This is a genomic window from Aureibaculum luteum, from assembly GCF_003449015.1.
Classification (GTDB): Bacteria; Bacteroidota; Bacteroidia; order Flavobacteriales; family Flavobacteriaceae; genus Aureibaculum; species Aureibaculum luteum.
This window is the reverse complement of record NZ_QRGD01000005.1, coordinates 57,672-115,342: the sequence shown is the minus strand read 5'-3', so window position 1 is coordinate 115,342 and position 57,671 is coordinate 57,672. Positions and strand designations below refer to the sequence as shown.

General features: G+C 32.0%; 43 protein-coding genes and 1 other RNA gene (2 of these 44 cut by a window edge). 39 read left to right on the top strand and 5 right to left on the bottom strand.

The genetic code is table 11. From position 1 onward, the window contains the following. The 6 genes from D3P13_RS12720 to ppk2 (D3P13_RS12695) all read left to right on the top strand — a co-directional run. Positions 1-230, top strand: partial view of a head GIN domain-containing protein gene (locus tag D3P13_RS12720; RefSeq protein ID WP_117883003.1) — the 3' end only. 484 nt of this gene lie to the left of the window's left edge; only the last 230 of its 714 coding nucleotides appear in the window; its start codon lies beyond the left edge, outside the window; its stop codon occupies positions 228-230. A 397-nt stretch (positions 231-627) separates the two neighbouring features. After that, positions 628-1,542, top strand: a complete 915-nt coding sequence (gene lgt, locus D3P13_RS12715; protein WP_117883001.1) for a prolipoprotein diacylglyceryl transferase — start codon at positions 628-630, stop codon at positions 1,540-1,542. A gap of 65 nt (positions 1,543-1,607) precedes the next feature. Then, on the top strand, positions 1,608-2,885 hold the full coding sequence (rocD, locus tag D3P13_RS12710) for an ornithine--oxo-acid transaminase (protein WP_117882999.1): 1,278 nt from the start codon (positions 1,608-1,610) through the stop codon (positions 2,883-2,885). Between the two features lie 3 nt (positions 2,886-2,888). Then, entirely contained in the window at positions 2,889-3,344 is a 456-nt protein-coding gene (locus tag D3P13_RS12705) for a nuclear transport factor 2 family protein (RefSeq protein WP_232829185.1), read from the top strand. 8 nt (positions 3,345-3,352) lie between these two features. After that, positions 3,353-4,216, top strand: a complete 864-nt coding sequence (ppk2, locus tag D3P13_RS12700; protein ID WP_117882995.1) for a polyphosphate kinase 2 — start codon at positions 3,353-3,355, stop codon at positions 4,214-4,216. Between the two features lie 3 nt (positions 4,217-4,219). Beyond that, positions 4,220-5,008: a polyphosphate kinase 2 gene (ppk2, locus tag D3P13_RS12695; protein ID WP_117882994.1), complete on the top strand. Its 789-nt coding sequence runs from the start codon at positions 4,220-4,222 to the stop codon at positions 5,006-5,008. Positions 5,009-5,063: 55 nt separating this feature from the next. Here the strand turns inward: ppk2 (D3P13_RS12695) and D3P13_RS12690 are convergent, their stop codons facing one another. After that, positions 5,064-7,496, bottom strand: a complete 2,433-nt coding sequence (locus tag D3P13_RS12690) for a GumC family protein (RefSeq protein ID WP_117882992.1) — start codon at positions 7,494-7,496, stop codon at positions 5,064-5,066. A 7-nt stretch (positions 7,497-7,503) separates the two neighbouring features. Continuing rightward, on the bottom strand, positions 7,504-8,301 hold the full coding sequence (locus D3P13_RS12685) for a polysaccharide biosynthesis/export family protein (RefSeq protein WP_117882990.1): 798 nt from the start codon (positions 8,299-8,301) through the stop codon (positions 7,504-7,506). 425 nt (positions 8,302-8,726) lie between these two features. On the opposite strand from D3P13_RS12685, the gene nagB reads away from it, so the two are divergent. Continuing rightward, the gene (nagB, locus tag D3P13_RS12680) at positions 8,727-10,655 is read left to right on the top strand and encodes a glucosamine-6-phosphate deaminase (protein ID WP_394336464.1); all 1,929 of its coding nucleotides are present in this window, start codon (positions 8,727-8,729) and stop codon (positions 10,653-10,655) included. Here nagB and D3P13_RS12675 read toward each other — a convergent pair whose 3' ends face one another. Together D3P13_RS12675 and D3P13_RS12670 are read right to left on the bottom strand one after the other, a co-directional pair. Continuing rightward, positions 10,656-11,357 (bottom strand): LytR/AlgR family response regulator transcription factor, encoded by a 702-nt coding sequence (locus tag D3P13_RS12675; protein ID WP_117882986.1) that lies wholly within the window; start codon positions 11,355-11,357, stop codon positions 10,656-10,658. Beyond that, entirely contained in the window at positions 11,357-12,223 is an 867-nt protein-coding gene (locus tag D3P13_RS12670) for a sensor histidine kinase (protein WP_232829184.1), read from the bottom strand. Before D3P13_RS12670 ends, D3P13_RS12675 begins: the two co-directional genes overlap by 1 nt. Positions 12,224-12,571: 348 nt before the next feature. Here D3P13_RS12670 and D3P13_RS12665 point away from each other — a divergent pair, with 348 nt between their 5' ends. The 31 genes from D3P13_RS12665 (at position 12,572) to D3P13_RS12515 (ending at position 56,334) form a co-directional block, all read left to right on the top strand. Beyond that, a complete protein-coding gene (locus D3P13_RS12665) occupies positions 12,572-14,836 on the top strand; it encodes a GH92 family glycosyl hydrolase (protein WP_117882982.1) in 2,265 nt (754 codons plus the stop codon). After that, positions 14,836-16,713, top strand: a complete 1,878-nt coding sequence (locus tag D3P13_RS12660) for a sodium:solute symporter family protein (protein WP_117882980.1) — start codon at positions 14,836-14,838, stop codon at positions 16,711-16,713. The genes D3P13_RS12665 and D3P13_RS12660 overlap by 1 nt, the downstream gene beginning before the upstream one ends. 75 nt (positions 16,714-16,788) lie before the next feature. After that, positions 16,789-17,778 carry a glycoside hydrolase family 130 protein gene (locus D3P13_RS12655; RefSeq protein ID WP_198680027.1) on the top strand — a complete coding sequence of 330 codons (990 nt, stop codon included), beginning with the start codon at positions 16,789-16,791 and terminating at the stop codon, positions 17,776-17,778. Positions 17,779-17,864: 86 nt separating this feature from the next. Then, positions 17,865-18,935, top strand: coding sequence for a carbohydrate-binding family 9-like protein (locus tag D3P13_RS12650; RefSeq protein ID WP_117882978.1), 1,071 nt, complete (start codon positions 17,865-17,867; stop codon positions 18,933-18,935). Positions 18,936-18,938: 3 nt separating this feature from the next. Then, positions 18,939-21,149, top strand: coding sequence for a GH92 family glycosyl hydrolase (locus D3P13_RS12645; RefSeq protein WP_117882976.1), 2,211 nt, complete (start codon positions 18,939-18,941; stop codon positions 21,147-21,149). Beyond that, the gene (locus D3P13_RS12640) at positions 21,150-24,296 is read left to right on the top strand and encodes a glycoside hydrolase family 2 TIM barrel-domain containing protein (RefSeq protein WP_117882974.1); all 3,147 of its coding nucleotides are present in this window, start codon (positions 21,150-21,152) and stop codon (positions 24,294-24,296) included. It begins immediately after the preceding gene. 9 nt (positions 24,297-24,305) lie between these two features. Further along, positions 24,306-26,624 (top strand): glycoside hydrolase family 20 protein, encoded by a 2,319-nt coding sequence (locus D3P13_RS12635; RefSeq protein WP_117882972.1) that lies wholly within the window; start codon positions 24,306-24,308, stop codon positions 26,622-26,624. A 27-nt stretch (positions 26,625-26,651) separates the two neighbouring features. Continuing rightward, positions 26,652-27,452 carry a 3-keto-disaccharide hydrolase gene (locus D3P13_RS12630; protein WP_117882970.1) on the top strand — a complete coding sequence of 267 codons (801 nt, stop codon included), beginning with the start codon at positions 26,652-26,654 and terminating at the stop codon, positions 27,450-27,452. A 12-nt stretch (positions 27,453-27,464) separates the two neighbouring features. Then, a complete protein-coding gene (locus D3P13_RS12625) occupies positions 27,465-28,892 on the top strand; it encodes a Gfo/Idh/MocA family protein (protein WP_117882968.1) in 1,428 nt (475 codons plus the stop codon). Positions 28,893-29,038: 146 nt separating this feature from the next. Then, a complete protein-coding gene (locus D3P13_RS12620; protein WP_117882966.1) occupies positions 29,039-30,436 on the top strand; it encodes an alpha/beta fold hydrolase in 1,398 nt (465 codons plus the stop codon). Positions 30,437-30,546: 110 nt separating this feature from the next. Next, a complete protein-coding gene (locus D3P13_RS12615) occupies positions 30,547-30,759 on the top strand; it encodes a hypothetical protein (protein WP_117882964.1) in 213 nt (70 codons plus the stop codon). A gap of 44 nt (positions 30,760-30,803) precedes the next feature. Continuing rightward, on the top strand, positions 30,804-30,983 hold the full coding sequence (locus tag D3P13_RS22445; RefSeq protein WP_394336462.1) for a cytochrome c oxidase assembly factor Coa1 family protein: 180 nt from the start codon (positions 30,804-30,806) through the stop codon (positions 30,981-30,983). 99 nt (positions 30,984-31,082) lie between these two features. Further along, positions 31,083-32,162 carry a metallophosphoesterase gene (locus tag D3P13_RS12605; RefSeq protein ID WP_117882960.1) on the top strand — a complete coding sequence of 360 codons (1,080 nt, stop codon included), beginning with the start codon at positions 31,083-31,085 and terminating at the stop codon, positions 32,160-32,162. A 34-nt stretch (positions 32,163-32,196) separates the two neighbouring features. Next, positions 32,197-33,108, top strand: a complete 912-nt coding sequence (locus D3P13_RS12600) for an endonuclease/exonuclease/phosphatase family protein (protein WP_117882958.1) — start codon at positions 32,197-32,199, stop codon at positions 33,106-33,108. 161 nt (positions 33,109-33,269) lie between these two features. Beyond that, positions 33,270-35,633 carry a PSD1 and planctomycete cytochrome C domain-containing protein gene (locus D3P13_RS12595; RefSeq protein ID WP_117882956.1) on the top strand — a complete coding sequence of 788 codons (2,364 nt, stop codon included), beginning with the start codon at positions 33,270-33,272 and terminating at the stop codon, positions 35,631-35,633. A 4-nt stretch (positions 35,634-35,637) separates the two neighbouring features. Next, the gene (locus D3P13_RS12590) at positions 35,638-37,095 is read left to right on the top strand and encodes a DUF1501 domain-containing protein (RefSeq protein WP_117882954.1); all 1,458 of its coding nucleotides are present in this window, start codon (positions 35,638-35,640) and stop codon (positions 37,093-37,095) included. Positions 37,096-37,119: 24 nt separating this feature from the next. Continuing rightward, the gene (locus D3P13_RS12585; RefSeq protein ID WP_117882952.1) at positions 37,120-38,175 is read left to right on the top strand and encodes an NHL repeat-containing protein; all 1,056 of its coding nucleotides are present in this window, start codon (positions 37,120-37,122) and stop codon (positions 38,173-38,175) included. Then, positions 38,172-38,966 (top strand): chitobiase/beta-hexosaminidase C-terminal domain-containing protein, encoded by a 795-nt coding sequence (locus D3P13_RS12580; protein ID WP_157972912.1) that lies wholly within the window; start codon positions 38,172-38,174, stop codon positions 38,964-38,966. Before D3P13_RS12585 ends, D3P13_RS12580 begins: the two co-directional genes overlap by 4 nt. Next, positions 38,966-41,092, top strand: a complete 2,127-nt coding sequence (locus D3P13_RS12575; protein WP_117882949.1) for an FN3 associated domain-containing protein — start codon at positions 38,966-38,968, stop codon at positions 41,090-41,092. The genes D3P13_RS12580 and D3P13_RS12575 overlap by 1 nt, the downstream gene beginning before the upstream one ends. Positions 41,093-41,204: 112 nt before the next feature. Then, positions 41,205-43,544, top strand: a complete 2,340-nt coding sequence (locus D3P13_RS12570; protein ID WP_117882947.1) for a GH92 family glycosyl hydrolase — start codon at positions 41,205-41,207, stop codon at positions 43,542-43,544. A gap of 15 nt (positions 43,545-43,559) precedes the next feature. After that, the gene (locus D3P13_RS12565) at positions 43,560-45,044 is read left to right on the top strand and encodes an alpha-L-fucosidase (protein WP_117882945.1); all 1,485 of its coding nucleotides are present in this window, start codon (positions 43,560-43,562) and stop codon (positions 45,042-45,044) included. 233 nt (positions 45,045-45,277) lie between these two features. Beyond that, positions 45,278-46,591: an OmpP1/FadL family transporter gene (locus D3P13_RS12560; RefSeq protein ID WP_117882943.1), complete on the top strand. Its 1,314-nt coding sequence runs from the start codon at positions 45,278-45,280 to the stop codon at positions 46,589-46,591. Positions 46,592-46,735: 144 nt separating this feature from the next. Next, positions 46,736-49,087 (top strand): ATP-dependent helicase, encoded by a 2,352-nt coding sequence (locus D3P13_RS12555; protein WP_117882941.1) that lies wholly within the window; start codon positions 46,736-46,738, stop codon positions 49,085-49,087. A 92-nt stretch (positions 49,088-49,179) separates the two neighbouring features. Next, positions 49,180-49,830, top strand: a complete 651-nt coding sequence (locus D3P13_RS12550; protein ID WP_198680026.1) for a DUF4290 domain-containing protein — start codon at positions 49,180-49,182, stop codon at positions 49,828-49,830. A 90-nt stretch (positions 49,831-49,920) separates the two neighbouring features. Further along, a complete protein-coding gene (murA, locus tag D3P13_RS12545) occupies positions 49,921-51,231 on the top strand; it encodes a UDP-N-acetylglucosamine 1-carboxyvinyltransferase (RefSeq protein WP_117882939.1) in 1,311 nt (436 codons plus the stop codon). Between the two features lie 239 nt (positions 51,232-51,470). Beyond that, the gene (locus D3P13_RS12540; RefSeq protein ID WP_117882937.1) at positions 51,471-52,019 is read left to right on the top strand and encodes a nucleotide exchange factor GrpE; all 549 of its coding nucleotides are present in this window, start codon (positions 51,471-51,473) and stop codon (positions 52,017-52,019) included. Positions 52,020-52,049: 30 nt separating this feature from the next. Next, entirely contained in the window at positions 52,050-53,183 is a 1,134-nt protein-coding gene (gene dnaJ, locus D3P13_RS12535; RefSeq protein ID WP_117882935.1) for a molecular chaperone DnaJ, read from the top strand. 397 nt (positions 53,184-53,580) lie between these two features. Beyond that, positions 53,581-53,898, top strand: an RNA gene (gene rnpB, locus D3P13_RS12530) — RNase P RNA component class A. Positions 53,899-53,958: 60 nt separating this feature from the next. Further along, positions 53,959-54,633: a Crp/Fnr family transcriptional regulator gene (locus D3P13_RS12525; protein WP_117882933.1), complete on the top strand. Its 675-nt coding sequence runs from the start codon at positions 53,959-53,961 to the stop codon at positions 54,631-54,633. A 126-nt stretch (positions 54,634-54,759) separates the two neighbouring features. Next, complete coding sequence (locus tag D3P13_RS12520) at positions 54,760-55,656, top strand: anti-sigma factor (protein WP_117882931.1); 897 nt, start codon at positions 54,760-54,762, stop codon at positions 55,654-55,656. Positions 55,657-55,755: 99 nt separating this feature from the next. After that, the gene (locus tag D3P13_RS12515) at positions 55,756-56,334 is read left to right on the top strand and encodes a TlpA family protein disulfide reductase (RefSeq protein WP_117882929.1); all 579 of its coding nucleotides are present in this window, start codon (positions 55,756-55,758) and stop codon (positions 56,332-56,334) included. A gap of 72 nt (positions 56,335-56,406) precedes the next feature. On the opposite strand, the gene D3P13_RS12510 is transcribed toward D3P13_RS12515, so the two are convergent. Next, positions 56,407-56,754 carry a hypothetical protein gene (locus D3P13_RS12510; protein ID WP_117882927.1) on the bottom strand — a complete coding sequence of 116 codons (348 nt, stop codon included), beginning with the start codon at positions 56,752-56,754 and terminating at the stop codon, positions 56,407-56,409. A 360-nt stretch (positions 56,755-57,114) separates the two neighbouring features. Between D3P13_RS12510 and D3P13_RS12505 the strand changes: the two genes are divergently transcribed. Beyond that, positions 57,115-57,671: the 5' portion of a cation:proton antiporter domain-containing protein gene (locus tag D3P13_RS12505; RefSeq protein ID WP_117882925.1), read on the top strand. 787 nt of this gene lie beyond the right edge of the window; only the first 557 of its 1,344 coding nucleotides appear in the window; it begins with the start codon at positions 57,115-57,117; its stop codon lies beyond the right edge, outside the window.

The following is a 57,671-nucleotide window of genomic DNA, read 5'->3' as shown; positions in this document are numbered from 1 at the left end:
GAGTTGCTACAAATTTTGATTGTGCTATTTCTGGTTCAGGAGATGTAGAGGCAGAGATGTTAGTTACAGATATTGCCACAGTACGAATTGCAGGTTCAGGTGATGTATCTATAAATGTAAAAGAGGAACTTGATGCCAAAGTTTCAGGATCTGGTGATATACGTTATAAAGGGAATCCTAAAAAAAATAGTTCAAAAGTAAGTGGATCAGGGAGTGTAAGGTCTATTTAGTATAACTGAAATAATCATATAAAAAGGGATATGTTCAACTAGAATATATCCCTTTTATTTTTTAATAATTTTAAGCACTAGCGGTAACGTCTTCTTTTATTCCAAATAGTACTATTAGTATTTTCAAATCTTATTTTTAAAGTTGTCATATTTATTGTTTTTAAATTGAATGGGTAAGACGTCTTAAGTTTAATAAAGTTGCATTAAGTGTAGTTTATTAACTAAATTTTAACATTTTAGAAGTGGTATTGCAAAGATTTTGTTAAAAAACAGCTTTATTTATTTGAAACCCTGAATGTATAGGTGAAATTACACATATATAGGATTAAAAAAATCTTCCAATCATTAATCATAAAATAATTTAACAATAACTATATTTACGGTCAAATTTAGATATATGATTTTTTCACTTGCGATAGACTGGAATTTTAATCCAGATATTATAAAAATAGGCTCTTTTCCTATTAAATATTATAGTTTAATGTATGTTTTAGCCTTCATTGTTGGTTTACAATTGATGAAACGTATTTATACTAAGGATAATATTTCTTTAGAAAAATTAGATTCAATTTTTATTTATACGGTCGTAGCAATGCTTTTAGGAGCACGGATTGGGCATTATGTTTTTTATGAAGAAGATTACACTTTAGCAGAGGTGTTTTTACCTTTTAAATTAGATCCATTTGAATATACTGGTTTTCAGGGATTAGCAAGTCACGGAGCAGCTATAGGAATAATTATTGCCATGTATTTTTACAGTAAAAAGGTGGTAAAAAAACCGTTACTATGGACCTTAGATAGATTGGTAATACCTACGGCATTGGGGGCAATGTTTGTTCGATTAGGGAATCTGTTTAATTCAGAGATTGTTGGTAAGGCAACAGGTACAGATTTCGGATTTAAATTTATTAGAAATGATATAAGTGAGTATAAAGCAATGGCTATTACTCAAGCCAAGAGTGTTAATAAAGCGTATGATCTTATAGCTAATAGTTCTCGTTTTAAGGAGGTTTTAGCTGAAGTACCAAATCGATATCCTACTCAAATTTACGAAGCTACAGGATACATAATAACCTTTTTTGTGCTTTGGTATATCTATTGGAAAACGGATAAAAAACAAAAACATGGTTACATATTTGGAGTTTTTATGGTAATGCTATGGTCAATTAGGTTTATCATAGAATTTTATAAGGAATGGCAAGGAGGTATAGAAACGCTATTTAATGTAAATTTAAATACAGGTCAATTATTGAGTATTCCTTTGGTATTGGTTGGTTTATTTTTTATGTTTAGACCTGTGAAAACAATATAATGCGAATGGATGATTTCTCTCCCAAAAGAAGGAATTTTAACTGTTAAATTTTAAAATTTTAAAAGATGGTCTTAGAAGAGCAAATTACATCAGAACAAGCAATTGATTTAGAAAACAAATATGGAGCTCATAATTATCACCCGTTACCCGTAGTATTACATAAAGGTAAAGGTGTTTTTGTTTGGGATCTGGAAGGTAAAAAGTATTACGATTTTTTGTCTGCGTATTCCGCGGTAAATCAAGGGCATTGTCATCCCAAAATAATAAATGCTTTAAAAGAGCAAGCAGATACGTTAACACTTACTTCAAGGGCCTTTTATAATGACAAGTTAGGTCAATATGAAAAGTATGTAACTGATTATTTTGGTTTTGAAAAAGTATTACCTATGAATACTGGAGCGGAAGCTGTAGAAACTGCAATAAAAATAGCAAGAAAATGGGGGTATGAAAAAAAAGGTATTCCTTCTAATAAAGCTAAAATTATAGTTTGTGAAAATAATTTTCATGGACGAACCGTAACTATTATTTCAGCATCTAATGATCCAGTTGCTACTGAAAATTTTGGACCTTTCACTCCAGGTATTGTTTCTATAAAATATAACGATCTTGATGCATTAAAGGAAGCTCTTAAGGATGAAAATGTTGCGGCATTTTTAGTTGAACCTATTCAAGGTGAAGCTGGAGTTTTTGTGCCTGATGAAGATTATATTAAAAATGCATATACTATTTGTAAAGAGAAAAATGTACTTTTTATAGCAGATGAAGTTCAGACTGGGATTGCGAGGACTGGTCGTTTGTTAGCATCTTGTGGCAACTGTTCATGTAAAGATAAAAATTGTTCTAGTACACCTGATGTAAAACCTGATGTGTTAATTTTAGGTAAGGCAATTTCCGGTGGAGTTTTTCCAGTTTCTGCTGTTTTAGCAGATAATCATATCATGGAAGTAATCCAACCAGGTAATCATGGTTCTACCTTTGGTGGAAATCCATTGGCTTGTGCAGTAGCAATGGCCGCTTTAGATGTTGTAAAAGATGAGAATCTTGCTGAAAATGCTTTTAAATTAGGCGTATTATTTAGAAAAGGGATGCAAGATTTAATAAACAAGACAGATTTAGTGAAATTAGTAAGAGGAAAAGGCTTATTAAATGCTATTGTTATCAATGATAGTGAGGATAGTTCTACAGCCTGGAATATTTGCGTTGCGTTAAAGGAAAAAGGATTGTTAGCGAAGCCAACTCACGGCAATATAATTAGGTTTGCTCCTCCATTGGTAATGACAGAGGTTCAGTTAGAAGATTGTATATCTATCATAAGTGAAACAATAATTAATTTTAAAAAATAAAAGATGTTTTCCAAAAGGTCTTTTCTGTATTTTTTTGGATTCTTTTTAATGTTTCATTTCGCATTTGCTCAGTCTAACGATGAAGTTGAAATAAAAGAAGTGATTGATGTTTTTTTTGCGGGCTTACATGCTGGAGATACTTTAAAAATAAGAGAAGCTGTAGGCGATAAAATAATTATGCAATCTGTGAATGATTCAGGGCTTAAGTCCGTAATTTTTAATGATTTTTTAAAAAATATTGCTAGTATTAATCCTGAAACAACCAAAATTAAAGAAAAAATAATATCTTTAAATATAAAATCAGATGGAGTCATGGCAAATGCTTGGACTCCTTATGACTTTTATATAAATTCTGAATTTAGTCATTGTGGTATAAATTCTTTTCAATTGGTCAAAATTGAAGGAAGCTGGAAAATTATTTATATCATTGATACTAGAAGAAAAGATAATTGTAATTAATAATGTAGATGGATAAAAACGAAATAAAACTTACAAAAGAAGATTTTGAAAGAATCTCTTCAAACAAAGAGTTGATAACTTTAATTAACAGTAAAGGTAGAAATATTGATTCTATTTTAAAGAGGCTTAAGTACGAAGATGAATTGAAAAAGCTTCAGATAGAATTGGTAAAATTACAACAATGGATTTCTACAAGTAAGAAACGTGTTGTAGTTATTTTTGAAGGAAGAGATGCCGCTGGTAAAGGTGGCAATATAAGACGTTTTACAGAGCATTTAAATCCACGTTCTATGAATCTGGTAGCATTGACTAAGCCAACAGAAGTAGAGCGAGGGCAGTGGTACTTTAGACGCTACATAAAAGAATTATCTAATCCTGGTGAAATTGTATTTTTTGATAGGAGCTGGTATAATAGAGCAGTGGTAGAGCCCGTAATGGGATTTTGTACACAAGAGCAATATCGTAAGTTTATGCTACAAGTACCTGAATTTGAGCATATGTTATATGAAGATGGCGTAAAAATCATTAAGTTTTGGTTTTCTATATCAAAGGAAGAGCAAAAAGCAAGATTTGATGCACGATTAGAAACTCCATTAAAAAGATGGAAATTTAGTCCTGTAGATCAAAAAGGACAAGAATTGTGGGATATGTATACCTCTTATAAAGAACAAATGTTTAGTAAAACACATACTACATATTGTCCATGGATTATTGTTAAAGCAAATGATAAAAAAACAGCCAGACTTGAAAGTATGAGGTATGTCTTATCACAGTTTGAGTATCCAGAAAAAGATAAGGCATTAACTACATTATTACCAGATCCTAATATTATTATGAGATATTTTAGATCTGCTGAACAAATTGATTATTGATTTATGGAGAAATATAATTTAAAAGATTTAGACGTTAAAAAATTAAATACGAATAAAGGATTATTGGCGATTTTAGCTAAAGAACCATACAATTTAACAAAGGCACTTCGGTTTATTAATTATGAAAAAAAATTAAAAAAACTACAAGTAGAGTTAGTAAAATTGCAAACTTGGGCAATTCAAAATAACGAACGTATTATTGTTGTATTTGAAGGAAGAGATGCTGCTGGTAAAGGTGGAGCTATTCGTAGAATTACAGAGCGGATTAACCCGAGACATATTAAAATTGTTGCTTTACCTAAGCCTACTGAAGAAGAAAAAACGGAATGGTATTTTCAGCGATATGTAAATCAATTTCCTCGAGCAGGTCAAATGGTTTTTTTTGATAGGAGCTGGTATAATAGGGCTGTGGTTGAACCAGTAAATGGTTTTTGCACGGATAAACAATATCATATATTCATGAATCAAGTTAATGATTTTGAGCGTATGATAACAGAATCAGGTATTATCTTGGTGAAAATATACATGTCTATCTCGAAATCTGAACAAGCTGAACGTTTTCAAGATATTAAAACGGACCCTCTTAAACATTGGAAAATGACAGCAGTAGACGAAAAGGCTCAAGATCTTTGGGATGTCTACACCAGATATAAAAAGTTAATGTTCGAAAATACTCAGAAAGGTGGTATACCTTTTAAAGTTATAAAAGCAAATAGAAAAACAATAGCTAGGGTTAATGCTATTGAGTATATTTTATCAGCAATACCTTATGATAAAAATTTAAAAATATAAATACTTTCAAAACAAAAAAAAAGGCTAGAAATAATTTTCTAGCCTTTTTTTTGTTTTATGATTTTCCAAATTGCCACCACTTCTTTTGAGAATTTTCAAAAGCCGTTCCGTAACCGTAACCGTAACCATAGCCATAAGTTTTCTTTTGGTCAACTCCATTGAGTAATAGAGCCATATTAGGTAATCTTTGTTCTTTATATAAAAAGTTAACATACTTCAACATTCTCTTATCAACAAAGTTTGCCCTAATTACATAAATAAAGGCATCAGCAAATTTGGATAATAATAGGGTGTCTGTTACCATGCTAAATGCGGCAGTATCAACAATAACATATTCATAATTTTCCTTAGCAAAATCGAATAATTCTTTTATTCTAGCATTCATTAATAATTCTGCAGGGTTCGGGGCTAAATCTCCTGATGTGATAATATCAAGGTAGTCATTTTCAGGAGCAGAGACAACAAGATCCGCAGGTTTAATATCTGAATTAATAATATAATTTGTAACTCCCTGTTTACTTCTTACGCCTAAATAAGGTTCAATTTTAGGAGCTCGAATGTCTAAGCCCAATATTACTGTTTTCTTATTCGCATGGGAAAGAGCTGTTGCCAAGTTTGTTGCCACTAAAGATTTACCTTCATGAGCAATAGAAGATGTTACGAAAATAACTTTTCCGTCGTTACTCTCTGCCGTTTTTGGAAGTATAAAACTGATATTAGTTCGCAAAATCCTAAAAGCTTCGGCAACACCGGAATGATCTTCTTTTTTTATTAAATATCTTGATTTTTTACCTTCCAACTTAGGAATGTCAGCGATAATAGGTATACCAAGAACTTTTTCAATATCCTCTCTAGTATGTATTTTGGAATCAAGAATATCTCTTAAATATAGAATTGAAAATGGAATTAATAAACCAACTATTAGAGCAAATAAATAGGCTGTTTTCTTTTTCGGAGCAACTCGATTTGGATTGCTCTCTGCTTTATCAATTATTTTTGCATTAGGGTCTGCAACGCCTAAAGTTATAGCCGTTTCCTCTCTTTTCTGCAATAAATATAAATATAATGCTTCTTTTGTTTGCTGCTTGCGAGTAACATCTCTTATTTGAGTTTCCTGTTGCGGTGCTCCATAAATTCTACCTTGTGCAATATTATACTCCTGACTGTACGCATCAAATGCAATTTTAGTTGATGCTTCTGCATTTTGCAAACCTTTGTTAATAGAACTTTCTAAAGATTTAAGTTGATCATCTAGTGCAACCACAATCGGATTTTTTTCTGTCGAACCACCCTTGAGTCTAGTTTGTTTGGCTGTTAAAAGTTCATTGTACTTTACCACACTATTTGCTACATTCGGGTCTGTTAAGCCAACACTTGGTATCATTTCATTTTTACCTTTCGTAGCAACAATTTCTTTTACTTGTTTTATTTGACTTAATTGCGTTGCCGTTTGGTTTTTTTGTTGCTCTATCTGTTTGGCCATTTGCATATTCAAGCCTGCACTAGAAGCGGCAGAAGATGCCCCATATTTAGACTTAACATCTTCAACATTTTCATCAACATCTGCCAATTCTTGAGCTATTAAATTTAATCTTTCACTGACAAATTCAGATGTATTTTGCGATAATTCTTCTTTTAACCTAATAGCTCTTAAATTATATCTTTGTACTAGTTCATCTAAAAAATTTTCTGCCTTCTTTTTATGACTATCTATTACCGTCAAACTTAATACATTTGAGAATTCTGATTTAGGTTCTATTGCTAGTCCATAAAGATAAGCATTAGCCATGTCAGCAACAGGTGTTATACTAACTAATATGTTTTTACCAATAAGATTCGCTTCTTTAAAATCAACATTGGGAAGTACAATTAAATCTCCAAAATTTGTCGTAATTTTTTCACCAAAGGATTGTGTTTTTACTATTGATTTATCGGTGGTGCTAAACGTATATTGATTGTCCGAGTTAACTTTAATTAAAAATTCTGCACCTATTTGATATAAAGCAGAATCACTAATAAAAAAATTCAGATTTAAAGGGGGGGTGTCGTAATTTTCAGTTTCAAAAAATTCGGTATTAAAGCCTAAATTGTCATCTAAAAATTTACTTAAACTATTTTTGTTTGTAAAAAACTGAACATTTAGTTTAAGCGAGGTAATTACTTCGGCTACTAAGGTTTTAGACTTCAATACTTCTATTTCATCATCAATATTGTCATTTGAGGGACTCATAATACCCATGTCCTGAAAAGCGGATAAGGCATTTTTATCACCATTCTTTTCATCTTTAATCTTTATGGTGGATACCGCTTCGTAACTCGATCTCTTAAAGTTCAAATTATAAAAAGTATAAATAAATGAAAGTAAAATGGCTAATACAAACCATTTCCAATGTCTTAAGTATTTCTCAATTTGCTCTCTAAGATCAAGGCTGTTTTCTTCTCCACTATCGTCATTAATGGCGGCATCTCTTATTTTTTCAAATTCCATGAATAAATTATTTGGTTATACTAACAACTATTGCTGCAGCTGTTAATAAAATAGAAATTGCACTTAAAACAGTTCCTGTACTCGGACCTATCGTTGAACCTCTTACCATGGAATTATTAGGCGTGACATAAATTACATCATTTTGGGTAAGATAGTACATAGGTGAATTGAATATTTCTTCTGAAGTCAAGTTAACGCGATTATACGTTTTTTTATTCCCTTCTTCTCTGACTACCAAAACATTGTGTCTTTCGGCTTGAATTGTTAAATCACCTGCCATAGCCAAGGCTTCTAAAATAGTAATTCTATCATTTTGAATTGTATAAACACCTGGATTTCTTACTTCTCCTAATATAGAAACTTTAAAATTTACATTTCTAATTATTACTATGGCATCTGTTAAATATTCTTTTAACATATCTTTTATCATAGCCGTAGCTTGAATTCTATTTAAACCAGCTAATTTTAGTGTCCCTAACACCGGAAAATCAATATTTCCATTAGAATCTACCAAATAACTTTGTAAAGTCGATCTGCCGATTTCACCATCATTACCTGCATATGAGACAGGGGTTAAATTAAATGGCCTTACCCCTTGTACGTCAAGTGATGAAACTGATATTGTTAAGGCATCATCAGGTTTTATGATAGGACTGTAATTTTCAATAGGCTTACTAATTGCGGCTAAATCTACATCTTGAAAGTAAACAACGTCTTGTCTGCTACCACAAGAAAATGTTAATATTGCTAAACTAACGACTAAAACACTTTTTTTTAGAAATGGTAATTTTATCTTTTTCTTCATTATTGAGAATTTTTGCAAAAGTAAGAGTTATTTTTATTTTTTTTTACAATTTATTAATGTTATTTATTAACATATTATTATGTGTTAAATATATTAATAATGAGCACCTTAAATGACTAAATAAATATTAATTATAGTTTTTATGCATTCTAGTTCATGTTATTTTAAGTTAGAACCACTTAGCAAACATAAGCCTTTTTTAAATAAGTTTTAGCAAATCTCGTTTCCATATTTAGGAGACTGAGAAAAATAGGCTGCAGTTTTAAAGGTTTTCTAATTCTTTCAAAGTCTTTATAATAATTGTATTCATCTTAATAGTTATTAATTTGAACTCATTGTATTATTAGATATTTTAATCTACTTTTAGATGTAGTTGGTCGAATTTTAAAAGTTTATTAAAATTATATTTATAAATTTATCGATTAATTATAATAAATATCCAAATGTCTAAACAATCAATCCTTCACCAAGCAGCGGGTAAATTTGAAGAAACTAGATTTGAAAAAATTCATAATGTAATTTTCGAAAGTTCTAATAATGCATCAATTCTAGTGGCAAATGAAATAGCCGACTTAATAAAAAGTAAACAGTCTCAAAATGAGAAATGTATCTTAGGTTTAGCAACAGGTTCTTCTCCTATTAAGGTTTATGATGAACTAGTTAGAATGCATAATGAAGAGGGGTTAAGTTTTAAAAATGTTGTTACTTTTAACTTGGATGAGTATTATCCAATGGAAAAAGAAAATATACAAAGCTATTATTACTTTATGCATGATCATCTCTTTGATCATATAGATATTCTTCCAGAAAATATAAATATACCCGATGGAACTATAGAAAAAGATGTTTATAAATACTGTATGTCTTATGATAAAAATATTGATGAGGCGGGTGGTTTAGATTTTCAATTATTAGGTATAGGTAGAACGGGACATGTCGGTTTTAATGAACCGGGGTCGCATTATAATTCAGGGACACGAACAATTACGTTAGATTATGTGACGAGAGCCGATGCTGCACCATCATTTTTAGGTATTGATAAAGTGCCTAGAAAAGCAATTACGATGGGGATAGCAACAATTAGAAAAGCAAAAAGGATAGTTTTGCTGGCTTGGGGTATAAACAAGGCTGGTGTTATTAAAAAAGCAATTGAGGGAGAAGTTTCTTCTCAAATTCCTGCAACATATTTGCAAACACATAGTAATACCACCTTTGTGTTGGATATTGATGCTTCTTCTGAATTAACAAGAGTTAAAACGCCATGGTTGGTAACAGCATTAACATGGAATGAACATCTTAAAAGGAAAGCTGTTGTTTGGCTTAGTGAATTATTAGGGAAATCAATTTTAAAGCTTACAGATAAAGATTATAATGATAACGGTATGTCAAACTTGCTAGTAGATGAAGGTACTGCTTATGATCTTAATATAAAGATGTTTAATGTGTTACAACATGGAATTACTGGTTGGCCGGGGGGGAAACCGAATGCAGATGATACAAATAGACCTGAAAGAGCAAATCCACCTAAAAAAAGGGTTATTATTTTTAGTCCTCATCCTGATGATGATGTTATTTCAATGGGAGGTACTTTTGATAGATTAGTTGAGCAAGGTCATGAGGTGCATGTTGCTTATCAAACTTCAGGAAATTTTGCTGTCGCGGATACTGAAGCTTTAAAATTTGCGGAGGTTTGTAAATTTATGTCTAAATCAAGTAAAGATGTTGAAGCTGTTATAAATAATATAAATAATAAGGAAAAAAATAGTATTGATACGTTAGATGTTAGAAAGCTGAAAGGAATGATACGAAGAGGTGAATCTATAGCTGCTACAAGGTATCTAAAAGTGCCAGACGAAAATGTTCACTTTTTAGATTTGCCTTTTTATGAAACGGGTACAGTTAAAAAAGGTAAGCTTACCGATGCTGATATTAATATCATTAGTAAGTTAATAGTAGATGTAAAGCCACATCAAATATATGCGGCAGGAGATTTAGCCGACCCTCATGGAACACACAAAGTCTGTTTAGATGCCCTTTTTATGTCAATAGACGAACTGAAATCTCAGGAATTTATGGATGATTGTTGGGTGTGGTTATATAGAGGTGCATGGCATGAATGGGAAACTCATGAAATTGAAATGGCAGTGCCTATGAGTCCTGATCAGGTATTGAAAAAAAGGACTGCAATATTTTATCATCAATCTCAAAAAGATGGTGCTATGTTTCAAGGAGATGATTCAAGAGAGTTTTGGGTAAGAGTAGAAGATAGAAACAAATTGACGGCTCAGAAATATAATAATCTTGGATTAGCAGATTATGCGGCTATTGAAGCTTTTAAACGTTATATATTTTAATTATATATTTAAAATTTTATTTTTTACATCGTCAATATAAGTACGACCAATTGTGTACCTTATACCAGCAATTTCAATGCTGTTACCTTCAACGGTATCAACTTTGTCAATTGCTATTGTATAAGATCTATGTATTCTAATAAAATTGTCTGATGGTAATTGATCTGTAAAACTGCTTAAAGTCTGATGTATAATATATCTATTTGTTTCTGTAGTAATTTTTAAATAATCTTTAAGACTTTCAATTATTAAAAGTTCATCTAAATATATTTTTTTTAATTTCTTTTTGTCTATTTTAATAAAAATATAAGGTCTTTCTTGAATTAAATTATTTGAATTTTTGTCGCTAAAAATCTTAAAAACCTTATTCATAGCCTTTAAAAATCTTGGAAAAGAGATGGGTTTAACTAAGTAGTCTAAAACTTCTAACTCGAACGACTCAACGGCATACTCTTCATAAGCACTAGTTATTATTATTTCAGGTTTCGTTTCTAAGCTTTTTATGAAGCTTAATCCATCTAATAAGGGCATATTAATATCTAAAAAAATAAGATCAACCTTATTGTTTTTTAAAAAGTTTAATGCATCAACGGCATTATTAAAAGTATTAACTAATGTTACATCATTAACTTGTAATAAATAATTCTTTATAACATTTACAGCTAAGGGTTCATCGTCAATAATTAAACATTTAACATTCATTATACTTTGATTTTTAATTTAACTTTGAATAAATTTTGATCATTTTCAATTTTTAAATCATATTGATCTTTTTTATAACCTAAAGCCAATCTTTTTTTAACATTTTTTAATCCTATGCCTCCTGTTGTATTCAGGCGTTGTTCGTATTCAGAATCCGCTGGAGTTGGATTTGTAATGGTAAAGTAAAGGAAATCTTCCTTAATATTAAAATCAATATCAATATTAACTTTACCAATGTTTTTGTTGGCTCCATGTTTAAAGGCATTTTCGACAAATGAAAGTAATAAGATGGGGGCAATTTTTTTACCTGAAATATCTCCACTAATATCCATATTTACTTCTAAATCTTCCCCATGTCTTATTTTTTCTAATTCTAAATAGTTTTGGAGACAAATTATTTCTTTAGATAAGCTCTGTCTTTTACGCTTTGTTTCATATAGCAAATAACGCATTAATTCAGATAGCTTTAAGATGATTTTTGGAGTTTTATCTGATTTTTCTATAGATAAAGAATAGATATTATTTAAGGTATTAAAAAAGAAATGAGGAGACACTTGAGTTTTTAAAAACAATAATTCTGTTTCCATTTGTAACTTTTCTAAATCAGTAAGTCTTTTGTGTTCCTTTAACCAATCTGCAGTGATTTTAATAGCGGTAATAAATGTAATGACATACAATTCGCCAATCATCATATCTACAACATAATCAACCGTTAAAGTGCTTGTTACTTCAGGCCCTTCTGGCCAAACATTTGTGTTTAGTAAGTAATAAGTAAGGTTAAATTTAATAGTAACCATTATAAATAAGGCAGACAATAGGACAATTATATAAATCAAATATTTTTTTTGAAATACTAAAAATGGCATTAAAACATAAACGTTTAAATAACATAAAGTTATATGAATTGGAAAGCCTAATAAATTTGAACGCAAAGAATAATTATAGTCACCATAATAACTACCCCAGCGTAATGTGTTTATTGTAAAATATATTAGCCAAAAAATGAGGTGATATTTCCAAGTAATTTTTGTGTAGTAGTATAATTTTGAATTGTTGTTTATGTTGAACAAATGTATTATTTTAGTGATTTTTGATGTTTATCCTATTAACTATGTTATCCGTCTAATATTATTTTTGATACCGATAGATTTCTACATATTTATGGTTTAAATTAAAACTATCTTTTTAAAAAGATAAATATAGTTAAAATACCTATGAAACATTTTAAAATAATATTATTATTCCTAATGGCTTTTGCCTTTTTTTCATGCAAAAATGAAAAAGATATAAAAATAACAAAATCAGAACTACTGACGTCTTATGTAGATCCATTTATAGGTACTGGAGGTCATGGTCATACATACCCCGGAGCTACGGCTCCTTTTGGAATGGTACAACCAAGTCCAGATAATGGTACTCTTGGCTGGGATTGGTGTTCTGGCTATCATATTACAGATACTATTATTTCGGGGTTTAGCCAGTTGCATTTAAGTGGAACGGGTATAGGAGATTTAGTAGATGTTTTATTAATGCCTACAAATAAAGAAGTTGATCTTAGTATGTTCGGTAAGAAAAAGGATAGTTTACCTTATAAAAGTAGTTTTTCACATGATAATGAAATGGCATCGCCAGGTTATTATAGTGTAAGGTTAAATGATCCGAAAATTAAAGTAGAATTAACGGCCAATGACTATGTTGCATTTCATAAATATACCTTTGAAAATAAAAAAACACCATCATTTATAATTGATTTGGGGTTTGCTATTAATTGGGATAAAGCAACATCCAGTAGTGTTTCTTTAGTCGACAAAAATAGAATTACAGGAACACGATTCAGTACGGGTTGGGCAAAGAACCAAAAAGTATTTTTTGTTATAGAAACTTCAGAGCCCATTAAAGCTTCAAGATTTGTTAAAGATGGCGTCATTTTATCAGATGTGAATTCTTCTCAAGGGATTAAAGCAGGTGGTCAATTCTATTTCGATAAATCTATAAATGAAGTTGAAATAAAAATAGCCTTGTCATCGGTAAGTTTAACTAATGCAATAGAAAATCTTGAGAAAAAAGGTAGTGATATTGATTTTGATAAAGCAAAAGTGCAAATTGAAGAAAAATGGAATAAAGCCCTTTCAAAAATTGAAGTAAAAACGGAAAGAGATAGTTTAAAAACTATTTTTTATACTGCTTTATATCACACACAGGTTGCACCTGTATTATATAGTGATATTAATGGAGATTTTAGATTGCAAAATGACAGTATTGCCAATGCTTCGAATTACAAGGCATATTCAACATTGTCTTTATGGGATGTGTTTAGGGCAGAAACACCTTTGTTATCTATTATTGATTCACAGACATTAAATGATATGATTCAATCTATGTTAGCCTATTATGATGTTAATGGAGCATTACCAGTTTGGGTATTATCTGGTAATGAAACAGGTACTATGCCAGGTTATCATTCCATTTCAGTAATTTCAGATGCCTATTTAAAGGGTATAAGAAATTATGATGTAGAAAAGGCTTATGAAGCGATGAAGAAAACGATGATGAGTGATGCCAATGGGTTAGATTATTACAAAAAGTATGGATACATACCATTTGATAAATTAGATCAATCGGTTTCAATTTCCTTGAATTATGCATATAATGATTACTGTGTTGCACAAATGGCAAATGATTTAGGTAAAGAAGATGATTATAATTATTTTCTAAATCGCTCAAAAGCTTATACCAATTTTTATGATAGTAAATCTGGTTTTTTAAGAGGAAAGTCTTCTAATAAAGTTGATTTTCATGAACCTTTTGACCCTAAAATGTCTAACCACATAAAAGATACAGATTATACAGAAGGTAATGCTTGGCAACATAGTTGGAATGTAATGCATGATGCGGAAGGTCTAATTGAATTACATGGTGGTAATGAAGCTTTTGCTAAGATGACAGACCAGTTATTTGTTGAAAGTTCTGAATTAGTTGGTCATAATGTTTCAGCAGATATTACAGGTTTAATAGGACAGTATGCTCATGGTAATGAACCGAGTCATCATATTGCTTATATGTTTAATAAAGCAAAACAGCCATGGCGTACACAGTATTGGGTTCGTAAAATTTTAGACACGCAATATAGCACATTGCCTAATGGGTTAAGTGGAAACGAAGATGCTGGACAAATGTCTGCTTGGTATGTAATGAGTTCCTTAGGAATTTATCCTATGAATCCGGCGTCTGGGCAATATGAAATAGGTAGTCCTGTTTTTGATGAAGCTATTATAAAAACTTCAAATGATACTGAATTCAAAATTGTGGCAGTAAATAATTCAGAGAAAAATTTTTATATAAAGTCTGCCAAATTAAATGATAAGGAATTGAACAGAACCTACATAACGCACAAAGAATTGGTGGCTGGTGGAATATTGGAATTGGAAATGAGTGCTGAACCTAATAAAAACTGGCCAAAAAACTGGCCAAAAAACTAATGGATATAATTGATATAAGTATTATAATTGCCTATGTCTTACTAACATTATTTGTTGGTATTTGGGTTTCTAAAAAGGCCTCAAAAGGACTAGAATCTTATTTTTTAGGAGGAAACAATATTAAATGGTATTTTCTTGGTTTAAGTAATGGTTCAGGAATGTTTGATGTTTCTGGTACAGCATGGATGGTGGGTATTTTATTTCTTTATGGAGTAAAAAGTTTTATGTTTATGTGGCTTTGGCCCATATGGAATCAAATTTTTGTAATGATGTTTCTTGCTGTTTGGATTAGACGGTCTAATATTATGACTGGTTCTGAATGGATATTAACTAGGTTTGGAGATGATAAGCCTGGTAGAGCTTCTCATCTAATTGTTGCCATCTTTGCCGTTGTTGCTGCCGTAGGTTTTATAGCCTATTTCTTTGAAGGTGTTGGTAAATTTATGACAGTTATTTTACCTTGGGATATGTCCTTGCAAATTGGAGATACTGTCTTATTTAATTCTGAGCAATCCTATGCTTTAATGATAATTATTCTAACGACAATTTACACAATAAAGGGAGGTATGTTTTCTGTTGTAGCGACCGAAGTGTTACAGTATGGAATTATGGTAATTGCTGGAATATTAGTAGCAGGATATGCCTTTTTTGCTTTTAGTGATGTTGAAATTTCTAATGTGATTACTGATGAATGGAGAAATGTGTTTTTTAATTGGGAACTAGATACCCAATGGGGTGAACAATTTCAAAAATTTAATGATTTAATTGATACTGAAGGTTATAAAATGTTTGGTGCTTTAATAGGAATGAGTCTTTTTAAAGGTTTTTTTGCGAGTATAGCCGGGCCTGTTCCTAGTTTTGATATGCAACGAATACTTTCTACCAAATCAGTTAAAGAAGCTGCTTATATGAGCGGTTTTACAAATTTAATTCTATTTATACCCAGATATTTGTTAATTGCAGGAATTGTTGTTATAGCCTTAGTTGTGTTAGCCCCAGAGATGGCTGCCAATCCAAACCTTACTGGTGTAGATTTAGAGGTAATACTTCCTAAAGTTATCAATTTCCATGTACCAGTTGGTATAAAGGGATTATTATTGGCAGGATTATTAGCGGCATTTATGTCTACCTTTTCAGCATTTGTTAATGCAGGTCCAGCCTATATTGTGAATGATATTTATAAAAAATATTTTAGACCCGAAGCAACGCCTAAACATTATATAAAGGCTAGTCATATAGCCTCATTCGCAGTAGTTGGTTTAGGAGTTTTTATGGGCTTTTTTGCTGACTCTATCAATTCCTTAACCTTGTGGATTACAAGTGCTTTGTTTGGAGGTTATGTAGCGGCTAATTTTTTAAAATGGATTTGGTGGCGATTTAATGGATGGGGGTATTTTTGGGGAATGTTATCTGGTTTAATCGTGGCGAGTTTTCAGTTTTTTATGGATCAAAACAAGGATAATTTTTCAGAAGGTTCAATTTTATATGAATTATCGCATATTCATGCTATTTATTTATTTCCAATAATATTTGGTGTTTCTTTGATGGGGTCATTTTTAGGTACGTTTTTAAGTAAACCAACAGATATGAAAGTGTTGAAAGCATTTTATAAAAATGTTAGACCTTGGGGATGGTGGAAACCAGTACTAACTGAATTGAAAAAGGATGATGAAACTATAGAAAAGAATAATCATTTTAGCTTAGATATGCTTAATGTTCTAATTGGTATTATCTGGCAATCGAGTATGATTGTTTTACCAATTTATTTTATGATAAGAGATTATCAAAATACCTTAATAGCTTTAGTGATCTTTGTGATTACTTCTATAATATTAAAATATACTTGGTTAGATAAAGTTAGAAAAATAAAGGATTAAATTGAAGTGAAGTCAATATGCCAATGTTCTCTTTTACAGGATTGCAATTAATAAATAAAATATAATAAAACAACATTGAAAACAAAAACACAACATAAAAATCAGGCCATTCCATGGCAAGATCAGCCAGAGGGAAACAATGATATCATTTGGAGATATACAGAAAATCCAATTATTAATAGATATGACATTCCAAGTTCAAACAGTATTTTTAACAGTGCTGTAGTCCCTTTTGAAGGTGGTTATGCAGGTGTTTTTAGATGTGATAACAAGGCCGTTCAAATGAATATTTTTGCAGGGTTCAGTAAAGATGGAATTCATTGGGATATCAATCATGAACCTATAGTTATGCAGGCTGGAAATACTCAGATGATTGAATCTGCCTATAAATATGATCCTAGGGTTGTTTTTATAGAAGATAGGTACTGGATTACTTGGTGTAATGGCTATCATGGACCAACCATTGGTATTGGTTATACATTTGATTTTAAAGAATTTTTTCAATCTGAAAATGCATTTTTACCTTTCAATAGAAATGGTGTTTTATTTCCGGAAAAAATAAATGGTAAGTATGCTATGTTAAGTCGCCCAAGTGACAATGGACATACACCTTTTGGTGATATATATATAAGCTATAGCCCAGATATGAAATATTGGGGAGAACATAGAGTAGTAATGAAAGCTACGCCTTTTGAAGAAAGTGCTTGGCAATGTACTAAAATTGGAGCTGGACCAATACCTATTTTAACAGATGATGGTTGGTTAATGATTTACCATGGAGTTATCAATACCTGTAATGGTTTTAGGTACGCTATGGGTACTGCTATTTTAGATAAGGACAATCCTGATAAGGTAAAATATAGAACTAGAGATTATTTATTAGGCCCTGCTGTTGATTATGAAATGGTAGGTGATGTACCAAATGTTGTTTTTCCTTGTGCGGCATTACATGATTTTGAACAAGATAAATTAGCAATTTATTATGGTGCTGCAGATACAGCAGTTGCATTGGCCTTTGGAAAATTAAGTAATGTTTTAGAGTTTACTAAACAGAATAGTTTATAGTTAAAGATTTGATTACGTGTTCTTAAATTAATCAACTTTTTTTATGGTACATTTTATTGCCAATTAAAAATAATAATAACTCATACATGAAATATATCGTAAAATTAACATTTGTATTGTGTGTTTTCACTTCATTAATTGCTTGTGCTCAATTAAAAGTTGAGGTGCCTCGTACTCATATTGCTTATCAGGTGAAAGAAGAAATTTCAATTGATGGTTTAGCAAATGAAGACGCTTGGCAAAATGTACCTTGGTCAGAGAATTTTATTGATATTGAAGGTGTTAAAAATCCATTATATAAGACAAATGTTAAAATGTTATGGGATGAACATTACTATTACATTTTAGCAAAAATAGAGGAGCCACATGTATGGGCAAATCTTAAACAGCGAGATACTATTATTTTTTATAACAATGATTTTGAGGTTTTTATAGATCCAGATGGAGATTCACATAATTATTTTGAAATAGAAGTTAATGCTTTAAATACCGTTTGGGAATTATTTGTGGCCAAACCTTATAGAGAATCAGGGGAACAAATACTTAATGATTGGAATATTACGGGGTTAAAAACAGCAGTTCATGTTGATGGAACTTTAAATAACCCCAATGATACAGACAATGGATGGACTGTTGAAATCGCTATTCCATGGAAAACATTTAGAAAGACTTATTTTGAAAATAATGTTCCACGAGATAAGTTTTGGAGAGTGAATTTTTCTCGTGTCAACTGGGATTATGATTTGGTGAATGGTAAATATGACAGAAAAAAAGGAGTAAACGAAAAGTATTTACCTGAATATAATTGGGTGTGGTCTTCTATGGGGGTTATCAATATGCATGAACCTGAAAAATGGGGTTATGTTTATTTCTCAACGAAAAAAGTAGGTGAAAAAGATAAATTTAGTATTCCAGATGACGAAAAAATTAAATGGAAACTCTTTGAATTGTATCGAAATCAAAAAGCGTATTATCATAATAATAAGAAGTTTTCAACATCATTAGATGAAGTAGGTTTTTCAAATATTACAATTAAGAATTCGAATATTAAATTGATTATGGATAATCATTCAACGGGCTTCAATATAAGTGCAAAAAGCCCTTTTACTGGAAAGATGATTGTTATAAAAGAAGATGGTAAACTTTTAGTAAAGTAAAATATGTCAAATAAATTTTTTATAATAAGTTGTGTTTTTGCCTTTATTGGGATATCCTGTTCTAACAAAACAGAACCTTCAGAAAATAAATTAACATCTTATGTAAACACCTTTATTGGCACAGATGGTCCTGGTAATACATATCCTGGAGCAACAGTACCTTATGGAATGGTACAATTAAGTCCCGATATTGGTATCCCTGGTTGGGATCGGATTTCAGGCTATTTTTATCAAGACTCCATCATTACTGGATTTTCTCACACCCATTTAACGGGAACAGGAGCTGGAGATTTGTATGATATTTTGGTTATGCCTACCAATAGCCGATTTAAAGAAAAAATTAAAGAAAATAACTTTAAACCTTTTTCTAAGTTCTCTCATGATAAAGAATCTGCATCACCAGGATATTATTCGGTTGATTTATTAGATTATGGAATAAAAGCAGAACTAACAACGACTTTAAGAACAGGAATTCATAGATATACTTTTCCAAAAGATAGTTTATCTCAAATACATATTGATTTAGGATATGCCTTAAATTGGGATAGACCAACAGATACCTATATAAAGGTTGTTAATAAACACACTATTGAAGGTTATCGTAAATCTTCGGGATGGGCAAAAGACCAACGTCTTTATTTTACTATCCAGTTTTCTAAAGATTTTGATTCTTATGATTTATTTAACAATGATACTTTAGTAGAAGTGTCCACTAAAGGGGTAAATACGAAGATTGTTTTAAATTATACGACTAAAAAAGAGGAACAGATTGTATTGAAAACGGGACTTTCAACTGCAAATATTGAAGGTTCTAGAAAGTCTTTAGACGTTGAAGCTCCAGATTTCAACTTTGATAATTATCGAGAGCAAGCAGATAAAATTTGGGAAGAACAACTTCAAAAAATAAAGGTGACTATGCTCACTGATGAGCAAACACGTATTTTTTACACAATGCTCTACCAATCAATGTTGGCACCAACTTTATTAAGTGACCTCGATGGAAATTATAAAGGAGCAAATGATTCTATAATGAAAGCTTCCGGGTTTGATCGATATGATACGTTTTCATTATGGGATACCTATAGAGCAGCTCACCCTTTATTTACTATTTTACATCCTGACAAGGTAACTGACTTTGTAAAATCAATGTTAGCACATTATAAGGAAACAGGTTTATTGCCCGTCTGGTCTATGCAAGGAAATGAAACTAATATGATGATAGGTTACCATGCAGTACCTGTAATTGTGGATGCTTATTTTAAAGGAATAAATGATTTTGATGTTGACCTGGCCTATGAAGCGTGTAAAGTTAGTGCAATGGATAATGCTAGAAAGATTGATTTATATAAAGATTTTGGTTATATCCCTGTTGATGAAGAAAATGAGAATTGGTCGGTTTCAAAGACCTTAGAATATGCTTATGATGATTGGTGTATTGCACAATTTGCAAAAGATCTAGGTAAAATTGAGGATTATAATTATTTTTTAAAGCGTTCAGAATATTGGAGAAATGTTTATGATGCTGAAAGTTCATTTATGAGGCCTAAGTTGGCTAATGGTGAATTTATAAAAGATTTTGTGCCGAAAGAATATTCGAAATATTTTTGCGAGAGTAATGCATGGCAGTATTTCTGGTCCGTTCCGCAAAATATTGAAGGTTTAATTGAAGTTACTGGGGGTAAAGATCGCTTTGAAGAGAAATTAGATTCAATGTTCTCGTTAAACCCATTACCAACCGATGAATTACCCATTTTCAGTACTGGAATGATTGGTCAATACGCTCATGGAAATGAACCGAGTCATCATATAGGGTATCTGTATAATTACATTGATAAACCATATAAAACACAGAAAATTATCAGACAAATTTTAGAATCGCAATATAAAAACACTCCTGATGGGCATTGTGGAAATGAAGATTGTGGGCAAATGTCTTCTTGGTATATTTTTAGTGCATTGGGCTTTTATCCAGTTAACCCTGCAGAAGGTGTTTATAGTTTTGGATCACCAATTATTAAAGATGCTAAATTGAGTTTAAAGGATGGTAAAACATTTGAAATAAAAGTAAAAAATAATTCAAAAGAGAATATTTATATACAATCAATCCAATTAAACGGAGAGGAGTTACATGGAAATAAAATCTTACACTCAGAAATTATGAATGGGGGTACATTGATTTTTACTATGGGTAAAAAACCAGCAAAAATAAATTAAATGAACATTAAGAAAATCATATTGAGTATCGGGTTGGTAACTTTTGGTTTTGCTACTAGTACTTCGCAAAATGAAAAGCCTTATTGGCTGAACGAGAAAATAAACGAAGAAAATAGAGAGCCGATGCATGCGTCTTATTTTGTTTATGAAAATGAACAATTGGCCAACCAAAATGACTGGAGAGCATCTACTAATTATGTTGATATAAATGGAGTATGGAAATTTCAGTTTAAAGAAAATCCCGCTGATATTTCTGAAAACTTTTTCGCTACAGACCTTAATGATACGGATTGGGATAATTTTACAATTCCTGCCAATTGGGAAATGAAAGGATATAGCTATCCAATTTATACAAATACAGGCTACGAGTTTGGTAATTTAATTAAAATAGATCCTCCTATGGTACCTGAAACACAAAACCCTACGGGTGTGTTTAGAAAATGGGTGAATTTATCAGATAGTTGGACAGATAAAGATATTTTTTTGCACGTCGGTGCTGCCAAATCTAATTTAGAAGTTTGGATAAATGGCAAATATGTTGGTTATGGTGAAGATGGAAAATTAGCACAGGAATTCAAATTAAATACCGCTATAAAACCTGGCAAGAATTTAATCGTTTTAAAAGTAATGCGATGGAGTGATGGAGCTTACTTAGAATGTCAAGATTTTTGGAGAATGAGTGGTATTACTCGAGATTCATTCTTGTATTCACGCAGCAAAGTGCACTTGAAAGATGTTGAAATTATTCCTGACTTAGATAATAATTATGTTAATGGTACTTTAAAAATTACACCAACATTTTCTTATATTCCTAAAAAAGATAAACATACGCTCGAAATTCAATTGATGGATGACGCAGAAACTGTAGCTCAAGCAACAATTAGTTCGTTAGCTCTTAATGGAGACAAAGTCATAAACTTGAAGGTGACTAATCCTAAAAAATGGTCTGCAGAAATTCCAAATTTATACACACTTCGTTTAAAATTAAAAGATAAAAAAGGAACAGTTATCGAAGTTGTAGATCAAAATATAGGCTTCCGTAAAATTGAAATAAAAAGTGGTCAATTGTTAGCTAATGGTAAGCCCATTTATTTAAAAGGTGTTAATCGACATGAAATTGACCCTATCGATGGACAAACAGTTTCGCGTGAACGAATGGAAGAGGATGTTAAATTATTAAAAGAATTTAATTTTAATGCGGTAAGAACTTCTCATTATCCTAACGACCCTTATTTCTATGAATTATGTGATACTTATGGAATTTATGTGGTAGATGAAGCCAATATAGAATCGCATGGAATGGGATACGATCCGACAAGAACATTAGGTAATAATCCCGATTGGGAAATTGCTCATTTACAACGGTTGGAAAGAATGGTTGAACGAGATAAAAATCATCCTTCTATAATTATTTGGAGTATGGGTAACGAAGCAGGTAATGGATATAATTTTTATCGTGGTTTTTTATGGATGAAAAATAGAGATACGTCAAGACCAACGCAATATGAAAGGGCTAATTTAGGTTGGGATGCTAATGTAAGATTTGACTGGGATTCTGATATTATTAATCCTATGTATTCCTCACCTGGAGGTATGGGTAAGTACATTAATAAGGAGCATGATTCCACACGACCATACATCATGTGTGAGTATGCACATGCTATGGGAAATTCTTTAGGGAATTATAAAGACTATTGGGATGTTTTTAGAGAACATGAAAACTTTCAAGGTGGTTTTATTTGGGATATGATAGACCAATCCATTTATAAGGAAAAAGAAGATGGTACTACTATTTTTGCCTATGGTGGTGATTTTGGACCAAAAGACGTACCAAGCGACAATAATTTTTTGAATAATGGTGTGTTTTCTCCAGATAGAAAACCAAATCCGCATGCCTTCGAAGCTAAATTTGTACATCAAGATATATTAACTTCTTGGACAGATGAAACTAAAAGTGAAATTTCTATTTTTAATGAATTCTTTTTTAAAGATTTAAAAAATGTTGAATTATATTGGAAATTAGTTGTTGATGGTAAAGTTACAAAAGAAGGTGTTGTTACCAACTTAGAAGTGCTTCCTCAAGAGACAAAAAACATTAAACTTCCTTTACAAATACCACAAACAAAATATAAAGAGGCTTTTGTAAATATTTCTTATCGTTTAAAGAATGCAGAACCTTTTCTTCCAAAAGGACACATTATCGCGAAAGAGCAATTGGCTTTAAATAAAAGTAATATGGAGCCATTAGAAATTGTAGGAAGCGATAAATTTAAAGTTCTGAAAACAAATGAATACATTACTTTTAGTAGTGGCGATGTGGTATTTACTTTTGATAAATCATCTGGTTTATTAAGCAACTATCAATATAAAAATAATAACATTTTATTAGATGGAGCATTACTTAAACCAAACTTTTGGAGAGCACCCATTGACAACGATTATGGTGCAGGTTTACAAAACAAATTGAAAGTTTGGAAAGAGCCTTTAGTGGATTTAGAACCTAAAGTTTTTAAAGTTGAAAATAAAAAAGACAATACGATTTCAGTACAAGTTATGTATAGATTAGATAAGGCATTTTCAAATTTAGAAATTAATTATTCGTTGAATAGTTTAGGTGAGCTTATGGTTCAACAGAACTTGAGTATTGATGAAAAGGGAGAAACTCCTATGATTTTCCGTTATGGTTTAATAATGCAATTACCTAAAAATTTTGAAAATATCACGTATTATGGTAGAGGACCGATAGAAAATTATAGTGATAGAAACTATAGCACTGATGTTGGAATATATGATCAAACGGTAACCGATCAATATTATCCGTATATAAGACCACAAGAAACTGGAAATAAAACAGATGTACGATGGTATAAACTATCTGATAATAAAATTAATTTAACCATTACATCTGATAATTTATTTAACGCAACAGCATTGCATTATACGCAGCAACAGTTGGATGATGGTGATAAAAAGGATCAGCGACATGCCTCTGAAATTTTTGAAAGTACTGTAACCGAGTTAAAAGTTGATCTTAAACAAATGGGGTTAGGTAGCATAGACAGCTGGGGAAGTCTACCTTTAGAAAAATACAGATTGACAAATAAAAACTATTCATTTCAATTTAAAATAACACCTTCATTAAAATAATTTAAAAAAATGCGACTACTCTTTAAATTTCTAATAACAATTTTTATAATAAGTTTATACTCATGTTCTGATAGTATTAAAAGCAAAGATTTTACGGTAAATGATATAAATATAATACCAAAGCCAGCTGAATTAACCTTAAATAAAGGTTCATTTAGTATCAATGAAAACACTAAAATTATAGCTCATGATAGTTTAAAAAACATAGCGAATATATTAACAGATAAGTTGAAATCGTCTTCAAATATTGAATTAGATTTTAGTGAGAATTTGGAAAATAATTTTATTGAATTTGTAGTTAAAGAAGGGCTAGAAAATGAAGCTTATGAATTATCTGTAACGAATAAGAAAGTTACAGTTACAGCTAATAGCTTAGGTGGCTTTCTATATGGAGTACAGAGTATATTACAATTACTTCCAGCTGAAATCTATGGAACTGATACTAAAGGAGATTTAATTTTACCAGCGGTTGAAATAAAAGACAAACCGCGTTTTCGATATAGAGGATTAATGCTTGATTTGTCAAGGCACTTTTTTCCAAAAGAGTATATTTTAAAAACCATTGACAGGTTAGCAATGCATAAAATGAATGTATTACATCTGCATTTAGTTGATGATCAGGGCTGGCGTATGGAAATTAAAAAATATCCAAAATTAACCGAAATTGCAGCTTGGAGGGTAGATCAAGAAGATAAACATTGGAATGCTAGAGATAAAAATGATCCAAATGTAAAAGGTACTTATGGTGGGTTTTTAACGCAAAAAGAACTTAAGGAAATCGTTGCGTATGCGAGTGAAAAAAATATTGAAGTTATTCCAGAAATAGAAATGCCTGCTCATGTAACTTCCGTTATGGCAGCGTATCCGCATTTATCTTGTTTTGGAAAGCCTGTTGCTGTTCCTTCAGGGGGAGTTTGGCCAATTACTGATATTTACTGTGCGGGTAAAGAAACTACTTTTGAATTTCTAGAGGATGTATTAACCGAAGTTATGGAGGTTTTTCCATCTAAATACATTCATATTGGAGGTGATGAGGCTACTAAAACCAATTGGGAGAAATGTCCTGATTGCCAAAGAAGAATGAAAAAAGAAGGCCTAAAAGATGTTCATGAATTACAAAGTTATTTTGTAAAACGAATGGAAAAATTTATCAATAGTAAAGGCAAGAGGTTAATTGGTTGGGATGAGATTTTAGAGGGTGGTTTGGCACCTGAAGCCACAGTTATGAGCTGGAGAGGAGTAAAAGGAGGAGAAGAGGCTGCAGAACAAGGGCATGATGTAATTATGACTCCAGGGAGTTATTGTTATTTTGACCATTATCAAGGGCCGCAAAATGATGAACCAATAGCACAAGGGGGGTATCTTCCATTGAGTAAAGTTTATCAATTTGATCCTATTGTTGAAGGAATGTCTGAAAAAGAGGCCAAACATATTTTGGGTGGTCAGGCTAATTTATGGGCAGAATATATACCGACAACTTCTCATTCTGAATATATGATTTTTCCAAGATTGGCTGCATTGTCTGAGGCTCTTTGGTCGTCAAAAAAATTAAGAAATTGGAATGACTTTTCTAAAAGGATAAAAACACAATTTAATAGGTACGATGAATTAGGTATTAATTATGCTAAAAGTGCTTATCTAGTAACCTCTGATATGGATATTGATTTAGAAAATAAATCAATAAAAATGACATTGCAAAATGAATTTCCAAAGTCCGATATTAGATATGTTTTAGATGAAGATAAATTAAACGAGAAAGCTACGTCATATAATAACCCTATTGAAATTTCAAAAACAACTTTGGTTAAAGCATCTTTATTTGAAAATGATAAACCTATTGGTAAAATTTTTATGGATACTATAAAATTCCATAAAGGTGTTGCCAAAGTGGTTAATTATGTAATTCCTTGTAACGATAGATATACCGGTTCGGGACCAAGTACTTTGGTAAATACGTTGCGTGGTACAAAAAACTTTCACGACGGTCAATGGCAAGCTTGGTTAAACGACAACATGGAAGTGGTTATTGATTTAGATCAACCAACAGAGATACATAAAGTTACTGTAGGTGCATTAGAAAATCAAGGTCCTGGGATTTATTACCCTATAAAAATTGAAGTTTTTGTTTCAGATGATGGTAAAAAGTTTAATAGTGTTGGAAATTTAGAAAGACCCTATGCTAAAAATGCAGGTTCTGAGCTTAAAGATTTTATCGTTAAATTTGACAAACAACAAACAAAATACATTAAAGTAATTGCTACTAATTTAAAAAGAACACCAGCTGGCAGCGGCGTCTTCTTATTTATTGATGAAATTTTAGTAGAATAATAGTTTTGAAATTAAATAAAACAAACCATGAAAAAATCAATGATACTTTTAATTGTTCTTTGTTTAACTCTTTCTTGTAAAAAAGAGATAAAAAAAGACGCACAGAATAATGAACCTAAAAAGGTTGAAAATAAAGCATCTGAAGAATGGATACAACTTTTTGATGGTGTTAGCACTAAAGGTTGGCGAGCTTATAATGGTGATGCCTTACCTCCAGGGTGGATTGTTAAAGATAGTGTATTAACCTTTGATACTGAACTTGGTTTAGAGCAGGATTATAAAGGTGGGAAAGATATTATTTACGGTGACGAAGAATTTGACAATTTTGAATTGTATGTTGAATGGAAAATACCTGAAGGAGGAAATAGCGGAATATTTTATCACCTTAAAGAAAATATTCCAAATGCAGGGCCACCAAACATTGCCCCAGAATATCAACTGATAGATGATGAAAATTATGCTAAAATTCACAGCCTTACCGAATATAACACAAGTTTAGGTTATGAAAATCCTTCGGAACTACACCCATTGCAATCAACTGCTGCTGATTATGCTATGTATCCTGCTAACCCAGAGAATAAACAACTAAATCCGACAGGGGAGTGGAACAGTACGCGTATCCTGTTTACGCCAGAAAAGGCTGAGTATTGGTTAAATGGGAAGAAAGTGGTTGAATTTGTTCCATGGTCAGAAGACTGGTATGCTAAAAAGAATACTGGTAAATGGAAAGAAGAAAAACTGTATGGAACTTTTAAGACCGGTTATATTGGTTTTCAAGATCATTCAAGTCCAATCTGGTTCAGAAATATAAAAATTAAAAAACTATAAAAAATACATATCATGGATAAAAGAACATTTTTAAAGACTACAGCTGCATTAGCTGCAGTTGCAGCTTTACCGAGTTCATTATGGGCTCTTGCTAAAAACGATCGTTTAAAGGTAGCACATATTGGAGTGGGTAATATGGGGGCAGCAGATCTTAATGCTATTTCTAGTCATGATATGGTAGATATGGTTGCTCTATGCGATGTGGATTCAAACTATTTAGCAGCAGCAAAAAAGTTACATCCCAATGCTAAAACATACACTGATTATCGAGTTATGTTTAAAGAAATGTCTGATGATATTGATGCGGTTATAGTTTCTACACCAGATCACACCCATGCTCCGGCTTCCATGATGGCTATGGAACATGGTAAGGCCGTATATTGTCAAAAACCATTAACACATCATGTATCGGAGGCAAGAGCCATGCGGAAAATAGCAGAAGATAAAAATTTGGTTACGCAAATGGGTATTCAGGTACATTCTTTTTATGATTATAAATTAGCAACACTATTAATTCAATCAGGTATTATTGGTAAAGTACATACGGTAAGAGCATGGTCGCCTAAAAATTGGGGTTACGATGGGCCAGAACCAAAAGGTTCAGATCCAGTTCCTAAAACATTAGATTGGAACCTTTGGCTAGGTACTTCCGCGGAAAGACCTTATAAAGATGGTGTTTATCATCCTGGAAATTGGCGAAAATTATTAGACTATGGCTGTGGTACTTTGGGTGATATGGGTGTTCATATTTTCGATACGCCATACAATGCCTTGAAGCTTGACGTTCCAAAAACGATACTTAACGAATGCAGAAAACCAACAGGTTTTGGATTTCCAGAAAACAATATTGTAACTTATGAATTTCCGCAAACTAAATTCACAGCAGAAACCTTAAAATGGGTTTGGTATGATGGACCAGGAGCTCCAAAAGACCATGAAGATTTAAAATTGCCAGGAAGTAATACTGCAAAAGCTGAATCTAAGAAAGTTAAGGAAGCAACGTTAGATGAAAAAATGTCCTTAGAAACAAAAGTGGAAGGTGATGGTAAGTTGCCAGATCAAGGAGCTATGTTTATTGGTGAAAAAGGGCGTTTACTTTTACCTCACTTTATGCAATTACCTAGAAAAATTGTAGATGGAAAATATGTAGATATATCTGAAGAAATTGCTGCGATAAGTAAGGAGCATAACTTGGGAGAGCCCATTCGAAATTATGATTCAGAGGGAGAAAAGCATTACCATCAATTTGTCGATGCTTGTTTAGGTAAAGATAAATGTACGGCACCTTTTTCTTATGCTTCACGTTTAACGGAAACTATTTTGTTAGGGGTTATTGCCGGTCGTTTTCCAAATAAAACCTTGCATTGGGATAGCGAAAAAGCTAAATTTTCTGAAGATGAAGTAAATGCGTTGTTGGAGGCTCCTTACAGGGAGTTTTAGGGTTGTATGATTAATATTATATAAAAAATAAGTATAGCAGATTTCAAGATTCTATTGGGCGGTTTTTTAAACAAAAACAGAACTGAAAATCGTGGTGGGGAGAATTGATATCGCTAATAGGTCATCTTAATTCAATCTATATAAGCATGCGTACATGGATAATTTTAATTTTGGCAGTTCTATTATGTGCCTGTAATACTTCTCCAAATGAAGTTATAGATGGAATTCTAGAAGTGCCAGAAAATCGAAATGATTCCAATTCTAGAACGCTGAAACTGGTATATAAAGTATTAAAGGCCAAAAAGCCTGATTCCTTAAAAGCACCCATCGTTTATTTACAGGGCGGCCCAGGTGGGGCAACCTTGATTATGGAAGAATTCTGGAAAGACCATCCTCTTAGAAACGATAGGGATATTGTACTAATGGATCAGCGTGGAACAGGTGCGTCAGAAGCAAACTGCATCGAAATGGGAGCTGCCATTTTCGATATGATGAGACAAGACCTTGACAATGCGGGCGAAATTAATGCACTAAAGACCATATTTTCAGAATGCAAGGAAACCATGAAAAATGATGGCGTTGACCTTGCTGGGTATAATAGTAGAGAAAATGCTGCTGATTTTGAGGATTTACGAAAAGCCTTGGGTTATAAAAAATGGAATCTTTTTGGACCATCTTATGGTTCTAAGTTAGGATTGACCATAATGCGTGATTTTCCAAACAGTATTCGAAGTGCAGTACTTGCGGGAATATTTTCGCCAGAAACGGATTTTATAAACAAATATTTCCGAAATTTTGAAAACTCCCTTTTATCGGTTCTTGAGCGTTGTGAGAAAAATGAAGACTGTAATAACCGATACCCGAATTTGAAAGAGCGGTTATTAAAAACAATGAAGAAATTAGAATCTGACCCTTTGGATATTTATTATGAAGGCAAACCGTTCGTTCTAAATCCTCAAGATGCTTTGTCATTATTTTTTATGTCGCTTTACAATCGTGAGGCCATAGCTAACATACCTGTACTAATTGAAGCAATAGAAAATAGACAATTCGAATTTCTCGTAAATGCTTTAAGAGGTATAGAAAATATTTCTAACATTATTAATTTTTCTATGAGCAATTCTGTATTGACTTATGAAGAACTTCCTTTCTATGATGAAGCGGCGATGGTGGAATCTTTAAAACAATCTGAAATCGCAGTTAATATACCACAGTACTCTGACCTAGGTATAGAATTAATGAACAATTGGCATCCATATCGAGCTTCAGAGATTGAAAACCAAGCCGTAGTTTCTGAAATTCCAACGCTTATGGTAAGTGGTGGTTTAGATCATGTTACTCCCGTTAGCAATGCTACCAAGGCATTAAAGCATTTGAAAAACGGTTATGAAGTCATATTCCCAGATGAAGGTCATAGTCTGTTCAATCCTTGTTTTTTTCAAATTGCTGAAGATTTTCTGAACGATCCCACACAGAGACCTGATATGGCATGTAGCTCTTTAAGCAACCCAATTGAATGGAACTTGGCTATCTCAAGTAAATAGAAGAATTGAAATGTTAATCAATTCTATTATTAGAGAATTTATTAAAAGGACCAATTCTATGCTATGAAAACAGTTAATTTAAAAACTTGAGTTACATACAATTTAACAATATGAACGAATTAATTGAACATAAAAGTTGGTGGCAACGGAAGTGGAAATGGCTTACTCCAATGGTCGCAATATTCTTAATGGGTATTGTACTAGTTTCCTCCTCAGAAATTGGAGAAAACATCTCTGACATAACAAGGGCATATACGGATACTGATCTAGTAGATAATGCACTAGAAAAAGCACAAGAAAATGAAGAAGTAAAGCACTTTTAGGAACACTGGAACCTCTTGACAAATTAGCTATTTTAGAAGGTGTTGTGCAATACTCAAATGATTACGATTCTATTGATATTAGCTTTCGGGTAAAAGGGTCTAAAGGAAAAGGAAGAATGAGGATTTTTGCTGACAAGTATAAAAATAGTTGGGATTATAAAGAAGTCGTCATCGGTATTAAAAAGCTCAAAAAAACGATAATAATAATTGAAAGAAAAGAGTAAAAACAAATTTAGTATGGCCAAGGACTCTAACTTTTTAATAAAATAATTTCGATGTCGTTTTTTAATAAAACCATTGTAAAATTTTGTAAACATAATACTATGAGAAAATTAACCCTTACACTACTCATTACTTTTAGTTTTTTTCTGAATAAAATTTATGCACAGTCTGGTCAACCAAAATTAGAAAATGAGGCCTCATGGACCATGATTGTATTACCTGACCCTCAAACTTATATTAAATTTGAACAAAATCAACCGATATTTTCATTGATGACAAGGTGGATAAAACGGAATAAGGAAAAACTAAATATTGAACTTGTTTTATGCCAAGGTGACTTAGTAGAGCAAAATAACATACCTGTAGGAGATGGAGTAAATGGGGATCAAAATAGCAATCAGCAATGGACAGCAGTTAGAGAAGCGTTTTCTGTTTTAGATACCATTGTACCGTATATTTTGTGTGCTGGAAACCATGATTATGGTAGTAAGTCTGCTGAGAATCGTTATTCTCAGCTGAATTCTTATTTTTTTCCAAATCAAATGAAATCAACAAGTAGTATTTTAACAGGAATGATGCCTAATTTTTCAGGTGAGCAAACATTAGAAAACGCCTATTATGAATTTGTCTCTCCTCATAATGTTAAATACCTAATAGCATCTTTGGAGTTTAATCCAAGAGATACTATTGTTAAGCAGACCGAAGCCATTTTTTCAAGAGAAAAATATAAAGATCATAAGGGAGTTGTTTTGACACATAGTTATATGAAAGCCATGTCAAATGATAATGCCTTAATTGAAAAAGAAGGGTATAAAGTTAAAGATGTTACGCACGGTAAAAAATTGTGGGAGACATTAATTGCCCCATCTAAAAATATTGAAATGGTATTTTGTGGGCATATCGGAGGTACAGGAGGGTTTACTGAAAATGTCGGTTACAGAAAGGAAAAGAATGCAGGGCAAAAAGATGTACACCAAATGGTGTTTAATGCTCAAGCCGATGGAGGTGGATGGCATGGAAATGGAGGTGATGGATGGTTACGTATATTAGAATTTCTTCCTGATAAGCAAACCGTTATAATAAAAACTTTTTCTCCTTTTTTCGGCATATCTCCTTCTACAATAGAAAAATCTTGGCGTAATGAATCTTATGATAGTTTTAGAATTAAATTAACTAACTAACCATATTTCAACTTTTAAAAATAAAAAACACATTATGAAACAATGTATTAATGCATTTAAAATCACTTTTATTTCTTTGGTAATTTTGTTTTCTATAAATACCAGTGCACAAGAGACCAAAACGAATTTTAAAGTAATGACTTATAATATTTGGAATGGTTTCGACTCGGGTAAAGATACTATTAGAAAGGAAAATTGGATTAATTGGATTAAGAGTGAAAATCCAGATGTTTTAGCATTACAAGAGTTATGCGGTTATGATCAGGAAAAACTTAAAAAGGATGCTCTAAAATGGGGACATCAATATGTGCAAATATTAAAATCTGAGGGGTATCCAGTAGGACTTACTTCTAATAAACCGATTATTCTAAAGGAACGTAATATCGATAATTTTTGGCATGGTTTTTTGCATTGTCAAATATATGGTATTGATTTTTTCGTTGTTCATTTATCGCCAGCTGATGCAGATTTTAGGCTAAAAGAGGCACGCATTATTGCAGATAAAATTAAAAAACAAAAGAGTGATAAATTTATCATTCTTGGAGATTTCAACGCACATTCTCCATTTGATGAAGAGTTATTAAAACGTAATAAAAGTTTGCAGCAGCAGTACTTAAATGATAAGAATGAAAGTAATTACTCTAACCTTAGGCTCGGAGAATTTGATTATTCTGTTATTTCAACTTTTTTGGCAGTACCTGCAATCGATGTTAGTAAGAATTTTATTGAAATAAATAATAGATATACATTTCCTACCCCAGCATTAATTGGAATTTATCAAACAGCTACAGAGGTTATTCAAAATAAACAACGAATAGATTATATCTTAACGAGTCCAATTATATCTAAATCATGTAAGAATGTGACTATTTTTAACAAAGGAAAACCAGAAAGTTTATCAGATCATTACCCTATAATGGCTGAATTTAATTTTGAGAATAAATAATAAAACCTTTTAAATATAGATGTAAAATTTTATTCTAGAAATAGAGTCAATTGGTCAAATAATCAAAATTCCATATCTTTAAATGTGAAAATCAATACATTCGTCGAAAAAAATGTGATATATTCAATTTTATAACTAAACTGCTGTCAAATTCTAAAGGTATGTCTGAAAAGAACAAGAGTAAATCTGCTAAATGGTTCCTTTATTTTATAGTGCCATTTTTACTTGTATTACTTTTTAAATACATTTCAAAAGATAAAAATGAAGGATATAACAGTTTAAGTAGTACTTCAGAAAACAACTACGATACCGCTGAGATGAAAGTGCCAGAAAACGTAGATTATATTTTTGATGTAAAACCTATATTATCAGATCGTTGTTATTTGTGTCATGGTCCAGATGAAGGCACAAGAGAAGCAGGACTTAGATTGGACATAAAGGAAAATGCCTATGCAGCTATTGGTAAGGAATTAGATAGACATGCCATTATTCCCGGTGACACCATCAATAGTCAAATGGTTTATCGTATCAACAATCCAGATGTTGAAAAAAGAATGCCTCCATTAACATCAAATTTATCCTTAACAGATTACGAACGTAAAGTATTGACGAAATGGATTCAACAAGGTGCTGTTTGGAAAGATCATTGGGCCTTTGTTCCTCCCGTAAAAAGCGATATACCAAAGGTGAGTAATTCAGAATTGGTAGCAAATAAAATAGATAATTTCATTTTAAAAACACTAGAGCAGAAAGGATTGAAACCTTCTAAAAAGGCGAGTAAAGAAAAACTAATAAGACGAGTGTCATTTGATTTGACTGGTTTACCACCAAGTATTGATGCGTTGGATAGTTTTTTAAATGATAATAGTGCTGATGCTTATGAAAAAGTAGTCGATAAATTGTTGGCGTCAAAGGCTTATGGAGAAAGGATGTCTGCTAATTGGTTAGATATTGCTAGATATGCAGATACGCATGGTTATCAAGATGATTTAGAGCGTGTGATGTGGCCTTGGCGAGACTGGGTAATTAGTGCTTTCAATCGAAATTTACCTTATAATGATTTTATTGAATGGCAGTTGGCTGGTGATTTATTGCCTGATGCTAGTTTAGAACAGATTTTAGCAACAGGTTTTAATAGAAATCATAAAATAACCCAAGAAGGTGGTGTTATTGATGAAGAATATCGTGTTGAATACGTCTTGGATAGAGCTAATACTACTTCAAAAGCCTTATTGGGTTTAACAATGGAATGTGCTCAATGTCATGATCACAAATATGATCCAATATCACAACGGGAATATTATAGCTTTTATGGTTTCTTTAATCATGTTGATGAAAAGGGACTGATAGGTTATGATGAAATTCCTGAACCTAATATTACAATTACTCAAAAAGAAATAGAAGAAGCCCTTAGCTTTGTGAATATGCCAGATAGCATTAAAGAAGCAAAGCCTATGGTTATGCGAGATAATAAAGCACAGCGAAAGACCTATATTTTAAATCGTGGTGCGTACGATGCTCCAACCGATGAAGTGCAATTGGCGGCTCCTGAAATGGTTGCTCCTTTTGAAGGAAGGTATGAAAGAAATAGATTAGGATTAGCAAAATGGCTCTTTAGTGAAGAAAATAGTCTTACAGCTCGAGTTGCCGTTAATAGGATGTGGCAGCAAATATTTGGTGTAGGAATAGTTTCGAGTAGTGCTGATTTTGGAAATCAGGGAGCGTTACCATCGCATCCTGAATTGTTAGATTGGTTGGCAATTACGTTTAAAGAAGAGGGGTGGGATATGAAAAAAATGATGAAGCGAATGGTGCTTTCTAATACCTACCAACAAACGTCTAAAACCAATGAAAAGTTGTTAGAAATAGATCCTAATAATACATATTTAGCACGGAATTCTAGAGATAAATTGACTGCTGAAATGATAAGAGATAATGCATTGTCAGTAAGTGGTTTGTTAGTTGAAAAAGTGGGAGGTCCAAGTGTGAAACCATATCAACCACCTGGTATTTGGGAAGAAACAACTTCAGGCCAAGGATTAACAAAATATTTTATGGATACCGGTGGTAATCAATACAGAAGAAGTTTATATACATTCTGGAAACGAACGGTACCACCACCAGCTATGATGACCTTTGATGCTGCTGGTCGTGATTTATGTACTGTAGAACGTCAGAAAACAAGTACGCCTTTACAGGCTTTAGTTATGTTAAACGATCCTGTTTTAATAGAGGCAGCTCAAGTTTTAGCATTGAACACAATAAAAGAAGGCGAAGCTAAAACGGATGAACAGCGTATAGAACATATTTTTAGAAAATTAACTTCAAGAACTCCAGACCCTGAAGAAAAAGAAAAATTATTATCATTTTTGAAAAATGCAGAGCAAGAATATAACGAAAAAGAGGCACAAAACATAAATGAGCTAATCAAAGCAAATCGATCCATTAAGGCAGAAAAATTATATGGATTATCTGTATTAACAAGTTTGGTTTTTAACCTTGATGAAGCCATTGTAAAAGCATAACGATATGGAAGAACTTTCAAAACATTTTTTAAATAATAATAGAAGACATTTTCTTAAAAAATTAGGATTGGGAATTGGCGGCTTAGCTGCAGCTTCTTTATTAGACCCTTTTTCCTCAATTGTTGAGGCAGAAGGTTCTCCTTTAGCAGGAATGAATTTACCTCATTTTGCTCCCAAAGCAAAACGTGTAATTTATTTGTTCCAAAGTGGTGGGCCTTCTCAATTAGATTTGTTTGATCATAAACCTTTGCTGAATAAAATGAGAGGTCAAGAGTTACCAGATTCTGTCAGAAAAGGACAACGACTTACAGGAATGACATCTGGTCAAGCCAATTTTCCTCTGGTGGGTGGTAATTTTAAATTCAAACAATACGGAGAATCAAGAGCTTGGGTAAGCGAATTGATGCCTTATACTTCAAAGATTGTTGATGAATTATGTTTTGTAAAGTCTATGCATACGGAGGCAATAAATCACGATCCTGCAATTACATTTTTTCAAACAGGTTCTCAACAACCTGGAAGACCGAGTATCGGTTCTTGGTTTAGTTATGGTTTAGGTAGTTTAAATAACAATTTACCCACATTTACAGTATTATTATCAAGAGGAACAGGGAGACCTTTTTCGCAACCATTATATTCTAGACTTTGGGGTAATGGCTTTTTAAGTTCACTGCACCAAGGTGTTCAGTTTAGATCAGGAAAGGACCCTGTATTGTATTTAAAAGATCCCGAAGGAATGTCGCGTCAAGAGCGTAGAAAAATGTTAGACCATATTAGTGAACTCAATCACAAACAAGAAGAAGAGTTTGGTGATCCTGAAATAAATAGTAGAATTGCACAGTATGAAATGGCATACAGAATGCAAACTTCTGTTCCTGGAACCATGAATATTGAGGATGAACCAGAACATATCATTCAGATGTATGGTGCCAATGCAACTGTACCAGGTACGTATGCCGCAAATTGTTTATTAGCAAGACGATTGGTAGAACGTGATGTTCGTTTTGTACAATTGTATCATATGGGATGGGACCAACACGAAAATTTACCAACGCAAATTGCAGGGCAATCGAAAGATGTAGATCAAGCAACTGCAGCTTTGATAATGGATTTAAAACAACGTGGTTTATTAGAAGATACTCTGGTGGTTTGGGGAGGCGAATTTGGTCGTACAAATTATAGTCAAGGAACATTAACAGATACAAATTATGGTAGAGATCATCATCCAAAATGTTTTACCATGTTTATGGCAGGTGGCGGAGTTAAACCAGGGTTCACCTATGGAGAAACGGACGATTTTGGGTATAATATTGTAAAAGACCCTATGCATGTGCATGACTTACAAGCAACAATGATGCATTTAATGGGTGTTGACCATACAAAATTTACACACAAACATCAAGGTAGAAGATATAGATTGACTGACGTTTCGGGTCATGTAGTTCATGATGTTTTAGCTTAATAAAATAACAACAACTAAACCTTTATGCTCCACAACTCAAGTCGTAGAAAATTTTTAAAGCAATCCTCTTGTCTATCCTTAGGTATTATGGCATATCCTACGTTTGCGAGTGCTTTTAATGCTGATAAATATGATGATTTAATTATTGGACACAATTCACATCAATACAAAGTGAATATGAAATGGGGAAATTTAGACCCTTTAAAAACACCTGTACAAGATTGTCATGAGATGGTTCAAGATTCCAAAGGAAGAATTGTTTTGTTGACCAATCATACCAAAAACAATGTAATTATTTACGACAAATCAGGGAAGTTATTAGAAACTTGGGGAACAGAATATCCTGGAGCACATGGCTTGACTTTGGTAAAGGAAAATGGTGCCGATTTTTTGTTGATTACTGATTATGAACGTCATCAAATTATAAAAACAACGATAGATGGAAAGGTGATTTTTGAATTGGATTATCCTGCTGATACCGGTAATTATACAAATAAAGAAGAATATAAGCCTACAGAAACAACAGTGTTAGAAAATGGAGATTTTTATGTGGCTGATGGTTATGGAAATCAATACATTACACATTACAATCATAAAGGAGATATTTTAAATTCTTTTGGCGGAAAAGGGACCGATGATGGACAATTTTTGAATGCTCATGGAATTTGTTTGGATGATAGAGATGCTAAAAGTCAGAGTTTATTGATTTCAGCTCGAGAAATGAACATTTTAAAACGGTTTAGTTTAGAAGGTAAATTTATAGAATCTATAAATGTTCCTGGAGCATTAATTTGTAGACCTGTAATTCATAAAAAGGAAATTTATTTTGCAGTATTAAAATCAAAAGAATCTCCGAATGCAGATTCAGGATTTTTGTTGATCATGAATGAAAAAAACGAAGTGGTTTCCTGTCCTGGAGCAACTGCACCTTCCTATAAAAATAATGAATTAAACGAGTTGTATCAAACAATCAGGTTATTTCAGTACCCACACGATGTTTGTATAGACGAAGATGAAAATGTTTATGTTGCACAATGGAATTCAGGACAAACCTATCCTATAAAATTAACACGCGTATGATACAGAAAATAATTGTTGTGTTGTTTTTAAGTATGTTAATCTTTAGTTGTAAAGATGAAGAGACAAAAGTATCGTTTTTGCAGAAAGAAAATGTACAATTAGTACAGCCTAGAATTATCGCTTCAAATACAGTAATTGATTCTTTTGTCACCATAAGAACCGATAGGAATATTGATGGAGCAGAGGTTTTTTACTCTAGTGATGGTTCTGACCCCACAAAGAAATCACTTAAATTAATCAAAGAACTTAAAATTAGCGAGCCGAGTGAACTTAAATTTAGAGCTTTTCATCATACGTATAAAGCTAGTGAAGTCGCTGTCGTAAAATTATATAAGAAAGGATATTCCGCTAGTGCTATTAAATGGCATACAAATTCTAATGAAAAATATAAAGGAACAGGTGATATCACTTTAATTAATGGACAAAAAGCAACGCTAGAGTATAGTAATCCACAATGGGTTGGTTTTGACACCATAGCAAAAGCAACGGTTAATTTTGATAAAAATATCGAATTAAAAAGTATTGATATTGGCTATTTAAACGATCCAGCTTCTTGGATTTTTCCACCCTCTGAAATTGAGGTAATTGTAAATAATAAAGAAAAGCTTAGTTTTCAACTTGAACCATTGGCTGAGGTGACTGATAGAGCCATGATGGATTTTACCATACCTATAAATCAAATGGTAAACACCATAAGCATTTCTGTAAAAAATGTACAACAAATTCCCGTTTGGCACGATGGTAACGGAAATAAAGCGTGGTTATTTATGGACGAATGGATTTTTAATTGATGAATATAAAAAATACACATAAACAGTATCTCATATTATTTTGCTTTTTGCTAAGTGGATTGGTAGTTGATGTTCAGAACAATGAAGAAGCTCCAAGAATTTTACTATTTTTTGGTAGGTTTCATCCCGTTGCGTTGCATTTGCCTATAGGAGCTTTACTACTTACTTTTTTTGTGGATATTGTTGGTCGTTTAAAAAAGAACTATCCACATCAAATTATAACGTATGCTCTAGGTTTTTCTGCGGTTTCTGCAATTTTAGCGTGTATTTTGGGCTATTTTTTATCCCTTGAAGGCGGATATGGTAAAGACGTTTTAGACATTCATTATTATACAGGAATCTTAACTGCAATCTTAGCATCTTTACTTTTTTATCTAAGTTCAAAAAATACTTTTACGGCTAAAAAAATGGTGTTCCCCGTTTTTATAGTAACGCTAATTAGTTTAACCGTAGCGGGTCATTATGGAAGTGTATTAACCCATGGCGACAATTTTTTAACTGAATATGCTGGGCCAGCCAAAAAAGAACGAACTATTGAGGTGGTGGATAGTTTACAAGTATTTAATGATGTTGTTTTTAAGATCTTAGATGATAAATGTATACAATGTCATAATCCTACAAAAACAAAAGGTGAACTTTCCTTAATTTCTAAAGATGTTATTTTAAAAGGGGGAGAAAGTGGTATTGCAATAGAAGCTAGCAATGCACATGGTAGTTTGTTTTATAAGCAATTATTGTTACCAATTTCAGATGATGAACATATGCCACCAGAAGGCAAATCACAATTGACAAAAGATGAGATTTGGTTGCTAAAACATTGGATAGATAGTGGATTGAAGTTTGAGGGTAACTATGAAAACATTACAGAAAGTGATACACTAAATAAATTGCTAAAAAAATATTTAGTTTTTAATAAAATAGTCATTCCTAAAGCCTCAATGTCAGCTATTTTCGAGGTAACCGAGGCAGGTTTTATGGTATTAGAATTAGTTCCAGGAGAACCAGAATTAAGCGTAAAATGGATAAATAAAGACATTACAAAAGCTCAGGTGAGTAGTTTGTCTGCATTGAGCGAACAAATCGTAGAACTAGATTTTAGCAATTCAAATATTACAGATAACATGACCGGCGTTTTAAAAAAAATGCAGCATTTAAAAATGCTCAGATTAGACAATACAAAAGTGACGGATGAGGTTATTAGAAATATAAAAAGTATAAAAAGTTTAGAAGTACTTAATCTTTTTAATACAACGGTTACTAATAATGGATTGGTAGCATTATTGAAAGAAATTCAGCCAAATCAAATTTATGTATGGCAAACAGATGTTTCTAAAGAAATGGCATTGACACTTGAAAAGGAGTATGAAGTGAGTATTCATAGCGGATTAATAGAAGGTTTTGTCGAAATGAGTCAGTTAGAAGTGCCAACAATTATTCCAGAAAAAACCTTGTTTATTGATAAAATATCACTTTCTATTGAAAGTAAATTTAAAGATGTCACAGTGAGATATACACTCAATGGTGAAGATCCAGATTCTACATCTGCAATTTTTGCAGCTCCAATAGTTATAGATAAGACGAAAACGCTCAAGACAAGAGTATTTAAAAAAGGATGGTTGACAAGCAACGTGTTGCAAAAAGATTATTTTAAAGTTAATGATCGTATTGCAAATTATACTATTAAAGATAAGCCTGAAAAGCGGTACCCTGATGCAAGTAAGTTATTTGATTTAAAAGAAGGAGGTTTGTCTTTCAAAGATGGAAATTGGACTGGATATTTAGGATATGATGTTAATACAACTATTGATTTAGGAAAGGTGAAAAATGTAGATAATATCTCCATTAACTGTTTAGAAGATATTGGTAGTTGGATTCTTTTTCCTACGAAGTTAAAAGTTTTAGTTTCTAATACTAAAAATGGAGTTTTTAAACCAGTTGGTGAGTTAAAGATTATTAGAACAGATAAAGAAAGAATCACTAAAAGAAAAAAATTTACGGTAAACATTCCAAAAACTGAAGCTCGATTTTTTAAAGTAATAGTTGAAAACCCAAAAGTATTACCAAAATGGCATGAGGGTGCAGGAAACGATTCTTGGATTTTTGTAGATGAAATTTTTGTGTGGTAAAATTGAATTGAGTATCAGCTACAAAAAGTCCATAGTAATTAATAGGTGTATTAAAATAAAGCTAAAGTTCAAATAGTATGTACAAGTAATAAGACAAAATTATATCTCAAATATGAAAATAAAAATAATTGTAGTATCCTTATTAATAACCATTATTTCTTGTAAAAAAGAACCGGATAATGGAAGCTTAAAATCGAATACAAAACAAAATGAAGACTTAGTAGATTATGTAAATCCACTGATGGGTACTGATTCTGATTTTAGTTTGTCTAATGGTAATACCTATCCGGCAATAGCAACACCTTGGGCAATGAATTTTTGGACACCAATGACCTCTAAAATGGGGGATGGTTGGACCTACAAATACGATGAAAATAAAATTAGAGGTATAAAGCAGACGCATCAACCTAGTCCGTGGATTAATGATTATGCGGCATTTTCTTTTATGGCAACTACGGGCGATTTAAAATTTCAAGAAGATGAACGAGCTTCTTGGTTTTCACATAAGGCAGAAACTGTTAAACCATATCACTACAAAGTGTATTTGGCAGATTATGATGTAACTGCAGAAGTTTCTCCAACCGAAAGAGCGGCTCATTTTAAATTTACATTTCCAGAATCTGATAAATCATATATAATGTTAGATGCTTTTTTTAAAGGATCTATGGTTAAAATATTGCCTAAAGAACGAAAAATTATCGGGTATTGTCGAAATAATAGTGGTGGTGTACCTGAAAATTTTCACAACTATTTTGTTGCAGAATTTGATAAAGATTTCGAAATCAATCATACGTGGACGGATGATTGGAAATTACTGGAGAATGTAACAGAAAGTGAAGGAAAGCATGTGGGTGCAATTATTGGATTTAAAACAAAAAAAGGGGAGACTGTCAATGTGAAAGTGGCATCTTCATTTATAAGTCCAGAGCAGGCTCAAATAACCTTAGATAGGGAAATAGGAAAGGATAGTTTTGAGCAGACTAAAGAAAAAGCAAAACAGGCTTGGAATACAGAATTGAATAGAATTCAAATTGAAGATCAAAATATTGATAACATTAGAACTTTTTACTCAAGTTTATATCGAGTGTTGCTTTTCCCTAGAAAATTTTATGAATTTAATGCAGCTAATGAAGTAGTACATTACAGTCCATACAATGGTGAAGTATTGCCTGGTTATATGTTTACTGACAATGGTTTTTGGGATACCTTTAGAGCGGTTTTCCCATTCTTTAATATGATGTATCCAGATTTGAATAGTAAAATTGTTCAGGGCTTGCAAAATACATATAAAGAATCAGGATGGTTACCAGAGTGGGCTAGTCCTGGCCATCGCGATTGTATGATTGGTTCAAATTCTGCACCAATTATTGCTGATGCTTTTTTAAAAGGTGCTAAAGATTTAGATACTGATCTACTTATGGAGGCTTTGATAAAAAATGCAACGGTTAGTGAAGGTCGTCCTGTAAATTCTGTGGGTAGGGCAGGAGTAGATTATTACAATGATTTAGGATATGTTCCTTATGATGTAGGAATTAATGAAAATGCTGCCAGAACATTAGAATATGCTTATGCAGATTTTACCATAGCAAAAATGGCTGAAAAGTTAGGTAAAACTGAAATTGCAGATGCATATTATAAAAAATCAATGAATTATAAGAATCTTTTTGATCCGGAAACTTCTTGGATGCGAGGTAAAAATAAAGACGGTAAATTTCAAACACCGTTTAACCCACTAAAATGGGGAGATGCATTTACAGAAGGGAATAGTGTACACTATACATGGTCTGTTTTTCATGATGTTGATGGATTAATCGAATTGATGGGAGGTAAAGATAAGTTCGACGAAAAATTAGATGAGGTTTTTAATATGCCACCTGATTTCGATGCTTCTTATTATGGATTTACGATTCATGAAATTAGAGAAATGCAAATTGTAAATATGGGTAATTATGCACATGGGAATCAACCAATACAACATATGATTTATCTCTATAATTATGCTAACAAATCTTATAAGGCACAAGAGAAAATAAGGAAAGTATTAACAACATTGTATTCAGCAACACCAGATGGGTATTGCGGTGACGAAGATAATGGTCAAACTTCAGCTTGGTATGTTTTTAGTGCTTTAGGATTTTACCCAGTAACTCCTGGAGCTGATGAATATGTGATTGGTAGCCCTTTATTTGATAAAGCTACATTACATCTGGAAAATGGAAATATTTTTATTGTTGAAGCAGATAATAATGGTAAGGATAATTTTTACATTCAAAAAGCGAGTCTTAACGGAACTGATTACCAAAACAGTTTTTTAAAATTTGATGATTTGCAAAAAGGTGGAGAACTCAAATTTAATATGGGTAATACTCCAAATAAGGATTGGGCGAATAAATCAGAAAACACGCCATACTCGTTGAGTACAGCTCAAAAAAGTAGAAAAATTAAACATTAAATAAATAAATAAATCATGAAATTAAATTTTTTAACATTACTATTGTTAATATCAACCGTTAGTTTTTCGCAAGCTATTTATGAAGACGAAAGGTATGTGCCTGAAACTGATCCGTTAGTTTTAGAAAAATTAGACGAATGGCAAGATAAAAAGTTCGGATTATTAATGCATTGGTCTCCAGCGAGTCAATGGGGCGTGGTTGAATCTTGGTCCTTATGTCCTGAAGATTATGGTTGGTGTGAACGTAAAAAAGGAGAAAATCCGCAAAATTATTTTGAATACAAAAAAGAATATGAAGGTTTAAAAAAGACTTTTAATCCTACTGAATTTAATCCTGACAAGTGGGCAGAAGCAGCTAAAAATGCGGGAATGAAATATATGATTTTTACCACTAAGCATCATGATGGTTTTTCTATGTTTGATTCTAAGTATACAGATTATAAAGTAACTGACCCAGAATGTGCTTTTAGTACAAATCCAAAAGCAAATATTACCAAAGAGATATTTAATGCATTTAGAGCAAAAGATTTTTGGATAGGAGCCTATTTTTCAAAACCAGATTGGAATCAAGAAAATTATTGGGATCCTTATTTTCCACCACAAGATAGAAATGTCAATTATGATCCTTTAGAATATCCTGAAAAATGGCAAAAATATATTGATTTTACACACAATCAGATTTTAGAATTACTTACAGATTATGGTAAGGTTAATATTTTATGGTTAGATGGAGGCTGGGTGGCTAAAATGTCAGAAGAAGAAGTTGTGTCTGCTTATAAAAGCAAGTTTGCAGAAAATAAGTCAGGTAACGGATTTATTAAACATCGTGCTGTTAGTCAGGATATTAAAATGGATGAATTGGTTGTGAAAGCTAGGGAAAAGCAACCAGGATTAATTGTTGTGGATAGAGCGGTTCATGGTAAAAACCAGAATTATTTAACACCCGAAAACAGAGTTCCTGAAAAAGCATTGTCTTATCCTTGGGAGTCTTGTATTATTTCGGGCGGTGGCTGGTCGCATACATTCAATGCAACCTATAAAAGTGGAAGAGAAGGAGTTCAAATGTTAGTTGATATTGTGGCAAAAGGTGGTAATTTATTATTGAATATTGCTCCAGGTCCTGATGGAACTTGGCAACAAGGAGCATATGATTTACTTAAAGAATATCAAGATTGGATAAATGTTAATGGAACAGCCATTTATAATACCAAGCCTATTGCTCCTTTTAAAGAAAATAATATTTGCTTTACGCAAAACAAAAAGGAAAATGTATTTTTCTTTTACTTGGCTGAGGAAAATGAGAATACAATGCCTAGTGAGATTGTCGTTGAATCATTCACTCCTAAAAGAGGTGCTAAAATCACAATGTTAGGCTCAAACACAAGGCTTAAATGGGAAAAATTAGATAAAGGGTTTAAAGTAATTATTCCAGAGAAATTGAGAAATAATCCGAAGAGTAATTATGCCTGGACATTTAAAATTGATGCTATTAAAAGGTAATCAAAAAGTTCGTCTCAACAAGTAATTTTTAAAACATTATTTTCGTTTAGTATTTTATCTTTTAAGAATCTGATTTGAATTAAGAATTTTTAATCATTAAATGATAATTGTCATGGTTTTAGTGGTTTAGTAAACTTACTTTTATTAAAGTTATTTACTAACAGTTGATTATAGGATATATTTTTAACTAAGAAATTGGTATATGTATCGTATAATTATAAAATTTATATGATATGAAAAATAATGTTCACAAATTATTTATTATTCTTTTTTCAACGGTAGCTTTCGCTCAATCTGGACATATAATGCAAGGTGTAGGCTCAGTTAATATGTCCATGGGAGGAGCGTCTACAGCACAACCTTTGGATATATCTGGAGCTTTGCAATGGAACCCGGCAACTATTTCGGTTTTTGATGAAAGCATTTTGAAATTAGATGTCGGTATGTTCTTCTCATCTCCTGAATTAAACTCTACTGTACCTGAATTTGATCAGAATACAGGGCAACCAACTGGTAATTTTTTTAGCGGTACTACAAAAGATGATAGAGATCCTTCAATGATGCCAGCTATAGCATTTGTCTATGGAAAAGAAGATAGTAAACATACTTTTGGTATTTCTGCTTTTGGTATTAGTGGTTTTGGGGTTACTTTTCCTGAAAGCACTACCAACCCTATCAATATGCCACAAAGCATGGGTGGTTTTGGAAGAATAGAATCAGATTATATTCTTTTACAAATAGGCTTAACCTATGCTTATGAAATTTCTGATAAGTTTTCTATTGGGTTAGAACCTACTTTTAACTATTCAACATTAGAATTGATCCCTAACCCAACGACTAATCCTAATTCAGCTGGGTACCCAGCTACCAATAAAGCCTCAGCTACAGGTTTTGGTGGTCAATTTGGTTTGTTCTTTAATTCAGGTTCAGGAATTAAAGCTGGTGCCGCATATAAAACAAAACAATCTTTTAGTGATTTTGAATTTGAAAATACTTATTTAGACAATTCAACAAACACAAATAAATTCAAAATGGATTATCCAGCCATATTATCATTTGGTTTAGGATATTCTAAAGGTACTATTGATATAGCGTTAGATTATAGAACAGTTTTTTATGAAGATACTGATGGGTTTTCCACTACGGGATGGACTCCAACAGCTTCAGTAGCTGGTTTCGGTTGGGAAAATATTTCTATCCTATCTGCAGGAATTCAGTATAAAGGAATTGATAAACTCCCATTACGTTTAGGATATACTTATAGTTCAAACCCTATTAATGATGATGTTGTCTTTTTTAATATTCCAGCAACTGCAATTATAAAAAATGCCTTTCAATTAGGTCTGAGTTATGTGACTAATGATCAATTATCATTTGATGTAGTATTTCATTATGGCACTAGTAGTGGAAAAACAAAAGGTCAGTTACTTAATCCGATGTTTGTTAGTTCAGATAACCCCTATGGGGCAATACCAAACAGTGAAGTTTCATACGATATGACTACCTCATTGATTATGGCTGGTGTTAGCTATACTTTTAACAAATAGTAAAAAGAATCAAAAAAAAAGCGATTTCTATTTTTAGAAATCGCTTTTTTTTATAAAATATTTTATCTATTTAATAACTTTTAAAGAATTAATTGTGATTAATCAATTACAGTTGTATTTTTGAGGCACACAAAAAAACATTTAGTGACGAACTACCTAGAAGAATTAAATGAAGCTCAGCGAGCTGCTGTAGTACAAAAAGATGGAGCTATGATTATTATAGCGGGTGCTGGCTCTGGAAAAACCCGTGTTTTGACGTATAGAATTGCTCATCTGATGAAGCAAGGAGTGGACTCTTTCAGCATTTTGGCATTAACCTTTACAAATAAGGCAGCCCGTGAAATGAAGAACAGAATTGCCAAAATGGTTGGTGATAGTGAAGCGAAAAATTTATGGATGGGTACTTTTCACTCTGTTTTTGCTCGTATTTTACGATCAGAAGCAGATAAATTAGGGTTTCCTAGAAATTTCACAATTTACGATACACAAGATTCTGTTCGACTGATTTCTACCATTATTAAAGAAATGCAGTTAGATAAAGACAGATACAAACCTAAACAAGTGTTGAGTCGTATATCTTCTTTTAAAAACAGTCTTATTACGGTAAAGGCGTATTATGCTAACTCTGAATTGCAAGAGACAGATAAAATGGCAAATCGTCCTAAAATTGGTGAAATTTATCAGCAGTATGTAGATCGTTGTTTTAAAGCTGGTGCAATGGATTTTGACGATTTATTGTTGAGAACCAATGAGCTCTTAACACGTTTTCCTGATGTCTTAGCAAAGTATCAAGATCGATTTAGATACATAATGGTTGATGAGTATCAGGATACCAATCACTCTCAATATTTAATTGTGAGGGCATTAGCGGATAGATTTCAAAATATTTGTGTGGTAGGTGATGATTCGCAAAGTATTTATGCATTTAGGGGAGCAAATATTCAGAATATTTTAAATTTTCAAAGGGATTATGAAGAGGTTAAGATTTTTAAATTAGAGCAAAATTATAGATCTACTAGTAATATTGTGGAAGCTGCCAATAGTGTTATTGATAAAAATAAAACCAAATTGGATAAAGAAATTTGGACAGATAATGATAAGGGTGAAAAAGTAAAAATAATGCGTACCCTTTCAGAAGGGGAAGAAGGTCGTTTCGTGGCGAATTCAATTTTTGATAATAAGATGAATCATCAACTCAAAAATGAAGACTTTGCTATTTTGTATAGAACGAATTCTCAATCAAGAGCTATTGAAGATGCCTTACGTAAAAAAGATATTACCTATAGAATTTTTGGTGGATTATCCTTTTATCAACGTAAAGAAATAAAGGATATATTATCTTATTTACGCTTAATTGTAAACCCTAATGATGAAGAAGCCTTAAAACGTGTAATTAATTATCCAGCAAGGGGAGTGGGGCAAACAACTATTGAAAGATTAAGTGTGGCCGCTAATCATTATAAAAAATCTATTTTTGAAATTCTTGAAAATATCGATAAAGTCGATGTAAAAATAAATGCAAGTACAAAATTAAAACTACATAATTTTGTAACGATGGTGAAGACTTTTCAGATAGAAGCAGAAACAAAGAATGCGTTTGAAGTAGCTGATTTTGTTGTAAAACAAACCAAAATAATTAAGGAGTTAGAAAAAGATGAAGCCCCAGAAGCTGTTAGTAAAGTTGAAAACGTTCAAGAATTATTAAACGGTATTAAAGATTTTATTGACGAGCAAAACGAGGTAAAAGAAGACGGAGAAGAAAGAAAAACAGATACTTCGCTTGCTTACTTTCTTGAAGATGTGGCCTTAGCTACTGATTTAGATAATGAAAAAAACAAGGATGTAGATAGCGTTTCTTTGATGACGGTGCACATGGCAAAGGGATTAGAGTTTCAATACGTATATATTGTTGGTTTGGAAGAAAACTTATTTCCTTCAGCAATGAGTATGAACACGCGAAGTGAGCTAGAAGAAGAGCGTCGTTTGTTTTATGTAGCTCTAACTAGAGCTGAAAAACAGGCCTATTTATCATATGCACATTCAAGATACCGTTGGGGTAAATTAGTAGATTGTGAACCAAGTCGATTCTTAGAAGAAATAGACGATAAGTATATCGATTTTATGACGCCAAAGGTTTCTCCAAATATTAATAAATTTATTAATGAAGATATTTTTGGTGATGTTCCTCAAGATAAAGTTCGCTTTAAAAAACCTGTAAAAAGAGAGGTGGTTAAGCCTAAAGGTAAACAAAAATCAACTCCAGAAACCATACAAATAAGTGCACCAAAAAACCTAAAAAAGGTTAGTAATATTAACCAAAATTTATTTGATAGCAATATTACAGTTGGTAATGTAGTTGAACATACCAAGTTTGGTAAAGGTGAAGTTGTTAACTTGGAAGGTGTTGGTTCTAATAAGAAAGCTGAAATAAACTTTGATTCAGTTGGAAGTAAAAAATTACTATTACAATTTGCCAAACTTAAAATTTTAGGTTAAAACACTATGCTTTAAACAAATAATTGTTTCTTTGTGCATACTATAAAAATACTTTTTAAAAATATCCGTTAGGGTACTACATATATATTACTATGATTGACTACGATTTAGAATACAATTCAGCGAGAGAGCATTTGATAATACCAGAATATGGGAGACATGTACAGAAGCTTGTGAACCATTGTATTAAGTTAGAAACAAAAGAAGAACGTAACGAAATGGCGAATGCCATTATTGATGTAATGGGTAATTTACAACCGCATTTAAGAGATGTTCCAGATTTTAAGCATAAATTATGGGATCAGCTTTTTATCATGTCTGATTTTAATTTGGATGCAGATTCACCTTATACAACTCCATCACAAGCTGAATTAACAGCAAAACCAGATAAGTTAGAATACCCTAAAGCAGCCTCAAAATATAAATTTTATGGTCATAATATTCAGACTATGATAGATACTGCATTGACATGGGAAGAAGGAGAACTTAAAGAAGCACTTATTTTTACGATTGCTAACCACATGAAAAAATGCTTTCTTAATTGGAATAAAGATACTGTTGATGATGATGTTATATTTAAACATTTAGCAGAACTTTCTCATGGAAAAATAAATTTAAGTACTTCAGATGAAACTTTATCTGAAATTAAAAATTTATTAAGAAAAAAGCCTACAAATAAATCTACAAATAAACCTACGAATAAGCATAAAAATAATTCAAATAAGAATCGTAGGAAAAGATAATGATAAGTAATGGTTTTTAAAAACCAACTAATTTATCATTATAGTAAATCAAATAGAAAAAACCACAACTAAAAAACCTGATAATCAACAATGGGGACGTTTAAAATAGAAGGCGGTCATAAACTAAAAGGTTCAATTACACCTCAAGGAGCAAAAAATGAAGCCTTACAAATTTTGTGTGCAGTATTATTAACACCAGAAAAAGTTGTAATTTCAAATATTCCAGATATTGTAGATGTAAACAAGCTTATTAGTCTCTTAGAGAATTTTGGTGTAAAAATTCAGAAAAACGGTCAAGGATCCTATACTTTTCAAGCAGATGATGTTAATTTAGAATATTTAGAGTCAGAGAGGTTTAAAGTAGATGGTAGTGGTTTACGTGGATCAATTATGATTGTGGGGCCTTTGTTAGCACGTTTTGGAAAGGGATATATACCTAAACCAGGTGGAGATAAAATAGGTAGAAGACGTTTAGATACCCATTTTGAGGGTTTTATGAAGTTAGGTGCTAAGTTTCGCTTTAATAAAGAAGATCATTTTTATGGTGTAGAAGCTAAAACGCTGAAAGGAGCATATATGTTACTAGATGAAGCTTCTGTTACAGGTACTGCAAACATTGTTATGGCAGCTGTATTGGCTGAAGGAAAAACGACGATATATAATGCCGCTTGTGAACCCTATTTACAGCAATTATGTAAAATGTTGAATAGAATGGGAGCCAAAATTACCGGTGTAGGCTCTAATATGCTACATATAGAAGGGGTTAAAGAATTAGGTGGAACATCACATAGAATGTTGCCTGATATGATTGAAATTGGAAGTTGGATCGGCTTGGCAGCAATGACAAAAAGTGAATTGACCATTAAAGGTGTCAGTTGGGATGATTTAGGAGTTATACCAAGCGTTTTTCGAAAATTAGGAATTACAGTAGAACGTCAAGGTGATGATATTCATATACCAGAACATAAGAATGGGTATAATGTACAGAGTTTTATAGATGGTTCTATACTCACCATATCTGATGCTCCATGGCCTGGATTTACACCAGATTTATTGAGTATTATTTTGGTTGTGGCAACACAAGCAAATGGAAGTTTATTAATTCATCAAAAAATGTTCGAAAGCCGTTTGTTTTTCGTTGATAAATTGATAGATATGGGAGCTAAAATTATATTATGTGACCCACACAGAGCCACTGTAATTGGTCATGATTTTAAATCTGACTTACAAGCTACAACCATGACTTCACCTGATATTAGAGCAGGTGTTTCACTATTAATAGCGGCACTTTCTGCTAAGGGGACTTCAACAATCCATAATATAGAGCAAATAGATAGAGGGTACGAACGTATTGATGAACGTTTGCAAGCTATCGGAGCAAAAATTATAAGAGTAGATTAATTTTAAAAATCTCAAAAATTTATAAATCCAATTTTATTTCGGTGAAATTGGATTTTTTTTGTTTAAAAGTGAAGTGCATTAATCCTTTTTCATAGAAATATAACATGTTTTTTACTATTGTTTTAGTAAATAGTAGGGTAATATTTCTCTATTAAAATTTTTCTTCTGACATTATGGCATTTTAGAGGAATTGGCAGTACTTTTGCAAACTAAATTTTTAATGTTAAATATTCATAGAGATGAGTACAGAAGAAAATACAAATCAAGAAGAGATTCAAGATACAGGAAATGTTCAAGATGGTCAGGCAGAAGTTAATGGAGAAGAAGTGAATGATACTGCAGAACCGACTACTGAAGATTTAATTCAAAAGGAAAAAGATAAGTATTTACGCTTATTTGCTGAGTTTGAAAATTATAAAAAAAGAACTTCAAGGGAGAGATTAGAGTTATTTAAAACTGCAAATCAAGACTTAATGACTGTTTTATTGCCGGTTTTAGATGATTTTGAGCGTGCATTAACGCATGCAGAAGACGATAAAGAGGCTGAAGAATTACGTAAAGGAGTGTTGTTAATTTATCAGAAACTTCTAAAAACATTAGAGCTAAAGGGGTTGACTAAGGTAGAGGTGAAGCAAGGTGATAAATTTGATGCTGAAATACATGAAGCTATTACTCAAATTCCAGCTCCATCAAAAAAATTAAAAGGAAAGGTTATTGACGTAACAGAAAAAGGATATAAGTTGGGTGAAAAAATTATTCGTTATCCTAAAGTAGTTATTGGTCAATAAATTATTTTCAGTGTAATTAAATTTTAAATTTTGAAGGAAGATTATTATATAATATTAGGAATTGAAAAAAGTGCATCTGCTGCAGAAATAAAGAAAGCGTATCGAAAGAAGGCTATTAAATATCATCCGGATAAAAATCCTGATGATAAAACGGCAGAAGAAAAATTCAAAAAAGCAGCGGAAGCTTATGAAATACTAGGTAATGCTGATAAAAAATCTCGTTACGATCAATTTGGACATTCTGCATTTGAAGGTGGTCAAGGTGGAGGATTTGGCGGTGGTGGAATGAATATGGACGATATCTTCAGTCAATTTGGAGATATTTTTGGTGGTGCATTTGGCGGCGGAGGCGGATTTTCTGGTTTTGGCGGAGGTGGTCAAAGTAGAGGTGGTGTTAGAGTGAAAGGAAGTAATCTTAGAATTCGTGTCAAATTAACATTAGAAGAAATTGTTAATGGTGTCGAAAAAAAGGTAAAAGTAAAGCGTTTGGTTAAAGCCAAGGGAGTTACTTATAAGACCTGTAGTACATGTAATGGTCAAGGTCAAGTTACTCGAGTTACCAATACCATATTAGGGAGAATGCAGACAGCAACTACGTGTCCTACGTGTCAAGGTGCTGGTCAAATGATAGATCATAGACCCAGTGGCTCAGATGCTCAAGGTTTAATAGAAAAAGAAGAAAGTGTTTCTATTAAAATTCCACCTGGTGTTGTAGATGGTGTTCAATTAAAAGTATCAGGTAAAGGTAATGAAGCTCCTGGAAATAGTATATCTGGAGATTTATTGGTCGTTATCCAAGAAATTCCGCATGATAAGTTAAAACGTGAGGGTAATAACTTACACTATGATATGTATGTGAGTATTCCTGATGCGGTACTTGGTGAAAGTATGGAAATTGATACCTTAACAGGTAAAGTCAGAATTAAAATTGAAGCAGGGACGCAGTCCGGAAAAATATTACGATTAAGAGGTAAAGGTTTGCCAAGTCTAGAAGGTTACGGTAAAGGAGACTTGTTAATTCATGTCAATGTTTGGACTCCAAAGGACTTGTCGAAAGATCAAAAAGATTTTTTCGAATCGATGAAAGATGATGAGCATTTTGCACCGATACCAACACATTCGGATAAATCATTTTTTGAAAAGGTCAAAGATATGTTTTCATAATACAGGTATGAATTAATCATTTATTGATAATTTTTTACTGTTTTTAGTAATAAAATTTATATATTTGCCCTGTTGAATTGTAAAATTCAACACTTTTTCTTTTTCATAGCAATTTTCCCACTCTAATTTAGAGTGGGTTTTTTTATGTAACAAATTTTTAACATTTAATAACGTGTTGTTTTTTAATTAGTTACACTTCGTTTTATTTATTTTATCATTAATTACTTATACGTTACAATAATATTATAGAGACCACGTTTATATATTTGTATTGCTGAGCAATAGTTCAGTAATATTTCTTTTTCATAGCAATTTTCTCACTCTTTTTAATTAAGGAGTGGGATTTTTTTTATCCATTAATTATAGATTCACATTTTTATTAGTTCTATTTTTGCAGAAAGTAGGCTACCTTATCGATTTCACTTATGGTGGAATAGGAAAGTCCGGACATCGCAGCGAATCATAGCGGATAACATCCGTCTGGCGTGAGCCAAGGACAAGTGCAACAGAAAGCAAGTACAGTTAGGCTGTAGTGAAACCAGGTAAACTCTATGAGATGCAATGTTACGTATATTGGAGTCCCGAAAGGGTAAGGGTACGCGTCCAATTCCAAGGGGTAAACAGCTAAAGTTATGCAGTAATGTATAACGTAGATAAATGATAAGGATTTCAGTTCAACTGAATTACAGAATCCGGCTTATAGCCTACTTTTTTTATTTTTTTGTAAGAAATAGGACTACCAATCGACTTAATCATCAACCAAAACAATATAGCTATGAAAACTAATATGTGGTTTTTTGATGATGTAAATCTTTTTAAAATTTTATGTCCTCATAAATATTCGGAGTATTCTTCAAACCATAAATTTAGTTCTTATAAAAAAAGTGATTATATCTATTTTGAGCAAGATTCTGCCAATAAAATTTATTTGATTAATAAAGGTAAAGTTAAAATTGGTCAATATAATGATGATGGTGAAGAAATTGTTAGAGCAATATTGACTAAGGGAGAAATGTTCGGAGAAAAAGCCATTTTAGGAATTGATAAAAGAAATGAATTTGCACAATCTATTGATAATACTACATCAATTTGTCCAATATCAAAAGAAACACTTTTTGAACTGATGAGAGATAATGTTTCCGTAAGCTTTAAAATTTATAAATTCATTGGATTACGTATAAAAAGGCTGGAACGAAGAATTCAATTATTACTATTTAAAGATACGAAAACTAGACTGTTAGAGTTCTTAGATGAGTTGTGTGAAGATTATGGATATGATTGTGAAAAGACTGGTGATAAAATTATTAAACATCCTTATACCCAAAAAGATATTGCTTCATTAATTGGAACGTCTAGACCTACACTTAATATTATACTTAACGAATTAAAACATGCAAAAATCTTAGATTTTTATAAAAAAGAAATTCGCATTCTTAAAAAAGTGGCGTAGTGTTAGCTAGCTAACATTTTATAAAACCTACCTCTTTTATATTTGTCATATAAATTTTACTCAAATTATTGGTCTCTCAATTGATTCTAATAAAAACACTATTACTAACACATAAAAAACTTTATTATGACAAGAAACAATTTATTTTTAGCTATTACAGCTTTTGGACTGCTATTTACATCGTGTGACGATGATAACCACTTTTCACCTTCAACAAAAAATTTAACCATTAATGTTACCGGTTTAGAAGAATTGGGCTCAGATTACGTTTATGAAGGATGGATTATAGTTGATGGAGCTCCAGTAAGTACGGGAACTTTTTCAGACATTTCATTAGGTCAAACTTTTGCCATAGATGCCGAAGAATTAGATGCGGCAACTAGATTTGTATTAAGTATAGAGCCTGCAGGAGAAACAGGTACTGCGGCAGCAACTCCTTCTGATACTAAATTGGTTGTCGGAGATTTTTCAGGGAGTAGTGCAACAGTTTCAGTGTGTACAGTTGGTGATTTTACCACAGTTACACCAACTGGGAAATTCTTTTTAAGATCTCCAACGGATGAATCTGCAGATAATAATGGTAACGATGAAAGTGGAATTTGGTTTGGTACACCTGGAGCACCACCTTCACCCGCTTTTACATTGCCAACCTTAGAAGCTGGTTGGAAATACGAAGGTTGGGTTGTTGTAGATGGTCAAGGTCCATTATCTACGGGGACATTTACGGCATTTGATGTTGCAGATGAAAATGCAGGAAGTGCAACTTCTTTCAGTGGAATTGAAAATGCAGGTCCTCCAATTCCGGGTGAAGATTTTTTTAGCAACACTCCGACAGGATTCTCATTTCCATTAGATATTAGAGGAAGAACGGTAGTAATTTCTGTAGAACCATCACCAGATAATTCACCTGCACCTTTTTTATTAAAACCTTTATTGGGTACTGCTGGTAATGAAACGGCACCAGCAACATATGATTTAACTTTTGATAATGCTTCTTTCCCATCAGGGACAGTAAACAGATAAAACAATTCAAGTGTTTTAAGTTATTTAAGGTGTAACATTTGTTGCACCTTTTTTTTATTTATTTTTGTAAGATTGTAATAATTATACTACTAATGTAATATGAAACTTAACAAAAAAACGATATCTAATATTCTATTTTTCGGATTTATTATATTTCTTTTCACACCATTTGGTTTGGGTACAAGAGCAAAGTTAACCCAAGGTGTTACCTATGTAAAGACCTTACTATTTTCTCCTTCTGTTGAGCAAATTGATAAGCGACTGGCAGTAGATACTTATGATTTGAAATTCGAAGGTATTGTCTCAGCGAACGATATAAACTTGGAATCGTTAAAAGGTAAAGTAGTTTTTATTAACTATTGGGCAACTTGGTGTCCACCTTGTATTGCAGAAATGCCCATGATAAATAAGCTGTATTTAGATTATAATGAAAAATTGGCATTTTTATTTGTAACGACAGATAATAAAGAGAAAGTTGAGAAATTTTATGGTAAGAATGATTATAACTTCCCTACATATAATCAAATGTCAAAAGCACCAAAGCAATTAGAAGTGTCAACCATTCCAACTACTTTTATTTTAGATAAAAATGGAAAGGTGGCATTGTCAGAATATGGAGCTGTCAATTGGAACAGTAATTCAATTAGAGAATTATTAGATAAATTAATTGAAGAATAATTAATGTGTTTTGTATAAAAAAAGAGACTGTCTTTAAGTTAAAGACAGTCTCTTTTTTTTATGTATTACTTATTATTTTACCATTTTAAAAGGCATCTCATAAACTTTACCAACTTTTAATTTATTCACCTTTACTTTTTTATAATTCAAGTGTTTTTTTATATAAGTATCAATTATAGAATTATTTTTTTTATCATTTTTTGATCTAACTGAAATGATGACAAGTTCTGATTTTTCATTTAGCATAAATGATACATTTGCTACTAATTGATCAGAATCAATGTTGACTTCCTTTTGATCTAATAGCCTAATAATTTGACTTCTAATTTCTGATTTGGTGTCTGGTTCTGCATTAGATGCATATGTTAAAGATCCAACAAATAATGCTAATGATAAAGAAACTAATTTTAATTTTTTCATGATAAATATGTTTTAGATTAATTTTTATGTTATACCTAATAGACTTTTTGAAGGACAAATTGTTACTGTTATTTTTTACTTTAACTAAATATTAGCACATCTTAACAGTTTTAACATTAAGTTTAAAATTTTTCGTTAATATTTATAAACGCCAGTGTTTAAGCTGTGTTCTTTAATGATGTTCTCATTAAAAGTAGCTTTTTAGGAACGCTCTTTAGGAGGTAGATTAATCAATCATGTATTTTTTTTACTAGGATTCAAACAAATTGTAACTTATATCCGTTATTATCAATGAAAAATAACATTATAAAATTTTAAATGGTATTTTTAACTAGTTAAACCAAACCAAACTAATTCTACATGGAAATATTATCTTCTTATAATTTAATCATTGGAGCTTCTGTAATAATTATTTTATCTTTTTGGTTTACGGGACTATCGAAAAAAACAAATATTCCTTCGGTTTTAATGCTCATAGTATTAGGTGTTGTTTTAAAATTTGCAATGGATTATTTTGTAGGAGAAGAAATAGATTTTAGACCTTCCTTAGAAATTTTAGGCACAATTGGGTTAATTATGATTGTTCTTGAAGCTGCCTTAGAATTAGAATTGAAACGAGAGAAACTAATACCTATTTTAAAATCAATGGCAATAGCTTTGATTGGTTTAGTGGCATCAGCATGGGTAGCTGCACTTATACTGCATTATGCAGTTGATGGAATGTCAATGACCTCTGCTTGGTTATACGCAATTCCGTTGTCCATACTATCTAGTGCTATTATTATACCAAGTGTAAGTGGGTTAGGAGATAAGAAGAAAGAATTTCATATATATGAAAGTACCTTCTCAGATATAATGGGAATTATGATGTTTTATTTTATGATTGGAGGTCTTGATCCGGAACATGCTGTTGGGGC

Excerpts from the sequence above, each read along its gene's own strand:
- lgt (WP_117883001.1), top strand. The coding sequence starts at position 628 with ATGATTTTTTCACTTGCGATAGACTGGAATTTTAATCCAGATATTATA.
- rocD (WP_117882999.1), top strand. The coding sequence starts at position 1,608 with ATGGTCTTAGAAGAGCAAATTACATCAGAACAAGCAATTGATTTAGAA.
- D3P13_RS12705 (WP_232829185.1), top strand. The coding sequence starts at position 2,889 with ATGTTTTCCAAAAGGTCTTTTCTGTATTTTTTTGGATTCTTTTTAATG.
- ppk2 (WP_117882995.1), top strand. The coding sequence starts at position 3,353 with ATGGATAAAAACGAAATAAAACTTACAAAAGAAGATTTTGAAAGAATC.
- ppk2 (WP_117882994.1), top strand. The coding sequence starts at position 4,220 with ATGGAGAAATATAATTTAAAAGATTTAGACGTTAAAAAATTAAATACG.
- D3P13_RS12690 (WP_117882992.1), bottom strand. The coding sequence starts at position 7,496 with ATGGAATTTGAAAAAATAAGAGATGCCGCCATTAATGACGATAGTGGA.
- D3P13_RS12685 (WP_117882990.1), bottom strand. The coding sequence starts at position 8,301 with ATGAAGAAAAAGATAAAATTACCATTTCTAAAAAAAAGTGTTTTAGTC.
- D3P13_RS12675 (WP_117882986.1), bottom strand. The coding sequence starts at position 11,357 with ATGAATGTTAAATGTTTAATTATTGACGATGAACCCTTAGCTGTAAAT.
- D3P13_RS12670 (WP_232829184.1), bottom strand. The coding sequence starts at position 12,223 with ATGCCATTTTTAGTATTTCAAAAAAAATATTTGATTTATATAATTGTC.
- D3P13_RS12665 (WP_117882982.1), top strand. The coding sequence starts at position 12,572 with ATGAAACATTTTAAAATAATATTATTATTCCTAATGGCTTTTGCCTTT.
- D3P13_RS12660 (WP_117882980.1), top strand. The coding sequence starts at position 14,836 with ATGGATATAATTGATATAAGTATTATAATTGCCTATGTCTTACTAACA.
- D3P13_RS12650 (WP_117882978.1), top strand. The coding sequence starts at position 17,865 with ATGAAATATATCGTAAAATTAACATTTGTATTGTGTGTTTTCACTTCA.
- D3P13_RS12645 (WP_117882976.1), top strand. The coding sequence starts at position 18,939 with ATGTCAAATAAATTTTTTATAATAAGTTGTGTTTTTGCCTTTATTGGG.
- D3P13_RS12640 (WP_117882974.1), top strand. The coding sequence starts at position 21,150 with ATGAACATTAAGAAAATCATATTGAGTATCGGGTTGGTAACTTTTGGT.
- D3P13_RS12635 (WP_117882972.1), top strand. The coding sequence starts at position 24,306 with ATGCGACTACTCTTTAAATTTCTAATAACAATTTTTATAATAAGTTTA.
- D3P13_RS12630 (WP_117882970.1), top strand. The coding sequence starts at position 26,652 with ATGAAAAAATCAATGATACTTTTAATTGTTCTTTGTTTAACTCTTTCT.
- D3P13_RS12625 (WP_117882968.1), top strand. The coding sequence starts at position 27,465 with ATGGATAAAAGAACATTTTTAAAGACTACAGCTGCATTAGCTGCAGTT.
- D3P13_RS12620 (WP_117882966.1), top strand. The coding sequence starts at position 29,039 with ATGCGTACATGGATAATTTTAATTTTGGCAGTTCTATTATGTGCCTGT.
- D3P13_RS12615 (WP_117882964.1), top strand. The coding sequence starts at position 30,547 with ATGAACGAATTAATTGAACATAAAAGTTGGTGGCAACGGAAGTGGAAA.
- D3P13_RS12605 (WP_117882960.1), top strand. The coding sequence starts at position 31,083 with ATGAGAAAATTAACCCTTACACTACTCATTACTTTTAGTTTTTTTCTG.
- D3P13_RS12600 (WP_117882958.1), top strand. The coding sequence starts at position 32,197 with ATGAAACAATGTATTAATGCATTTAAAATCACTTTTATTTCTTTGGTA.
- D3P13_RS12595 (WP_117882956.1), top strand. The coding sequence starts at position 33,270 with ATGTCTGAAAAGAACAAGAGTAAATCTGCTAAATGGTTCCTTTATTTT.
- D3P13_RS12590 (WP_117882954.1), top strand. The coding sequence starts at position 35,638 with ATGGAAGAACTTTCAAAACATTTTTTAAATAATAATAGAAGACATTTT.
- D3P13_RS12585 (WP_117882952.1), top strand. The coding sequence starts at position 37,120 with ATGCTCCACAACTCAAGTCGTAGAAAATTTTTAAAGCAATCCTCTTGT.
- D3P13_RS12580 (WP_157972912.1), top strand. The coding sequence starts at position 38,172 with ATGATACAGAAAATAATTGTTGTGTTGTTTTTAAGTATGTTAATCTTT.
- D3P13_RS12575 (WP_117882949.1), top strand. The coding sequence starts at position 38,966 with ATGAATATAAAAAATACACATAAACAGTATCTCATATTATTTTGCTTT.
- D3P13_RS12570 (WP_117882947.1), top strand. The coding sequence starts at position 41,205 with ATGAAAATAAAAATAATTGTAGTATCCTTATTAATAACCATTATTTCT.
- D3P13_RS12565 (WP_117882945.1), top strand. The coding sequence starts at position 43,560 with ATGAAATTAAATTTTTTAACATTACTATTGTTAATATCAACCGTTAGT.
- D3P13_RS12560 (WP_117882943.1), top strand. The coding sequence starts at position 45,278 with ATGAAAAATAATGTTCACAAATTATTTATTATTCTTTTTTCAACGGTA.
- D3P13_RS12550 (WP_198680026.1), top strand. The coding sequence starts at position 49,180 with ATGATTGACTACGATTTAGAATACAATTCAGCGAGAGAGCATTTGATA.
- murA (WP_117882939.1), top strand. The coding sequence starts at position 49,921 with ATGGGGACGTTTAAAATAGAAGGCGGTCATAAACTAAAAGGTTCAATT.
- D3P13_RS12540 (WP_117882937.1), top strand. The coding sequence starts at position 51,471 with ATGAGTACAGAAGAAAATACAAATCAAGAAGAGATTCAAGATACAGGA.
- D3P13_RS12525 (WP_117882933.1), top strand. The coding sequence starts at position 53,959 with ATGAAAACTAATATGTGGTTTTTTGATGATGTAAATCTTTTTAAAATT.
- D3P13_RS12520 (WP_117882931.1), top strand. The coding sequence starts at position 54,760 with ATGACAAGAAACAATTTATTTTTAGCTATTACAGCTTTTGGACTGCTA.
- D3P13_RS12515 (WP_117882929.1), top strand. The coding sequence starts at position 55,756 with ATGAAACTTAACAAAAAAACGATATCTAATATTCTATTTTTCGGATTT.
- D3P13_RS12510 (WP_117882927.1), bottom strand. The coding sequence starts at position 56,754 with ATGAAAAAATTAAAATTAGTTTCTTTATCATTAGCATTATTTGTTGGA.